At 72.6% G+C, this 57,671-nt stretch carries 41 protein-coding genes and 2 pseudogenes (1 of these 43 running past the window's edge); 19 read left to right on the forward strand and 24 right to left on the reverse strand.

The annotated features are described in order from the left end of the window. On the forward strand, window positions 1–394 hold a 394-nt coding region (locus ACIRS4_RS09540), incomplete at its 5' end, for a hypothetical protein (protein WP_404192423.1). Between the two features lie 182 nt (window positions 395–576). Further along, window positions 577–1,257, forward strand: a complete 681-nt coding sequence (locus tag ACIRS4_RS09545) for a class F sortase (protein WP_404192425.1) — start codon at window positions 577–579, stop codon at window positions 1,255–1,257. A gap of 13 nt (window positions 1,258–1,270) precedes the next feature. On the opposite strand, the gene ACIRS4_RS09550 is transcribed toward ACIRS4_RS09545, so the two are convergent. The 4 genes from ACIRS4_RS09550 to ACIRS4_RS09565 all read right to left on the reverse strand — a co-directional run bounded on the left by ACIRS4_RS09550 (window position 1,271) and on the right by ACIRS4_RS09565 (window position 7,883). After that, a complete protein-coding gene (locus ACIRS4_RS09550) occupies window positions 1,271–1,747 on the reverse strand; it encodes an MSMEG_6728 family protein (protein WP_404192427.1) in 477 nt (158 codons plus the stop codon). Between the two features lie 9 nt (window positions 1,748–1,756). Further along, window positions 1,757–4,033, reverse strand: coding sequence for a catalase (locus tag ACIRS4_RS09555; RefSeq protein WP_404192429.1), 2,277 nt, complete (start codon window positions 4,031–4,033; stop codon window positions 1,757–1,759). A gap of 267 nt (window positions 4,034–4,300) precedes the next feature. Further along, window positions 4,301–5,854 (reverse strand): MFS transporter, encoded by a 1,554-nt coding sequence (locus ACIRS4_RS09560; protein WP_404193075.1) that lies wholly within the window; start codon window positions 5,852–5,854, stop codon window positions 4,301–4,303. A gap of 334 nt (window positions 5,855–6,188) precedes the next feature. Next, entirely contained in the window at window positions 6,189–7,883 is a 1,695-nt protein-coding gene (locus tag ACIRS4_RS09565; RefSeq protein ID WP_404192432.1) for a cellulase family glycosylhydrolase, read from the reverse strand. A gap of 215 nt (window positions 7,884–8,098) precedes the next feature. On the opposite strand from ACIRS4_RS09565, the gene ACIRS4_RS09570 reads away from it, so the two are divergent. After that, on the forward strand, window positions 8,099–9,283 hold the full coding sequence (locus ACIRS4_RS09570; RefSeq protein WP_404193078.1) for an amidohydrolase: 1,185 nt from the start codon (window positions 8,099–8,101) through the stop codon (window positions 9,281–9,283). Window positions 9,284–9,924: 641 nt separating this feature from the next. Here ACIRS4_RS09570 and ACIRS4_RS09575 read toward each other — a convergent pair. The 5 genes from ACIRS4_RS09575 to ACIRS4_RS09595 all read right to left on the reverse strand — a co-directional run bounded on the left by ACIRS4_RS09575 (window position 9,925) and on the right by ACIRS4_RS09595 (window position 14,326). Beyond that, window positions 9,925–10,926: an MASE1 domain-containing protein gene (locus tag ACIRS4_RS09575; RefSeq protein ID WP_404192435.1), complete on the reverse strand. Its 1,002-nt coding sequence runs from the start codon at window positions 10,924–10,926 to the stop codon at window positions 9,925–9,927. Between the two features lie 51 nt (window positions 10,927–10,977). Further along, window positions 10,978–11,826 carry a PP2C family protein-serine/threonine phosphatase gene (locus ACIRS4_RS09580; protein WP_404192438.1) on the reverse strand — a complete coding sequence of 283 codons (849 nt, stop codon included), beginning with the start codon at window positions 11,824–11,826 and terminating at the stop codon, window positions 10,978–10,980. A 150-nt stretch (window positions 11,827–11,976) separates the two neighbouring features. After that, a complete protein-coding gene (gene pgm, locus ACIRS4_RS09585; protein WP_404192440.1) occupies window positions 11,977–13,617 on the reverse strand; it encodes a phosphoglucomutase (alpha-D-glucose-1,6-bisphosphate-dependent) in 1,641 nt (546 codons plus the stop codon). A gap of 130 nt (window positions 13,618–13,747) precedes the next feature. Further along, complete coding sequence (locus ACIRS4_RS09590) at window positions 13,748–14,065, reverse strand: hypothetical protein (protein ID WP_404192442.1); 318 nt, start codon at window positions 14,063–14,065, stop codon at window positions 13,748–13,750. An 87-nt stretch (window positions 14,066–14,152) separates the two neighbouring features. Beyond that, window positions 14,153–14,326, reverse strand: coding sequence for a hypothetical protein (locus ACIRS4_RS09595; protein ID WP_351096659.1), 174 nt, complete (start codon window positions 14,324–14,326; stop codon window positions 14,153–14,155). 216 nt (window positions 14,327–14,542) lie between these two features. Between ACIRS4_RS09595 and ACIRS4_RS09600 the strand changes: the two genes are divergently transcribed. Continuing rightward, window positions 14,543–15,211, forward strand: coding sequence for a lysophospholipid acyltransferase family protein (locus ACIRS4_RS09600; RefSeq protein WP_404192445.1), 669 nt, complete (start codon window positions 14,543–14,545; stop codon window positions 15,209–15,211). Window positions 15,212–15,480: 269 nt separating this feature from the next. On the opposite strand, the gene ACIRS4_RS09605 is transcribed toward ACIRS4_RS09600, so the two are convergent. After that, a complete protein-coding gene (locus ACIRS4_RS09605; protein ID WP_404193080.1) occupies window positions 15,481–16,470 on the reverse strand; it encodes a LacI family DNA-binding transcriptional regulator in 990 nt (329 codons plus the stop codon). A 393-nt stretch (window positions 16,471–16,863) separates the two neighbouring features. Here ACIRS4_RS09605 and ACIRS4_RS09610 point away from each other — a divergent pair, with 393 nt between their 5' ends. The 5 genes from ACIRS4_RS09610 to ACIRS4_RS09630 all read left to right on the forward strand — a co-directional run bounded on the left by ACIRS4_RS09610 (window position 16,864) and on the right by ACIRS4_RS09630 (window position 24,491). Beyond that, a complete protein-coding gene (locus ACIRS4_RS09610) occupies window positions 16,864–17,790 on the forward strand; it encodes a carbohydrate ABC transporter permease (RefSeq protein ID WP_404192448.1) in 927 nt (308 codons plus the stop codon). 4 nt (window positions 17,791–17,794) lie between these two features. Beyond that, window positions 17,795–18,742, forward strand: coding sequence for a carbohydrate ABC transporter permease (locus ACIRS4_RS09615; protein WP_404192451.1), 948 nt, complete (start codon window positions 17,795–17,797; stop codon window positions 18,740–18,742). A gap of 83 nt (window positions 18,743–18,825) precedes the next feature. After that, entirely contained in the window at window positions 18,826–20,160 is a 1,335-nt protein-coding gene (locus tag ACIRS4_RS09620) for an ABC transporter substrate-binding protein (RefSeq protein ID WP_404192454.1), read from the forward strand. Between the two features lie 79 nt (window positions 20,161–20,239). Then, window positions 20,240–22,285: a beta-galactosidase gene (locus tag ACIRS4_RS09625; protein WP_404192456.1), complete on the forward strand. Its 2,046-nt coding sequence runs from the start codon at window positions 20,240–20,242 to the stop codon at window positions 22,283–22,285. Window positions 22,286–22,436: 151 nt separating this feature from the next. Continuing rightward, a complete protein-coding gene (locus tag ACIRS4_RS09630) occupies window positions 22,437–24,491 on the forward strand; it encodes an RICIN domain-containing protein (RefSeq protein WP_404192458.1) in 2,055 nt (684 codons plus the stop codon). 76 nt (window positions 24,492–24,567) lie between these two features. Here ACIRS4_RS09630 and ACIRS4_RS09635 read toward each other — a convergent pair whose 3' ends face one another. The 7 genes from ACIRS4_RS09635 to ACIRS4_RS09665 form a co-directional block, all read right to left on the reverse strand. After that, entirely contained in the window at window positions 24,568–26,184 is a 1,617-nt protein-coding gene (locus tag ACIRS4_RS09635; RefSeq protein ID WP_404192460.1) for a CHAD domain-containing protein, read from the reverse strand. Between the two features lie 28 nt (window positions 26,185–26,212). Next, entirely contained in the window at window positions 26,213–27,115 is a 903-nt protein-coding gene (locus ACIRS4_RS09640) for an STM4011 family radical SAM protein (RefSeq protein ID WP_404192463.1), read from the reverse strand. A 10-nt stretch (window positions 27,116–27,125) separates the two neighbouring features. Continuing rightward, a complete protein-coding gene (locus ACIRS4_RS09645; RefSeq protein WP_404192466.1) occupies window positions 27,126–28,463 on the reverse strand; it encodes an STM4012 family radical SAM protein in 1,338 nt (445 codons plus the stop codon). Continuing rightward, entirely contained in the window at window positions 28,460–29,275 is an 816-nt protein-coding gene (locus ACIRS4_RS09650; RefSeq protein ID WP_404193083.1) for an STM4013/SEN3800 family hydrolase, read from the reverse strand. Before ACIRS4_RS09650 ends, ACIRS4_RS09645 begins: the two co-directional genes overlap by 4 nt. A gap of 25 nt (window positions 29,276–29,300) precedes the next feature. Further along, window positions 29,301–30,425, reverse strand: coding sequence for an STM4014 family protein (locus tag ACIRS4_RS09655; RefSeq protein WP_404193086.1), 1,125 nt, complete (start codon window positions 30,423–30,425; stop codon window positions 29,301–29,303). A gap of 56 nt (window positions 30,426–30,481) precedes the next feature. Beyond that, window positions 30,482–31,441: an STM4015 family protein gene (locus tag ACIRS4_RS09660; RefSeq protein ID WP_404192469.1), complete on the reverse strand. Its 960-nt coding sequence runs from the start codon at window positions 31,439–31,441 to the stop codon at window positions 30,482–30,484. Between the two features lie 143 nt (window positions 31,442–31,584). Next, window positions 31,585–32,313: an FAD binding domain-containing protein gene (locus ACIRS4_RS09665; RefSeq protein ID WP_404192472.1), complete on the reverse strand. Its 729-nt coding sequence runs from the start codon at window positions 32,311–32,313 to the stop codon at window positions 31,585–31,587. A gap of 411 nt (window positions 32,314–32,724) precedes the next feature. Between ACIRS4_RS09665 and ACIRS4_RS09670 the strand changes: the two genes are divergently transcribed. The 7 genes from ACIRS4_RS09670 (at window position 32,725) to ACIRS4_RS09700 (ending at window position 38,936) form a co-directional block, all read left to right on the forward strand. After that, a complete protein-coding gene (locus ACIRS4_RS09670; protein WP_404192474.1) occupies window positions 32,725–33,714 on the forward strand; it encodes a serine/threonine-protein kinase in 990 nt (329 codons plus the stop codon). Beyond that, window positions 33,704–34,162: a hypothetical protein gene (locus ACIRS4_RS09675; RefSeq protein WP_404192477.1), complete on the forward strand. Its 459-nt coding sequence runs from the start codon at window positions 33,704–33,706 to the stop codon at window positions 34,160–34,162. The genes ACIRS4_RS09670 and ACIRS4_RS09675 overlap by 11 nt, the downstream gene beginning before the upstream one ends. Further along, window positions 34,159–35,577 carry a hypothetical protein gene (locus tag ACIRS4_RS09680; RefSeq protein WP_404192479.1) on the forward strand — a complete coding sequence of 473 codons (1,419 nt, stop codon included), beginning with the start codon at window positions 34,159–34,161 and terminating at the stop codon, window positions 35,575–35,577. Before ACIRS4_RS09675 ends, ACIRS4_RS09680 begins: the two co-directional genes overlap by 4 nt. Window positions 35,578–35,645: 68 nt before the next feature. Beyond that, complete coding sequence (locus ACIRS4_RS09685; protein ID WP_404192482.1) at window positions 35,646–36,410, forward strand: VWA domain-containing protein; 765 nt, start codon at window positions 35,646–35,648, stop codon at window positions 36,408–36,410. Window positions 36,411–36,415: 5 nt separating this feature from the next. Further along, window positions 36,416–37,195: a PP2C family serine/threonine-protein phosphatase gene (locus tag ACIRS4_RS09690; protein ID WP_404192484.1), complete on the forward strand. Its 780-nt coding sequence runs from the start codon at window positions 36,416–36,418 to the stop codon at window positions 37,193–37,195. Then, window positions 37,195–38,361: a protein kinase gene (locus tag ACIRS4_RS09695; protein WP_404192487.1), complete on the forward strand. Its 1,167-nt coding sequence runs from the start codon at window positions 37,195–37,197 to the stop codon at window positions 38,359–38,361. The genes ACIRS4_RS09690 and ACIRS4_RS09695 overlap by 1 nt, the downstream gene beginning before the upstream one ends. A 137-nt stretch (window positions 38,362–38,498) precedes the next feature. Further along, the gene (locus tag ACIRS4_RS09700) at window positions 38,499–38,936 is read left to right on the forward strand and encodes a VOC family protein (RefSeq protein WP_404192490.1); all 438 of its coding nucleotides are present in this window, start codon (window positions 38,499–38,501) and stop codon (window positions 38,934–38,936) included. A gap of 49 nt (window positions 38,937–38,985) precedes the next feature. Here ACIRS4_RS09700 and ACIRS4_RS09705 read toward each other — a convergent pair. Further along, window positions 38,986–39,162, reverse strand: a pseudogene (locus ACIRS4_RS09705) (IS110 family transposase); the annotation flags it as partial. 278 nt (window positions 39,163–39,440) lie between these two features. On the opposite strand from ACIRS4_RS09705, the gene ACIRS4_RS09710 reads away from it, so the two are divergent. Together ACIRS4_RS09710 and ACIRS4_RS09715 are read left to right on the forward strand one after the other, a co-directional pair. Beyond that, a complete protein-coding gene (locus tag ACIRS4_RS09710; protein WP_404192493.1) occupies window positions 39,441–40,202 on the forward strand; it encodes a hypothetical protein in 762 nt (253 codons plus the stop codon). 76 nt (window positions 40,203–40,278) lie between these two features. Next, a pseudogene (locus ACIRS4_RS09715) lies at window positions 40,279–41,187 on the forward strand (GNAT family N-acetyltransferase); the annotation flags it as partial. A gap of 145 nt (window positions 41,188–41,332) precedes the next feature. Here the strand turns inward: ACIRS4_RS09715 and ACIRS4_RS09720 are convergent. From ACIRS4_RS09720 to ACIRS4_RS09730, 3 genes are all read right to left on the reverse strand, one after another. Continuing rightward, window positions 41,333–42,484 carry a peptidoglycan DD-metalloendopeptidase family protein gene (locus ACIRS4_RS09720; protein ID WP_404192496.1) on the reverse strand — a complete coding sequence of 384 codons (1,152 nt, stop codon included), beginning with the start codon at window positions 42,482–42,484 and terminating at the stop codon, window positions 41,333–41,335. Window positions 42,485–42,528: 44 nt separating this feature from the next. Further along, the gene (locus ACIRS4_RS09725) at window positions 42,529–43,809 is read right to left on the reverse strand and encodes a type II CAAX prenyl endopeptidase Rce1 family protein (RefSeq protein WP_404192499.1); all 1,281 of its coding nucleotides are present in this window, start codon (window positions 43,807–43,809) and stop codon (window positions 42,529–42,531) included. Between the two features lie 156 nt (window positions 43,810–43,965). Next, window positions 43,966–47,340 (reverse strand): pyruvate carboxylase, encoded by a 3,375-nt coding sequence (locus ACIRS4_RS09730; RefSeq protein ID WP_404192502.1) that lies wholly within the window; start codon window positions 47,338–47,340, stop codon window positions 43,966–43,968. Between the two features lie 401 nt (window positions 47,341–47,741). Here ACIRS4_RS09730 and ACIRS4_RS09735 point away from each other — a divergent pair, with 401 nt between their 5' ends. After that, window positions 47,742–52,928: a family 43 glycosylhydrolase gene (locus tag ACIRS4_RS09735; RefSeq protein WP_404192505.1), complete on the forward strand. Its 5,187-nt coding sequence runs from the start codon at window positions 47,742–47,744 to the stop codon at window positions 52,926–52,928. Window positions 52,929–52,983: 55 nt separating this feature from the next. Here ACIRS4_RS09735 and ACIRS4_RS09740 read toward each other — a convergent pair whose 3' ends face one another. The 3 genes in view from ACIRS4_RS09740 to ACIRS4_RS09750 are tightly spaced (at most 25 nt apart) and all read right to left on the reverse strand, a layout consistent with a single transcriptional unit that may run on beyond the window. Then, on the reverse strand, window positions 52,984–55,782 hold the full coding sequence (locus ACIRS4_RS09740) for a hypothetical protein (protein WP_404192508.1): 2,799 nt from the start codon (window positions 55,780–55,782) through the stop codon (window positions 52,984–52,986). Beyond that, a complete protein-coding gene (locus tag ACIRS4_RS09745; RefSeq protein ID WP_404192510.1) occupies window positions 55,779–56,903 on the reverse strand; it encodes an AAA family ATPase in 1,125 nt (374 codons plus the stop codon). The genes ACIRS4_RS09740 and ACIRS4_RS09745 overlap by 4 nt, the downstream gene beginning before the upstream one ends. A gap of 25 nt (window positions 56,904–56,928) precedes the next feature. Next, window positions 56,929–57,671, reverse strand: the 3' portion of a protein-coding gene (locus ACIRS4_RS09750) for a VWA domain-containing protein (RefSeq protein WP_404192513.1). It continues 715 nt past the right edge of the window; the window shows 743 of its 1,458 coding nt (coding positions 716–1,458); the start codon falls outside the window, past its right edge; it ends in the stop codon at window positions 56,929–56,931.

Genomic DNA, 57,671 nt, shown 5'->3' on the forward strand with positions numbered 1-57,671 from the left:
GTCCAAGGACAGTGAGAAGGACAGCGAGAAGGACAAGGAGTCGTGGGGCGGCGGCCACGACAAGCCGAGCGGTGGCGTCCACACCGGTGGCGGCGCCCTGACCCTCACGAACGACGACGAGTGGGCGACGGCCAAGGACCCCAAGCACGACCCGGAGACCTACAAGAGCAAGGACGAGGAGAAGGGCTCCTGGTCCAAGGACAGTGAGAAGGACAGCGAGAAGGACAAGGAGTCGTGGGGCGGCGGCCACGACAAGCCGAGCGGTGGCGTCCACACCGGTGGCGGCGCGCTCGCCGCGCCCGGAGTGACCACGAGCGGGCTGGCCGCCCTCGCGGTCGCCGGCGCCGGCGTGTACGCGGTGCGCCGCCGGAAGGCTGCGGGAAGCGCGGCCTGAGCCGTGCAGGGTGCGATAGCAGCCGTGGCCGCCACCGTGCACGTGTGGCGGCCCGGCCGCCTTTCCGGCCGCCGTTCACGGCGGCCGGATCCCCGGCCCCCGCCCCGGGCCGCGGTGCGCCCGCCCCGTCCGCTCCGTCCGACCGTCCGCTCCGCCGCTGTGCTCAGTGAGGTGGTTTCCCGATGCCAGCCAGTCCTCCCTCCGTCGCGGGCGCCGAGCCGACGCCGCCGGTCCAGGGGTCCCGCGCCGGAATGACCGCGTTGTGCGCCGTGGCGGTCCTGGCCGTGGGGCTGCACCTGTTCGGGGGCGGTTCCACACCGCCCGACGACTCTCCCCCGCCGTACGCCCCGCCGCCCGTCCGGGTCTCCGCCGCGCCGACCGCGCCCGTCGGCAGCCCCACCGGCAAGCGGCTGCCCCGTTCCCGGCCGGTGCGTCTGCTGATCCCGAAGATCGGCGTCGACGCTCCGTTCACGGATCTGAGGATCGGTCCCTCGGGGCACCTCGAAGCACCCCCGCCGAACGACACCAACCTGGTCGGCTGGCACGTCGACGGCGCCTCTCCCGGCGAGGCGGGCACCGCCATCATCGCGGGGCACGTCGACACCAAGACGTCCCCGGCGGTGTTCGCGGGACTGAGCGAACTGTCCGAGGGGGACGTCTTCCAGGTCACGCGGGCCGACCGGCGCAAGGCCTCGTTCGTCGTCGACGACGTACAGACCTTCGAGAAGGACGACTTCCCCAGCGAGCGCGTCTACGCCGACACCCCGCAGGCCCAGGTCCGGCTGATCACCTGCGCCGGGGACTACGACCGCTCGGCCAAGGACTACACGGCGAACCTGGTCGTCTTCGGCCACCTTCTCTGAGCCTGACGAGCCCTCACGGAGTGCGGGCACGGTCCGAGGCGGGCCAGACGTAGGGCAGGTCGTCGGGGACGCCCGGGAACAGGGGGGCGTAGAACTCCGGCTCCTTGCGCACCAGCGCGGACCGGTGGCTGCGATGGAAGGCGGGGTCGCCCAGCCACGGCGGCAGGTCGCCGGTCTCGGCCAGCCGCCGCTGGGTGCGGACGACATCCGCGCCGCCGCCCGGCCCGGCGAGGCCGGCGACCAAGGACGCGGCGCAGGTGTCCGCGCGGCCGGCCGCCGTCCACACTCCGCACACCTCCAGTCCGTAGCGCACCAGCGCCTCCTCGTACCCGGTCCACATCCGCACCGCCGGGTGGTGCCGCCAGCCGTAGCCGGCGACCGTCAGTCCGCGCAGCACCTGGAGGGTCTCGACGCGCTGCTTGCCCAGCCGGCGCGCGTCCAGGGCGGCGGCGGACCGGGTGAAGTCGGAGTAGGGCAGGAAGGTCTGCATGGTCTCCCGTCAGACGAGGACGAACCGCTCCCAGGCCCGGTGCTCGCCCAGGAGCCGGGTGAGCTCGCCCACGGCGCCGGCTCCGTCGGACGCCAGGACCACGCCCGGCGCGTCGACGGCGATCCCGCACGCTTCGAGGGCGCTCTCGCCGCCCGCCCAGGCCCCGATGGCCTTGCCGTGCCGGAACGCCTCGGACAGCAGCAGGGTGACGCGGGGGTCGGCCGCCGACTGCCGCGGGGCGGCGGGGAACGCCTTGGCGTCACGGGCGCCGAACGCGTCGCCGCCGATCGAGGGGTTCCCGGCGAGGAGCAGGGCGTCGAACTCGACGGAGCGGGCGGTGGCGTAGGTCCGCTGGACGGTCACCGCCCCGTCGCCCGAGCCGAGGACGCCGCCGGTCGGCGCGACGACCAGCGGGACCATGCCCGCCTCGAGGACCGCGTCGCGTACGGCCCGTACGCCGTCGAGGTCGCTGTCGGGCGAGGCGACGACGCCGATGATCCGGCCGTCCGTGGGCCAGGTGCGGCCGAGCTGGGAGAGGGCCGGGCTGGGCTCGACGTCGGCGAGGGGCACGGTGGGCTCGGGCGCGGGGAGTCCGAGTCCCTCGGCGACCGCCGCACACAGCTCGGCATCGATGTTGGCGAGCACCTGGAGGCCACGTTCCTTGATGGCCTGCTCGTAGCACTTGCCCAGTTCGAAGGTGTAGGCGCCGATGATGTGCTCGCGCTCCACCGGGGTCATGCTGAGCCAGAACCGGCGGGGCTGGCTGAAGTGGTCGGCGAAGGACTCGGGCGCCGCACGGACCTTGGTGGCCTCCGGCACCCGTACCGGCGTCTCGATGAACGCGCCGGCGTCCGCGCCGGCGGTGAACGGGCAGCCGCCGTCGAGGGAGTTGGGCCGGTAGGGGGCGACGCCCCGGTGCACGGCGGTCTGGTGCATGCCGTCGCGCAGCATGTCGTTGACCGGCGTGTGCGGGCGGTTGATGGGCAGCTGGGAGAAGTTGGGGCCGCCGAGACGGGTGATCTGGGTGTCCAGGTAGGAGAAGAGACGTCCGGCGAGCAGCGGGTCGTCGGTCACGTCGATGCCGGGGACCAGGTGGCCGACGTGGAAGGCGACCTGCTCGGTCTCGGCGAAGTAGTTCGACGGGTTGCGGTCGAGGGTGAGCAGGCCGACCGGCTGCACGGGGGCCAGCTCCTCGGGGACGAGGTTGGTGGGGTCGAGCAGGTCGATGCCCTCGAAGGTCTGGTCCGGGGTGTCGGGGAAGGTCTGGATGCCCAGCTCCCACTGCGGGTGGGCGCCCGCCTCGATGGCGTCGGCGAGGTCGCGGCGGTGGAAGTCGGGGTCGACGCCGTTGATGATCTGCGCCTCCTCCCACACCAGGGAGTGCACGCCCAGCTTGGGCTTCCAGTGGAACTTCACCAGCGTCGTCGCGCCCTCGGCGTTGACCAGGCGGAAGGTGTGGACGCCGAAGCCCTCCATCGTCCGGTAGGAGCGGGGGATGCCCCGGTCGGACATGTTCCACAAGGTGTGGTGGGTGGCCTCGGTGTGCAGGGTGACGAAGTCCCAGAACGTGTCGTGGGCGCTCTGCGCCTGAGGGATCTCCCGGTCGGGGTGGGGCTTGCCCGCGTGGACGACGTCGGGGAACTTGACGGCGTCCTGGATGAAGAACACCGGCATGTTGTTGCCCACCAGGTCGAAGACGCCCTCGCTGGTGTAGAACTTGGTCGCGAATCCCCGGGTGTCGCGGACGGTGTCCGAGGAGCCGCGGGAGCCGAGCACGGTGGAGAAGCGCACGAAGACGGGCGTCTCCTCGTCGTCGGCGAGGAAGGCGGCCTTGGTGACGGCGGACGCCGTGCCGTAGCTCCGGAAGACGCCGTGCGCCGCCGCGCCCCGGGCGTGGACCACGCGCTCGGGGATGCGCTCGTGGTCGAAGTGCATGAGCTTTTCGCGCAGGTGGTGGTCCTGCAGCAGCACCGGTCCTCGGGGGCCCGCCTTGAGGGAGTGATCGGTGTCGTGCAGGCGGGTGCCCTGCGCGGTGGTCAGATGGCTCCCGGACTGCGCGGCGCGCGCCTGGTCGGCGCCGGTGGGCTGGCCGGTCGGCGAGACGGTGTCCGGGCCGCTCTGGTCGTGCTTGGGCGGGAGCGGCTCCCGGGGCCGGGTGGGCTCGGTGACCGGCGGGGACTGGGGGGCGGGCTTGCCCGGGACGCCCTCTTCCGGGCCCGCGCCGTCGCCGTGAAGTGTGTCGACGATCTTGTCCGCGGCCCGCTTGAGGGGGTTGGTCTCGCTCATCAGCACGTTCCTTCGCGTCGTGGGTTGCCCGCCGGAGTCGACAAGAAGTTCCGCAAGCGGGGAAAGCCGGTTCCACGTCCGTCCGCCACCGCTCGCCGACGCCGGGTCCCCGGCCCTGCCGATACGAAACTCCGTGACCAGGCGCGGGGGACGCGGGAAGGCGGCCGCGGGGGGAGGACACGACGGCGCCCCCGCCGTGGCCTCGGTGGCTTCGGCGGGGGCGCGTCACGACGGGCCGTCGGAGGCGACGGCGGGCCGGGCGTCAGTTCATCGGCCCGATCCGGGGCGGCGCGCACCGGCGCCGGCCCGGGAGTCCTGCTGGATCCGGTACAGCTCCTGGGACGTCGTGATCAGTTCCTTGCGCTCCTCCTTCGAGCCCACCATCGGCTGGGAGCCGTTCAGGGAGACCTGCGCGCTCTCCGGCAGGAACTTGACCGTCACCAGGCCGATGACACCGGCCAGCATCAGGTAGTAGGCGGGCATCATGTCGTCGCCGGTGACGCTGACCAGCGCCTCGGTGACCAGCGGCGTGGTGCCGCCGAACGCCGCGACGGCGAAGTTGAAGCCGATGCCCATGGCGGCGTAGCGGACGGCCGTCGGGAACAGCGCCGGCAGGGTGGCGGCGCTGGGCGCGGCGAAGCAGGCCAGCAGCGTGGAGAGGATCAGCACGCCGAGGATGGGCGGCCAGGTGCCGTCCATCTTGATCAGCAGGAAGGAGGGAACCGCCAGCACGATCATCGCGGCGGCGGCGACTCCGTAGACCGGGCGTCGTCCGACCCGGTCGCTGAACCGTCCGACGAAGGTGATCAGCAGGACGATCCACAGCATGCCCACGAGCACCAGGACGTCGGCGGAACCGCTGGACCGGTTGAGGGTCTCCGTCTGATAGGTGGGCAGGAAGCCGGTGACCATGTAGTTCGTGACGTTGTACAGCAGCACCAGGCCCATGCAGATGAGCAGCGGCCGCCAGTGGTTCTTGACGATGGTCTTGAACTCGCCGCCGGCGGACTCCTGGGCGAGGCTCTTCTCGTGGTCGTCGAGCTGCTGCTGGAAGGCGGGCGACTCCTCCAGCTTGAGCCGCATGTACAGACCGATCACGCCGAGCGGGCCGGCGATGAGGAACGGCAGACGCCAGCCCCAGGAGAGCATCTGATCGTCGGTCAGGGCCAGGTTCAACACGGTGACCAGGGCGGATCCCAGCGCGTAGCCGACGAAGGTGCCGAAGTCGAGCCAGCTGGAGAGGAATCCGCGGCGCCGGTCGGGTGAGTACTCGGCGACGAAGGTGGTGGCGCCGCCGTACTCGCCGCCGGTGGAGAAGCCCTGCACCATGCGGGCGAGCAGCAGCAGGATCGGGGCGGCGATGCCGATGGTGGCGTAGCTGGGGATCAGGCCGATGGCGAAGGTGCCGACCGCCATCATGATCATGGTGGTGGCGAGCACCTTCTGCCGGCCGAGCCGGTCTCCGAGCGGGCCGAAGACGAGGCCGCCGAGGGGGCGCACCACGAAGGCCGCGGCGAAGGTCGCGAAGGAGGAGATGACCTGGGCGGCGGGGGACGCGCCAGGGAAGAACACCTTGCCGATGGTGGCGGCGAGGTAGCTGTAGACGCCGAAGTCGAACCACTCCATGCAGTTGCCGAGCGCCGAGGCGCCGACCGCGCGCTTGAGCAGCGGCCGCTCGACGACCTGGACGTCGTCCTCACGGAAGGCGCGCTTGGTGCGGCGCAGCCGGCGGAGGAGGTCTTTGCGGACCTGTACGGGCAGTTCCTCGACGGTGTCGTCCGCCGTCGGCGTCGGCTTCGGGTCTGGTCGCCCTTCGGACATGACATCGGACACAGCGGTACCTTGGCGCCTTTCTCACAGTGGGGAGATGTGTGCTCTGACGGGGAGTTCCGCGTTTCGCGGGGTGATGTGTGTGTGCGGGGAGTGTTCGTTTCGCGGGGTGGGTGTACTTCCGTCGGGGTGACGCGGCGCGGAACGCGACGGGGGCGGTGCAGACCTCCCCAGGCAGCACCGCCCCCGCATCACATCACCCGTCCCAGCTTGTGCCCGGCAATCCCGGGCTCACACCGGGCACGTGTCCGTTGTCACAGTGGGGCATGCGTGAGCGGCCCGGCCGCCCCCGCTCGGGGTGGTCGACCGGGCCGGAACGTGCAGGTCAGGCGGCGGTGCAGGCGGCGCCGTTCAGAGTGAAGGCGGTGGGGGCGGTGTTGGCGGCGCCCTTCGCGCCGATGAAGCCGACGGTGACCGTGCCGCCGACGGGGACGGCCGAGGTGTAGGAGGCGGCGGCGACGCTCACCGTAGCGCCGCTCTGGGTGGGCGTCCCGCCCCACATGCTGCTGACGGTCTGCCCGTCGGCGAAGGCGAAGCGGAGGGTCCAGCCGTCGATGGGCGTGGCGCCGGTGTTGCGCAGGGCGATCTCGCCCTGGAAGCCGCCCGGCCACTCCCCCAGCACACGGTAGCGGACGGAGCAGGCCGCGCCGGGGGTTCCGCCGCCCTGGGTGGTGAGGGTCACCGCGGCCGAGCGGGGCGAGCGGTTGCCGGCGGCGTCGCGGGCGTAGACGGCGAAGGTGTACGCGGTGCTCGGGGTGAGGTTGGTGAGGGTCGCGGAGGTGGTCGTGGAGGAGGCGGCCGGGGTCTCGGCGCCACCGCTGATCCGGACGACGTCGTAACCGCTCACGCCGACGTCGTCAGTGGCGGCACTCCAGGCGAGGGTGGCCGAGGTGGCGGTCACGGCGGAGGCGGCCGGGGCGCCGGGGGCGGTCGGGGGCCGGGTGTCGCCGGGGCTGCCGCCGCCGAAGACGGTGGCTTCCTCGGCGGTTCGGGCGATGCCGTCGACGCCGTGGAAGACGCGCTGCCCCCAGGCGCTCAGGTTCGCGGGGTCGAAGCCGATGGACAGGTCGAGGGCCGGGTCGGTGTTGCCGCTCCACGACCAGGCCAGGTAGCCGAGGTCGAGCCGCTCGGCGGCCGCCATCATGGTGTCCTCGTCCGGGTCGCCCCACTGGTCGGCGGGACCGCCGAACTCGCCTATGAGCAGCGGGAGTTTGGCGTTCACGTAGGCGTTGAGGTAGTCGGTGATCTCCGCCGCGGTGTCGTAGACGCTGTACATGTGGATGGAGAAGATCAGGTTGCCGGTGGGGTCGGCGTCGTACACCGAACGGGCGTTGGCGCGCATGACGCCCTGCCAGTCCTGGCCCCAGTTGGGGGCGTCCACCATGAGGGTGTGCTGGAGGCCCGCGGCGCGCAGTTTCTTCACGGCCGCGATGGTGGGGGCGGTCCAGCCTTCCGGACCGGTATTGCCCCAGGGCTCGTTGCCGAGGTTGACGATGACGTAGTTCTCCTCGCCGGCCAGCACGCTCTTGAGGCCGATCCAGTAGTCGGCGGCCTGGTCGAGGGTGCCGGCGGCGGCCTCCTCGCCGTAGCCGGTGGTGTCGTGCACCTCCAGAACGCAGATCAGGCGGTTCGCCTTGCACTGGGCGATGACGGCGGCCACTTCGGCGGGGGTGTTCTTCGTCCAGCGGTGGCCGTCGGCCAGGACGACCCGCACGGTGTTGGCGCCCAGCGCCTTGATGTCGGAGAGGGACCGTGTCTGGTTCGGGTACCAGGTGTACGCGTGGTTGACCCCGCGCATGACGAAGTCGTTGCCGTTGGCTTCGAGCAGCCGGCCGTTGCTGATGTGCAGCCCGGTGGCGAGCGTTCGGGGCGCCGGGCCGGTCTGGGCGGACCGTGCTCCGGTCCGGGCTGCGGCCTGCGCGGCGACCGGGGTGAACACCCCGACGACCAGGGTCAGCCCGAGCAGGGCGGCCAGCCAGGGGAGAAATCTCGTGGGTGCCGTGCTGTGTGCTCTTCTCACTGCGACTCCAGGGGGGAGTGAGCGCCGGAAAACGCGGGGCAGCGGTGGGGGAGACCTGGGAGCGCTCCCATCAAGCCATCGTTGCCGAGTACACGTCAAGACGTCGGGCGTGAGGGAGTGTTGCGGAAAACGGGGTGTCGTGAGGTCGGGTTCCGGTGGAACCCGGTTCATGTCAGCGACACCCGCCGATGCCTCCGGGAGGCCCCGTGTCCGCCATGTCCGACGCCGATGACGTCCAGCGGCGGGTCCGTGAGGAGGTGGGCGCGCGGGCCGACGCGCTCTGGGAGGTGGCGGCGGCGCTGCACGCCGACCCCGAGTACGCCTTCGAGGAGCGGCGGGCCGCCTCACGGCTCACGGGCGAGCTGCGCCGGGCCGGGTTCGAGGTGCGGGACGGCGTGGCGGGGATGCCGACCGCGTTCACCGCGCGATCGGGTGAGGGACGGCCGGCGGTGACGCTGCTGCTGGAGTACGACGCGCTGCCCGGCCTCGGCCACGCCTGCGGGCACAACCTCATCGCCGCCGCGGGTCTGGGGGCCGCGCTCACCGTGCGAGCGGTGCTCGGCGACGGCCCGGCGGCCGCCGGGACCGTGGTGGCGGTGGGCAGTCCGGCCGAGGAGGGCGGCGGGGGCAAGGTGCTGGAGGTGGAGGACGGGGTCTTCGACGACGTCGACGCCGCGCTCATGTTCCATCCCGGGGTCCACGACTGGGTCCGTGCGCCGCTGACCGCTCAGGAGCAGTACCGGGTGGGCTTCCACGGCCGGGCCGCGCATCCCACGGGCAACCCCACGGAGGGCGTGGACGCCCTCGCCGCGCTCGTGGAGCTGTTCAACGTGCTGTCCGCGCTGGGGCGGCGGCTTCCTGAGGCCTCGCACGTCCAGGGCATCGTCACGGACGGCGGCAAGGCGACGAACATCGTGCCGGAGTACGCGGAGGGCCGGTTCGGGCTGCGCGCGGCCACGACGGGGGCGCTGGACGAACTGGCGGAGCGGCTGCGCGCGTGCGCGCGGGGGGTGGCCCTGGCGACGGGCACGACGTGCGTGGTCGAGCGGGTCGGGGTGCGGTACGAGCACTTCCGGGACAGCGGGGTGCTGTCGGGGCGTTTCGCCGGGCATCTGGGCCGTGCGGGGATCACGCTCGCTCCGCCCGCGCCCGGGGTGTACCTGGGGTCGTCGGACATCGGGAACGTCAGCGGGCGGGTGCCGGCGATCCACCCGTTCGTCGCGATCATGGGCGAGGACGGCTCCGACCACACGCCTCAGTTCGCCGAGGCGGCGGCGTCCGAGCGGGCCCGCCAGGTGCTCACGGCGACGACGGAGGCACTGGCGTGCACAGCGCTGGACGTCCTGCGGGACGCGTCGCTGAGGAGCGAGGCGTGGGCGGAGCACAGCCGCGTAGCGTGAGCGGAGCGCGGAGGACGGCGCCGCAGGGCACGGAACCGTCAGCCGGCAGTGGCGGCAGGCGCACAGTGGTGAGCGTGCCTGTAAGGCGAGTCAGGGGTGCGCGGTCCCCCGGCCTCTGACGCCGGCGGCACCGGCCTCGGGCGGCCGAGCCGGTCGTCGTGCCGCGAGACGACGGGGTGGGCTGAACGCCGCCGCGAGCGCGAGCGGGGCGGCGGGACGTGGGGCGCGGCGGCCGGCGCCGGAGGACACGGAACCGTCACCCGGCGGCAGCGGCAGAGGCGGCGTCCGAGCGCCGCCAGGCGCTCACGGCGACGATAGAGGCGCTGGCGTGCACAGCGCTGGACGTTCTGCGGGACGCGTCGCTGAGGCGCGAAGCATGAGCGGAGCGCGGCGGCCGGCGCCGCAGGACACGGAACCGTCACCCGGACCCGGCGGCAGCGGCACGCAGTGCTGAGCGTGCCGGTAAGGCGAGTCAGGGGTGCGCGGTTCCCGGCCTCGGGCGGGCAAGCCGGTCCTCGTGCCAATGGGCGCGGCGTGGGCGGAACACCGGCGCGAGCGTGAGCCGGGTGCGGGGCGCACCACAGTGTCCTGCGTCGGGGCGTGGAATCGTCGATCCGGTAGCCGGTGGACGCGGCGGGGTGTCAGGTGTCGGGGGGTGGGCCGTCGGTCCTCTTCGGGGGGCGGGAGGGGGGCTCGCCCGCGGTGAGGTGTTCCAGGACCTGTACGAGTTCCTGGCAGGCCCGTTCCACCGAGCGGCGGGTGTTGCGCTGCTCGGTGATCACCGCGGAGAGGAGCAGCGCGGTCAGGGCCATCGTCCCGTTGAAGGCCTGGAGTTTGATCATCACCTCGACCCGGGAGAGCCCCGCGAAGGGACCGGACTCGTCGGTGGCCGCGATGGTGGCCACGACGGAGGCCGCGAGGGCGCACAGGATGCTGCCGACGAGCTGGAAGCGCAGGGCGGCCCAGATCAGCAGCGGGTAGACCAGGAAGAGCAGGCTGAGGCCGCTGTAGGTGGCCAGGGGGACGATGGCGACGGCGATGAGGGCGAGACCGGTGGCCTCCGGCCAGCGGGACAGGGGCGGTGGGCGGCGGGTGCTGTGCAGGACGAGCAGGACGGGGGTGACGAGCAGGACGCCCATCGCGTCGCCGACCCACCAGGCCAGCCAGACGGGCCAGAAGGCGGTCGCCGCCAGCCGGTCGAAGAGGACGAGGACACCGACGCCGACGGTGGCGCTGACCGTCATCGCGGTGAGGGCGGCGAGGAAGACCAGCGCCAGGCCGTCCCGCAACCGGGCGAGGTCCTTGCGGAAGCCCACCTTGCGCAGCATCAGGTAGGCGCAGACGGGGGCGGCCGTGTTGCCCAGGATGTTGAAGACCACCATCGGGCGGAGCGCGGTGAGCGACATGATGACGAGCAGCGATCCCAGGACGATGCCGAGGGTGGACCGCAGCCCGAGGACCAGCAGACAGGCGACGGCGACGCCGGAGGGCGGCCAGATGGGGGTGAAGACGGCTCCCTCGACGACGAGCTGCCGTACGAGGCCCAGTCGCCCGGCCGCGTAGTAGGCGAGGGCCACCGCCGCCGTCTCGACGGCGAGGACGCCCGCGCGGCGCAGTTCGCTGGTAGCCACCACAGCAGCCATGAGACACCGGGGCGGCCCCGACGGCGAGGCGAGCGCTCCCGGTCACCGGCCCTATGGCTGAACGCGGGACGCCCGGGGGCCGAGGACGCCGTCGTGTCCGACGACGAGGACGGCCGCGTCGTCCTCGTGTCCCACGCGTTCGGCGCCCCTGATGACGGCGGCGGCGAGGGAGCCGGCGTCCATGCCCGCGACGGCGGCGACGCCGGCGAGCCGCACGACTTGGTCGAGGCCTTCCTCGACGCTCAGGGAGGGCCCTTCGACCACGCCGTCCGTGAGGAGGACGAAGACGCCGCCTTTGGTGAGCCGGTAGCGGGTGACCGGGTACACCACGTGCTCCAGGACGCCCAGCGGCGGCCCTCCCTCGTCCTCGGCGACGCCGGACTTTCCGTCGGCGGTGGCCCACACGCAGGGGATGTGACCGGCCCGAGCGCTCTCCAGCAGGCCGGTGACCGGGTCCAGGCGCATGAAGGTGCAGGTGGCGAAGAGCTCGCTGCCGAGGGTGAGGAGCAGCTCGTTGGTGCGGGCGAGGAGTTCGCCCGGCTCGCCGGTGACGGAGGCCAGCGCGCGCAGGCCGACGCGCACCTGGCCCATGAAGGCGGTCGCCTCGATGTTGTGGCCCTGGACGTCGCCGACGGAGAGGCCGAGGCGTCCGTCGGGCAGGGTGAAGGCGTCGTACCAGTCGCCGCCCACGTTGAGGCCGTGGCAGGCGGGGGCGTAACGGACGGCGAGGCGGACGCCGCGGGGTGTGGGCAGGTCCCTGGGGAGCATGCCGCGCTGCAGGGCGATGGCCAGTTCGACGCGGGTGCGTTGGAGTTCCGCGCGCTCGCGCGCCTGGGCGGTGAGCGATCCGAGTCTGGCCAGCAGCTCGTCGCCTTCGTCCGTGGTGCGCTTGCGGGGCATGGATCACCTCGGAGGACGGTTGCCCTTTCGGGCGAACGTCACCATTGGACGTAAAAGCGTCATCTTTTACGTCTAATGGATGATAGCGACCCGGGCGGCGGCCCGTGGTCCCGTGGGGTCGCCGCCACCGCCCGCCGCCCTTCAGCCGGGTCAGCCGCCGAGCGCCGCCATGACCACGTCCTTCGCCTCCTCCTGCACCCGGGCGAGGTGGTCCGGGCCGTGGAAGGACTCGGCGTAGATCTTGTAGACGTCCTCGGTGCCCGAGGGGCGGGCGGCGAACCAGGCGTGGTCGGTGGTCACCTTGATGCCGCCGAGGGCCGCGCCGTTGCCCGGAGCCTCGGTGAGCACGCCCGTGACGGGGTCGCCGGCGAGGGTGTCCGCGGTGACCTGCGCGGGCGAGAGCTTGGCGAGCAGCGCCTTCTCCTCGCGGGTCGCCGGGGCGTCGACGCGGGCGTAGGCGGGCTCGCCGAAGCGGGCCGTCAGCGCGGCGTAGTGCTCGGAGGGGGTCCTGCCGGTGACGGCGGTGATCTCGGAGGCCAGCAACGCCAGGATGATGCCGTCCTTGTCGGTGGTCCACACCGAGCCGTCGCGGCGCAGGAAGGACGCGCCCGCCGACTCCTCGCCGCCGAACCCGAGCGAGCCGTCGGCCAGGCCGTCCACGAACCACTTGAAACCGACGGGCACCTCCACGAGACGGCGGCCGAGGTCGCCCGCGACGCGGTCGATCATCGAGGACGAGACCAGGGTCTTGCCGATCCCGGCGTCGGCGGGCCACTGCTCGCGGTGGGAGTAGAGGTAGGAGATGGCGGCGGCCAGATAGTGGTTGGGGTTCATCAGGCCGGCGTCGGGGGTCACGACTCCGTGCCGGTCGGCGTCGGCGTCGTTGCCCGTGGCGATGTGGAACCGGTCGCGCTGGTCGATGAGGGAGGCCATCGCGTAGGGCGAGGAGCAGTCCATGCGGATCTTGCCGTCCCAGTCCAGCGTCATGAACCGCCAGGTGGGGTCGGTGAGCGGATTGACCACGGTGAGGTCGATCCGGTGCTGCTCGGCGATGCGGCCCCAGTAGGCGACGGACGCCCCGCCGAGCGGGTCCGCGCCGATGCGCACGCCGGCGGAGCGGATCGCGTCCAGGTCCAGGACGGCCGGCAGGTCGGCGACGTAGGCGCCGAGGAAGTCGTGGCGGCCGGTGCCGGGGGCGGTGAGCGCCCGCGCGTAGGGGATGCGCCGTACGTCCTTGAGGCCGGCCGCGATGATCTCGTTGGCCCGGTCCTGGATCCAGGAGGTGGCGTCGGAGCCGGCGGGGCCGCCACTGGGCGGGTTGTACTTGAAGCCGCCGTCGGCTGGCGGGTTGTGCGAGGGGGTGACGACCACGCCGTCCGCGAGGCCGGCGGTGCGGCCGCGGTTGTGGGTGAGGATGGCGTGCGACACGGCCGGGGTGGGCGTGTAGCCGTCGGCGCTGTCGATGAGCACCGTGACGTCGTTGGCGGCGAACACCTCCAGGGCGGTGACGCGGGCGGGCTCGGACAGGGCGTGGGTGTCGGCCCCGAGGAAGAGGGGGCCGTCGGTGCCCTGGGCGGTGCGGTACTCGCAGATCGCCTGGCTGGTCGCGGCGATGTGGTCCTCGTTGAACGCGGTGTTCAGGGAGGAGCCGCGGTGCCCCGAGGTGCCGAAGGCGACCCGCTGCGCCGGGTCGGCCGGGTCGGGGTGCAGCGCGTAGTACGCGGTGACCAGCCTGGCGACGTCGACGAGGTCCTCGGGGCCGGCCGGCCGACCCGCTCGTTCGTGCTGCATGGTCCGTTCCTCCGCATGGGTGTGATCCGTCGCTCGCCGTCTCATCTTTCCTCGTGACGGCGGGGGCACGCGAGGGGGGTCGGCCGGCCGGGCGGGGGACGCCGTGCGGCGTCCCGGTCAGGAACCCGGTTCAGACCTCGGAGTCGATGCCGGTGACGACCGCGGGACCCAGCGGGGCCGCGCCGTCGTCGAGTCCGGCGGCGCGCAGGGCCGAGTCGGCGAGCTCGCGCGCCTCCTCTTCGGCGTGGGGGACGCTGTCGGCCTCGACGGTGAGCCGGATGGTGAAGGTGCCGTCCTCGTTCACGGTGAGGGCGTCGAGGTCCTCGGTGGCTCCCATGCGGGTGCGGTGCGGGTCGGCGGGGCGCAGGCTGCGGCTGAGGTGTGCTCGGGTGTCCTCCTCGACGGTGGTGGTGAACGTGCCGGGCACGGTGATCACGTAGGTCGTCATGGTGGTCCTTTCCTCGGATCCTCTCCCGCGTACCCAGACCTGGCGGGCGGCATGGCCCGTCCCGCGCGGGGACGGGCCGTGCCGCGGTCAGCGTCTGCCGCGGACCGACCAGCCGCTGCCGACTCCGGCGAGGTGGAGGGCGAGCAGGGTCAGGCCCAGGAGCATGATGTTGACGGAGGTGAAGGCGTCGTTGGTCGAGATCTCCGCCGCGTTGATGAGGAAGGCGATGAAGAACGCCACTGCCGCGATGATGGCGAGCACGGATGTCCGTCCCTTCGGTTGTGTGGATGCGCTGCCGTTGGTGTGGTGACTGGGTGTCCCTGTTCCCGAATGCCCCCGAGCGGGCCGTGAACACGGCTTGCGACGGGCGGAGTTGGCGGCGTTTCTGAGTAGCCGTACTCAGGCGCGGGCGGGTTGACGCCGGGAGACTGAGGGCCACCGCGCTTCGCGCAACGCCCCGAGCGGAAAGGCCTCGTCGTGCTCACTCGCGCCGCCTCCGTCCTGGTGCCCCTCTTCGGGCGCCTCACCGTGACCAGCGAACTGAGGATGCGTCTGCCCGCGGGGACCATCTTCGCCGCCAACCACGACTCGCTGGCCGACCCCGCGGTCGTCCTGAGCGCGCTGCGCTCGCTGGGCGTGGAGCCGGTGGTCATGGCCGCGGCGGGGCTCTGGCGGGTGCCGGTGCTCGGCCGGGCGCTGGCCCGAGAGGGGCACATCCCGGTGCACCGCCGCTCGGCGCGCGCCGCGCACGCGCTCGACGCCGCCGCCGAGGCGCTCGCGGGCGGGCGGCACGTGCTGCTCTACGGCGAGGGCGGGCTCCCTGGGCGCAGGGACGCCACCCCCGGCCCGCCGGAGGCGTTCCGCAGCGGGCTCGCGCGGCTCGCACAGACCTCCGGCGCGCTGGTGGTGCCGGTGGGCCACGTGGGCGCCCGCAGGATCTCCTCGGGCTCGACGGCGAAGCAGCTGGCCGGCGTCCTGACGGCCCCGGTGCGCCGCCCCCGCTGCCACGTCCACGTCGGCGCGCCGCTGAGACTGCCCACGGAGGCCCGGACCGGCACGGCGGCGGCCCGCCGGGCGGTCACGGTGGCCTGGCGGACGGCGGCCCGCGCGGTGGGCGATCAGGAGGCACAGCTCCACCTCGTCTGACACCCGCCGCCCGACCCTCGCGAGAGGGAGACGGCTCGGGGACCCGACGACGTCTCGGAGACCCGACGGCTCAGGGACCTGACGTCTCGGAGCCCCGACGGCTCAGGGACCCGACGGCTGGAGGACCCGACGGCTCAGGGATCTGACGCCGCGCAGACCCGACGGTGCGGGGATCTGACGTCTCGAGGACCCGACGGCTCGAAGACCCGACCGCTCCTCACCACCTCGCACCCGGACACGCGGCCCCGAGAAGGCGCGGGCCCCGGCTCTCAGCCCCTCGGCGGCGGCGCCGTGCTGGAGCGCCGGACCAGGCGGGTCGGCACCAGGGTGGTCCCGTGTTCGGGGCCGTCCCGGCGCATCTTGCGCAGGACGGCCTGGACGCAGAGGCGGCCGACCTCGGCGAAGTCCTGGTGGAGCGTGGTGAGCGGGGGCTGGAAGGAGCCCGCCTCGGGGATGTCGTCGAAGCCGATGACGCTGACGTCCTCTGGGACGCGGCGTCCGCGTTCGTGCAGGGCGCGCAGCAGACCGAGCGCCATCTGGTCGTTGGCCGCGAAGACGGCGGTGCAGTCCTCGCGGGCGGCGATCTCCAGGCCGGCCCGGTAGCCGGACTCCGCCGACCAGTCGCCCCGCACGACGGGCGGCGCGGTGCGGCCGGCCTCGGCGAGGGCGCCGTGCCAGGCGTCCGCGCGGCGCTGTGCGGCGAAGGAGCCCTCGGGGCCGGCGAGGTGCCAGACGGTGGCGTGGCCGAGGTCGAGCAGATGCTGCACGGCGGTGCGGGTGCCGCCGGCCTGGTCGGTGTCGACGACGGTGTAGTGGCTGCCGGCGTCGGAGTCGACGACTACGACCTGGACGTGCGGCGGGAGGGTGACCGTGGCCGCGTCGAGGAGGTGCACCTCCATGATCACGATCACCGCGTCGACGGCGAGCTCCTCCAGCCGGGAGAACGCGCCGCGCACCTCGTCCTGGGTGGGGACGGCGACCGGCAGCAGGGTCACGGCGTACCCCTCGGCCGCCGCCGAGGTCGCGATGGCCTCCAGGGTGCGGACGTTTCCGGTGGTGGAGAGGGTGAAGGTGATGACGCCGATGGTGCGGAACTCGCCGCGTTTGAGGGCGCGGGCCGCGCTGTTGGGGCGGTAGCCCAGCTCCTTCATCGCCGCCAGCACCTGCTGCCGGGTCTCCTCGTTGACGCCGGCGTAGCCGTTGGAGACCCGGGAGACCGTCTGGGAGGAGACGCCTGCGAGGCGTGCCACGTCCGCCATGGAGGCGGTGGTCCGGCGGCGCGACCGCGCCCGCTGCCCGGCGCCGCCCGTCGCGGGCACGGCCTCCTGCGGCCCGGGGACGCGCCCGGGCGCGTCCCCGGCCGGGCCCCGCACCGTCCCGATCTCGTCCGCCCGGGATCTTCCCGCCATCTCCACTGCGCAGCCCGACCCTTCTTCCACCGCGGCGCCCCATGGTCTCCCCGCGGTCTCCCCAGAGGACCCTTGACCATGGTTATCGGGGCAGTGTAGACATGCCGCCATCAGATGTTTACGTAAACATAACAGGCAGTCGCCCCATTTACGGCGCTGATGTTTGCGTAAACATCCTGGCGGTGCGGCTCAGCAGGTCGGCGCGGCACCGCGGGCTCCAGGACAGGACGAACGAGGAACGACATGACGACGCTGCAACCGCCGGCGGCCGCCGCACCCCGGCCGGCCCCTCCCCCGGCGAGACGGGACCGACGCTCCTGGGCGGGGTGGGGTTTCCTAGGTCCCTTCGTGGCCGTGTTCGCCCTGGTCTTCCTGGCCCCGATCGGATACTCGATCTACCTCAGCCTCTTCCGCGACCAGCTCATCGGCGGCACCACCTTCGTCGGCCTGGACAACTACACGCAGGCCCTTCAGGACGACCAGTTCTGGGACTCCCTGGCCCGGGTGGCGCTCTTCCTCGCCGTCCAGGTTCCGATCATGCTCGGCATCGCCCTGCTGGTGGCCCTCGCCCTGGACAGCGGCCGGCTCTACGGCAAGAGCTTCTTCCGCATCACGATCTTCCTTCCGTACGCCGTGCCCGCCGTGGTCGCCACCCTGATGTGGGGCTTCATGTACGGCACCAAGTACGGCCTGGTGGGCGACATCAACGAGGCGTTCGGCGTCTCGCTGCCCGACCCGCTCTCCCCCGACCTGGTCCTGGCCTCCATCGGCAACATCGTGACCTGGGAGTTCGTCGGCTACAACATGCTGATCTTCTACTCGGCGCTGCGCGTCATCCCGCACTCGCTCTACGAGGCCGCGGAGATCGACGGCGCCGGACAGATCCGCGTGATCACCGCGATCAAGCTGCCGGCGATCCGGGGCGCCCTCGTCATCGCGACGATCTTCTCCATCATCGGCAGCTTCCAGCTCTTCAACGAGCCGAACATCCTGCGGCCGCTGGCCCGCAACGCCATCACCACGGACTACACCCCGAACTTCTACACCTACTCGCTGTCCTTCAACGGCCAGCAGCACAACTACTCCGCGACGGTGGCCATCATCATGGGCCTCATCACGATGGTGATCGCCTACGTCGTGCAGCTGCGCGGCATGCGCAAGGGAGCGTGACCCGATGAGCAGCCCTCTCACCACCGCCTCCCCCACCCCGCCCGCCGCGACCGCCGACGCCCCCAAGGCCGCGCCCCGGCTGCGCGGGCCGCGCCGGCACACCGCCCAAAAACCCCGTCGCAGCGTCCTGTTGACGGTGCTGACCGCCCTGATCGTCCTGTACACCGTGGTGCCGCTGATCTGGCTGGCCATCAACGCCACCAAGACGCAGGCGGGTCTGGCCGACTCCAGCGGCCTGTGGTTCAGCGACGACTTCGCCCTCTGGGACAACATCCGCGACACGTTCACGTACAACGACGGCGTGTTCGGCCGCTGGCTGCTCAACACCCTGCTGTACGTGGTGCTCGGCGCGGGCGGCGCCACCTTCCTCGCGGTGCTGGGCGGTTACGCGCTGGCGAAGTTCGACTTCCCCGGAAAGCGCGGCGTGTTCGCGGTCGTCATCGGCGCGGTCGCCGTCCCCGGCACGGCGCTCGCGGTGCCCACGTTCCTGATGTTCAGCAAGATGGGCCTCACCGACACCCCGTGGGCGGTGATCATCCCCTCGCTGGTGTCGCCGTTCGGCCTGTACCTGATGTGGGTCTTCGCCTCCGAGGCGATCCCCACCGAACTGCTGGAGGCCGCCCGCATCGACGGGGCCGGCGAGGCCCGCACGTTCTTCCGGGTCGCCCTGCCGCTGCTGGCCCCCGGCATCGTGACCGTGCTGCTGTTCACCACCGTGGCCACCTGGAACAACTACTTCCTGCCGCTGATCATGCTCAAGGACCCGGACTGGTACCCGCTGACCCTGGGGCTGAGCGCCTGGAACGCACAGGCCGAGACCATCGGCGGCGAGGTGATCTTCAACCTGGTGATCACCGGTTCGCTGCTCACCATCCTGCCGCTGATCGCCGCCTTCCTGCTGCTGCAGAAGTACTGGCAGTCCGGTCTGGCCGCCGGAAGCGTCAAGGAGTGACCTCGCGGCCCGGCCGCCGCCCCTGAGCCCCACACACTTCACCCTCACACCCTCACCCACCACCAAGAAGCGGAAGCACCTCCATGCACAGAAGGACCAGCCGGGCGCTGCGTGGCATCGCCCTCCTCTCCACGCTCGCCCTGGGCGCCACCGCCTGCGGCGGCTCCGACGACAGCTCGGACCAGAAGGCGGTCTCCGCCGGCGACGTCAAGGCGGCCCTGGAGAAGGGCGGCACGGTGACGGTCTGGGCCTGGGAGCCCACGCTGAAGACGGTCGCCGCCGACTTCCAGAAGAAGTACCCCAAGGTCAAGATCAACCTGGTCAGCGAGCGGTCGGGCGACAAGCACTACACCGCGCTGTCGAACGCGATCTCGGCCGAGAAGGGCGTGCCCGACGTCGCCCAGGTCGAGTACTTCGCGGTGAGCCAGTACTCCCTCACCAAGGGCCTGACCGACCTCAAGCCGTTCGGCGCGGACAAGCTCGCCTCCAAGTACACCCCGGGCCCGTGGAACGCGGTCAGCGAGGGCGACGCCGTCTACGGCCTGCCGATGGACTCCGGCCCCATGGCGCTGTTCTACAACAAGAAGGTCTTCGACAAGTACAAGATCGCCGTCCCCACCACCTGGGACGAGTACGTCGAGGCCGCCCGCAAGCTGCACAAGGCCGACCCCAAGGTCTACATCGCCAACGACGCCGGCGACGCGGGCTTCACCACCAGCATGCTGTGGCAGGCCGGTTCGCGCCCCTACAAGGTCGACGGCACCAAGGTGAAGGTCGACTTCGCCGACGCGGGCGCCAAGAAGTACACGGACACCTGGCAGAAGCTCCTCGACGAGAAGCTCCTCGCGCCGGTCAACGGCTGGACCGACGACTGGTACAAGGGTCTCGGCGACGGCACCATCGCCACCCTGGCCACCGGCGCCTGGATGCCCGCCAACTTCGTCACCGGCGTCCCGAACGCCAAGGGCGACTGGCGCGCGGCTCCCATGCCGGCCTGGACCAAGGGCGACAAGGCGAGCGCGGAGAACGGCGGCAGCTCGCTGACCCTGCCCGCGCTGGGCAAGAACAAGGAACTCGCCTACGCCTTCGCCGAGTACGCCAACGCCGGTGACGGCGTGAAGACCCGCGTCAAGCAGGGCGCCTTCCCCGCGACCACCGCGGAGCTGCAGTCCACCGAGTTCCAGTCGACCAAGTTCGACTACTTCGGCGGCCAGGAGGCGAACAAGATCTTCGCCGAGTCCGCGGCCAACGTCGCCAGCGACTGGTCGTACCTGCCCTTCCAGCAGTACGCCAACTCGATCTTCAACGACACCGTCGGCAAGGCCTACGTCGGCGGCACGAAGCTGGCGGACGGTCTGAAGGCCTGGCAGGACGCCTCCGTCAAGTACGGCAAGGAGCAGGGCTTCACCGTCGAGTAGCCCTCGGCACGCAAGTCCGCCGGGCGGCGCGGCACGTCGGCCGCGCCGCCCCCGCGCACCCTCTTTCGGAAGGACCGCCATGATCTCCACCCTCCAGTCCCGCATGCTGCGCGGGACGGACGGTGACCCCGCCCCGCGTCTGGCCTACGGCGCCGACTACAACCCCGAGCAGTGGCCCCGGGACGTGTGGGAGGAGGACGTCCGGCTGATGCGCGAGGCCGGCGTCACCGTCGTGTCCGTCGCGATCTTCTCCTGGGCGCGCCTTCAGCCGGGCCCCGAGGAGTGGGACTTCGGCTGGCTCGACGAGGTCATGGACCTGCTGCACGCGGGCGGCATCGGCGTCGACCTGGCAACCGCCACCGCCTCCCCGCCGCCCTGGCTGACCGCCGCCCACCCGGAGATCCTGCCGGTGACGGCGAACGGCGAGACGCTGTGGCCGGGGGCGCGCCAGCACTGGCGGCCGACCTCGCCCGTCTTCCGTGAGCACGCCCTGCGCCTGGTCCGCGCGATGGCCGACCGCTACAAGGACCATCCGGCGCTGGTCGCCTGGCACGTCTCCAACGAGCTGGGCTGCCACAACATCTACGACTTCTCCGACGACGCGGCCCGCGCCTTCCGGACCTGGCTGCGCGCCCGCTACGGCACCCTCGAAGCGCTCAACCACGCCTGGGGGACGGCGTTCTGGTCGCAGCGCTACAGCGACTGGGAGCAGATCCTGCCGCCGCGGCTCGCCGCCTCGCACCCCAACCCGACCCAGCAGCTCGACTTCAAGCGGTTCTCCTCCGACGCGCTCAAGGACCATCTGCGCGCCGAACGGGACATCCTGCGCGAGATCACCCCGGACGTGCCCATCACCACCAACTTCATGGTGATGGGCGGCACCAAGGGCATGAACTACCCGGACTGGGCCGACGAGATCGACTTCGTCTCCAACGACCACTACGTCCACCCCGGCCCGCAGGACCGCGACGAGCTGTCCTTCTCCGCGAACCTGGTCAGCGGCATCGCGGGCGGCCGGCCCTGGTTCCTGATGGAGCACTCCACCAGCGCCGTCAACTGGCAGCACGTCAACGTGGCGAAGCGGCCCGGCGACCTGGCCCGCGACTCGCTGCTGCACGTGGCGCACGGCGCGGACGCGGTGTGCTTCTTCCAGTGGCGGCAGTCGGCGGCCGGCGCGGAGAAGTACCACTCGGCGATGGTTCCGCACGCCGGCCCCGACAGCGGCCTCTTCCGCGCCGTGCGCGACCTCGGCGCCACCCTCAAGTCGCTGGCCCCGGTGGCCGGTTCGGAGCGGGAGTCCGCCGCCGTCGGCATCCTCTACGACTGGGAGTCGTGGTGGGCGAGCGAGCAGGACTCCCACCCCACCGCGCTGCTCGACTACCGGCAGGAGGCGCTCGACTGGTACTCCGCGCTGCTCGCCCTGGGCGTCCGCGCCGACCTGGTCACCACCCGCGCCGACCTCTCCCGGCACCAGGTGCTGATCGCCCCCGTGCTGCACATGGTGCCGGCCGAACTCGCCAAGGAGCTGACCCGCTACGCGGAGCAGGGCGGTCACCTCGTCACCACCTACTTCTCCGGCGTCGTCGACCAGAACGACCATGTGTGGCTGGGCGGTTACCCGGGCGCCCTGCGCGAGCTGCTCGGCATCCGGGTCGAGGAGTTCGGGCCGCTGCTCGACGGGCAGAGCGTGGAGCTGGACGACGGCGGCACCGGCACCCTGTGGACCGACCAGATCGACGTCGCCGACGACGACACCGAGGTCCTCGTCCGCTACCGCACGGGCACGCACGCCGGCCGGCCCGCCGTCACCCGCCGGGTGACGGAACGGGGCTCCGCCTCCTACGTCTCCACCCGCCTCGGCGTCGACGGGCTCGTCGCGCTGCTGCCACGGCTGCTGGAGCCGGCCGGGGTGCGCAGCGAACTGCCGGCCGAGCTGCGCGGACGGGTCGAGCTGACCGTCCGTCGAAGCGCCTCGGAGCGCTTCCTGTTCCTGGTCAACCGCACCGACGCCGCGGTGCCGGTGACCGGGCTGGACGGCGAGATCCTGATCGGCGCCGGCGACGAGGGCGGCGCGCTCGTCCTTGGCCCGCGCGAGGTCGCCGTACTGCGCCGGCCCGTCGGCTGAGCGCGAACGCACCGCACCACAGGTATCACCCGCACCACCTCCATGACTCCTCGGCGTGGACACGGCTTCGTGTCCACGCCGGGGGCCATCCCCTCCCGCTCTGGCGGCGGGAGGGGCCCACGCAGCGACCGCACCGCAGTTGGGAGCACAGATGGCACGCCGTATCCGCAGCAGACGGTCCCTCGGGGCCGCGGCACTGACCGCCCTGGCCACCGGGGCCGCCCTGCTCAGCGTCCCCGCGCAGGCCGAGGCCGCCTCCTCGGTCACCGTTCGGCCGGACCCGTCGTACCAGCAGGAGAAGTTCGAGGGCTGGGGCACCAGCCTGGTCTGGTTCGCCAACGCCACCGGTGACTACCCGCCGGCGATCCGCGAGAAGCTGGCGAAGCTCCTCTTCGACGACGACGGCCTCGCGCTGAACATCGCCCGCTACAACGTCGGCGGCGGCAACGCCCCCGACGTCAAGGACTACCTGCGCGCCGGCGGCGCCGTCGAGGGCTGGTGGAAGGCCCCGGCGGGCACCACCCGCGAGGACACCGACTGGTGGAGCGCCGACGACCCGGCCGACTGGAACGCCGACGCCGACGCCACCCAGCGCTGGTGGGTGGACCGCATCAAGAAGGACATCACCCACTGGGAGACCTTCAGCAACTCGCCGCCCTGGTTCATGACCGTCAGCGGCTACGTCTCCGGCGGATTCGACTCGGGCGCCGACCAGTTGAAGACCGAGTCGGTCGACGACTTCGCCGCCTACATGGCCGGCGCGACGAAGCGGCTGGAGCGGGCGCACGGCATCAAGGTCAAGACCGTCGACCCGTTCAACGAGCCGAACACCACCTACTGGGGCACCCGGCTGGGCGCGGACGGCCAGCCCGTCGGCGGCCGTCAGGAGGGCGCCCACATAGGGCCCGAGCTCCAGCAGAAGGTCCTCGCCGCGCTGGACCCGGCGCTGAAGAAGGTGAAGACCAACGCGCGGATCTCGGCCATGGACGAGACCAATCCGGGCATCTTCGCGCAGAACTGGAACTCCTACTCCCAGGCGTCGCGCGACCTGGTCGACCAGATGAACGTCCACACCTACGGCACCGGGCAGCGCACCACCGTGCGCGACCAGGCCAAGGCCGCCGACAAGACGCTGTGGATGAGCGAGGTCGAGGGCGACTGGGGCGACGGGCAGAGCTTCACCGACATGCGCCCGGGCCTCGGCCTGGCCCAGCAGATCGTCAACGACCTGCGCGAACTGGAGCCCAGCGCCTGGGTGTTCTGGCAGCCGGTCGAAGACTACGACAACATGAAGCCGGGCGGCGAGTCCGCCAAGGGCGGCAACTGGGGCTCCATCCAGCTCCCGTTCAGCTGCACCTCGAAGGACACGCTGCAGAGCTGCCCGATCTACACGAACACCAAGTTCGACACCGCCCGCAACTTCACCCACTTCATCAAGCCCGGCGACCGGCTGATCAAGGTGGACGACACCTCCAGCGCCGCCGCCGTGACCGCGGACGGCAAGGGCCTGTCGCTGGTGCACGTCAACAGCACCGCCGAGGCCCGCACGGTCACCATCGACCTGTCGAAGTTCCGCAAGATCAGGGACGGCGCGACCGTCACCCCGGTCGTCACCAGCGCCGACGGCAAGCTCCAGAAGAAGGCCCCGGTCGAGGTCAGCGACGGCAAGGCCACCTTCACCGTGCCGGCCCAGTCGGTGACCTCCTTCGCCGTCACGGGCGTGTCCGACGCCGCGAAGGACGCCCCGGTGGTCCGCGAGGACCACACCTACACCCTGACCGGCGTCCAGAGCGGCAAGGCGGTCACCGTCGCACCCAACGGTGCCTCCCTGGTCATCGGCACGGCCAACGGCTCCGTCGCGCAGCAGTGGCGGCTGGACGCCCGCTACGGCGCCACCGACGGCGCCCGCCAGCGGTACGTGTTCGCCAACCCGGCGCAGGGCAAGCGACTCGCCGTCCGCAACAACGTGCCGGTGGTGGAGCCCGACACCGGCGTGCGCGACGCGGCCGCCGAGTGGATCCTGTCCACCACCGGCGACGGCACCTGGACCCTGGTGAACCCGGCGAGCAGCCGTGTCCTCGAGGTCGGCGGGCAGGCCACCAACGAGGGCGCCGCCGTCACCACCTGGCAGCCCAACTCCGGCGCCAACCAGCGCTGGAAGGTGACGGACGTGACCGCTTCGGCGAAGGGGACGAACGCCTCCTGACCCGCGCGTCCTCGACGCCCTGAACGACCTGCGCCCGCCCCGTGTCCCTCACGGTGCGGGCGCCGGTCGTGGTGGGTCAGGCCTTGCGCGGGCGGGTGCGGGCGGCCGCACGCCACAGCTTCGGCAGGCTCTCCTCGCGGGCGGCCGCCGCGGCCTGCTCCCGGCCGTACAGCAGGCCCCAGGTGAAGCCGGGCTCACCGGCGGCGTGGGCCGCCACCGCGTGGCGACGCAGGGCGTCGCGCGCGACCACGCCGTCATGGTGGTCGCCGAGCGCCTTCTGCACCGACTTGACGCTCTTGCTCAGGCGCTTCGCCGGCTTGCCGAGGGCGGGGCGGGCCGCCTCGGCGGCGTAGCGCAGACGCTTGGCCTTCTTGCGGGCCTCGTGGAGCGCGGCGTCGCGCTCGGGCCCCGCCGGCGTGCGCAGCGCCCGGTCGACCCGGTCCGCGAGCCGGCCGAACTCCTCGCCGAGCGCCGCGGGCAGCGCCTTCGCCGCCTTCCGGGAGGCGCCGGCCCGCAGAGGCGGGTCGGCGACGAGCCGGTCCAGCGCCTCCAGGAGGGCGACGTACCGGGGTGAGGACAGGGCGGCGAGGCTGCGTTCGCGGGCCTCGGCGGACTTTGTGACGTCCCAGGCCTGGAGGCGGGCGGCGACGGGTCCGAGGACCAGTTCGCCGGGCAGCCGGTCCACGCCCTCGCGCAGCCTCTGGGCCAGGACCTCCTGGTCGCGTTCGGCGCCCAGCTCGCCGCCGAGCCACTGCAGGTCGGCCCGGACGGGGTCGGTGACCTCGCGGTCGACGAGGGAGCGGTAGGAGCGCAGGGAGCTGCGCAGCCGGCGGCAGGCGACCCGCATCTGGTGCACCGAGTCCGGCAGGCCTCGCCGTACCGCCGGATCGAGGTCGACGAGGGCGCGGACCTGCTCGCTGAGGTAGGCGTGGAGTTCCGCGCCGGCCGTGCCCGGGCGGGGGCCGGACGCGGGCCGGGGCGCGCTCTGCGCACCGGAGGCACCGGCCGCGTCGGCCGCGGTGTCGCTCAGCGCGCGGGCCAGTTTGGACGCGGACCCGGAGCGGGTGAAGCCCTCGGCGCCGAGCGCGTTCTCCACGCGGTCCAGCAGGGCGGGGTCGCCGTCCCCGGCCGCCAGTTCGACTTCGAGCTCCGCCCAGGAGGCGTGGCCGCCCTCCGGGCACAGCGAGTCGGCGTCCACCCGGTCCAGGGCGACCTCCGCGAGGACCGTGCCGTCGGCGTCGACGAGGTCGCGCACGCTGCGCCGGGAGCGGATGCGCACGACGGGCTGGAGGCGGGCGCCGCGGGTCCGGGACAGCGCCAGTTCGCGCAGCCGCTCGGGGACGCCGTCCTGGAGGGGGGCGCGGATCTCGTCCCGGTCGTCGCCCGGCAGCGGCAGCTTGAGGTGCCAGCCGGCGTCGGGGCCGCCCGTGCGGCGGCGCAGGGTCGCGGCGGAGCGGGCCAGCCGCAGGTCGGCGGTGTCGTAGTACACCGCGTCCAGGTCGTGTACGCCCCCGTCGACGAGCGAGAGGCCGGGGCTCCCGGTCCCGGCCCGCTTCTTGCCCTTGCCCTTGTTCTTGCCCTTGGTCCTGCCTTCGGCGCCCTTGCCGTCGCGTGACAGGGCGGCCAGGGTCGGGAAGCCGCCGGTGTCCGGCACCTCGTACTTTCGTTCCGTCTCCCGCGTCGACTGCGTCATATCTCCCCGGTAGACACAATGGGCGAAATCAAACCTGGGCGGCCCCTACCGCGCCGGGGCCCGGCAGGTCGACGGGGCCGCTCGGCGGTACGGCGGCCGGGACGCGCTCCAGGACGCCGCCCGCGAAGACGTCGTACAGCGGCAGCGTCTCCAGATGGACGTAGCCGATGTGGCAGTCGCAGACGGCGAGCGGGCAGGGGCGGGGGCGCAGGGCCGCGCGGTAGGTGCCGTCGTAGAGGTTGCCGAGCGGGGCGCGCACGAAGTGACAGCGGCGGACGGTGCCGTCGCCGTCGACCGAGATCACGCTCTCGCCGGTGCGGCAGGGCAGGCCGGCGCTGGTGTGCGGGTGGCGGCTGTACGGAAAGAGGGGGTCCAGGGCGGTCCAGGCGTCGGCCTCGGCGTCCGTGTACGTGTGTGCCTCGGCCGCGTTGATCCACAGGTAGACGTGCTCGGGCAGGTCGGCGCGGAGCCTGCGGGCCTCGCCGAGGTGCTCGGGCAGGCCGACGACGCCGACGCTGAAGCGGACGCCGCGTTCACCCAGGTCGCGGCACTTGGCGAGGAAGCGGTCGTAGGGGGTCTGGCCGGGGTGGTAGGTGCACCACAGGGCCAGGGTGTCGGCGTCGGCCTCCGCGAGCCAGTCGGTGCGGCAGCTGAGGTTGGTCTGGATCGCCACCCGGCGGATGTGCGGCAGGCGGGACAGCTCGGCCAGGGTGCGCCGGTACCAGGAGCGGACGAGGCCCTCGCCCCAGGGGGTGAACAGGACCGACAGCCGGTCGCCGCTCTGCTCCGCGGCCCAGCGCGCGAACCGTTCGAGGGCGGCGCGGTCGGCGCGGAGCTGGTCGCCGGTGTCGCGCCGCTTGGCGAACGGGCAGTAGGGGCAGTCGTAGTCGCACGAGGCGAGGGGACCGCGGTACAGCAGGGTGAGGTCCATGGCGGTCCGGTCACTTCCTGTCGTAGGCGGTCATCGCGGCACGCACGGCCGGGGAGAACAGGGCGGGGCCGATGGCGTCGGAGTGGGCGAGGCCCTCGGGGGTGAGCCGCAGGGCGTCCGGGACGTCGTCCGCCAGCCAGCCCCGGTCGGCGAGGCGGGCGAGTTCGGGGGCGAAGTCGCCCGCGGGGTCGCTGCCGAAGCGGGCCCGGTAGTCCTCCAGGGGCAGGCCGTCGGCCTGGAGGAGGGACTGCAGGAGATGGCGGCGGCGGGACTCGTCCCCGTCCATGCGGCGACCGTACTCGGCGCGGGCGAAGTCGACGGCGGGCCGCGCGACGTAGTCGTCGACGATCGCGCGGATCTCGTGCATGCCCACGGCGTAGTCGAAGGAGTAGTGCAGGCCGGCGGTGTAGGAGCGGGCGCCGCAGCCCAGGCCGATCATGCCGTCGGTCTGGCAGGCGTAGTCGTCCGCGCCCTGGGGCGGGGCGTCGGCCCGGCGGAACATGCGCATGGACTGCTGGGTGTAGCCGTGCGCGAGGAGGTGGTCGCGGCCGGCCCGGTACAGGCGCAGCCGCTGCTCGTCCCAGGCGGGATCGGGGCCGCCGCGGCGGCGGTCGAGGCCGGTGAGTGGGCGGACGTAGAGGGGATACAGGTAGAGCTCCTCGGGGCGCCAGGCGAGCGCGGCGTCCAGGGAGTGCCGCCAGGTCCGCTCCGTCTGCCCGTCGATGCCGTAGATGAGGTCGATGTTGAGGACGGGTATGCGGGCCTCGCGGACACGGGCGAGCGCCGCCTCGACGTCGGCGCGGCGCTGCGGGCGTACGGCGGCCCTGGCCTCGGTGTCGACGAAGCTCTGGACGCCCAGGCTGAGCCGGGTGGCGCCGCGCTCGGCCAGGACGGTGAGCCGGTCGGCGGTGGCCGTGGCGGGCGAGGCCTCCACCGACAGGGGGACCGCCCGCAGGTCGGCGCCCATGCCGTGCTCGGCGATGTCGCACAGCCGGGTCAGTTCGGCGGCGGTGAGGAAGGTGGGGGTGCCGCCGCCGAAGGCGGCCGTGGCGAAGCGGACCTCCTCCCCCTCCCCCAGCGCCTCCCGTACGGCGCCGGCCTGCCGTTCGAGCGCGTCGAGGTAGGCGCCGGTCAGGCCGTCGGGGGCGCCGATGCGGGTGAAGAGGTTGCAGAAGCCGCAGCGGACCTCGCAGAACGGGATGTGCAGATAGAGGGAGAGGGCGTCCTTGGGTTCCGCCGCCCACAGGTCCCGCAGGCGGGGGCGGTCGATCAGCCTGCGGTACGCGGTCTTGTGGGGGTAGGCGTACACGTAGTGCTGGTAGGGGGCGGCGAGTTGGGCGGTGGTCATCGGGCGGCCCCGGCTCGGTCGAGGAAGAAGTGGGTGTACGGCACGGTCCACACCGACTCGTGGCCGAGACGGTGGCCGGTGTAGCCGTCGTCGCCGTAGGCGGTGCCGTGGTCGGAGCAGACGATCGCGAAGCAGCGGCGCCGGCTGCTCGCGGCGGCGAACAGCCGGCCGATGTGCCGGTCGACGTATTCCAGCGCGGCGGCGTGGGTGGCCCGGCTGTCGCCGGCCTCGCGGGTTGCGCCGGGCAGGTGGAACCAGTTCGGCTGGTGCAGGGCGGAGACGTTCACGAAGAGGAACAGCCGCTGTTCGGCGGGGAGTTCGCGGACGACCTGTTCGGCCCGGGCGATCTGGTTCTCGAAGGAGTGGGGCGAGGTGACGCCGAACTCCGGTTCCCAGTGGGAGTCGTGGAAGAGGCCGGGCAGCACCGAGCCGAGCGGGCCCTGCCGGTTGAAGAAACCCACGCCCCCGATGCAGACGGTGTGGTAGCCCGCTTCGGCGAGGCCGGAGACGAGGTCGGGGGTGTCGTAGACGAAGGTGCCGCCCGCGGTGGTCTCACTGCCCGCGAACTTCGCCGCGAACAGCCGCGGGTGGGGTCCGGGGGCTGCCGGGGTCGGCAGGAAGCCCGCGAAGATCGCCTGGTGGGAGGCGTAGGTGAAGCTTCCCGGGGCGTGCCGCTTCTCCCAGCGGCCGCCGGGCAGATGACGGGCGAGGTTCGGGATGCGGCCGGCTTCCGCCAGCTCGACGGCCACGTCGTGGCGCAGGGTGTCGAGGGTGACCAGAAGGAGGTCGTGGCTGCCGACGACGTCGTTCATGTCGGGCTCGCCGGGCAGGTCGGGCTCAGGCATGGGTGGTTCCTGTTCTGTGCCGCTCGCGCAGTACGGCGGCGATCTGGGCGGCGTAGGTGTCGAGGCCCTCGGCGCCGCTGCCGGGCAGGCCGGTGAGGCGGGGCAGGAGGTCGCCGAAGGCGTTGACCTCGCCGACGGCGGCCCTGCGCCAGCCGATCGCGGGGAGCAGGTCGACGCCGACGCAGAGGGTGCGGGGGAAGCAGGCCGCGGCCCGCTCGCACACGCCGAGCAGGTCCGGCCAGCTCCCGCCCGCCGCCTCGACGGCCCGCCGGACCGCGTCGAGGTCGCCCCGGCTGCCGCCGAGGTGGAGGTTGGTCAGCGGCGAGCGGCCGGTGCGGACCACGGCGTGAGTCGCCCGGCCGGCCACGACGACGACCCTGAGGTCGGCGGCACGGCCCTCCTGGGAGGCCTTCGGCAGCCAGCGTTCCAGGTGCAGCCCGTCCGGGGCGAGCGCGTCGACGATCGCGGCGACGTCCCCTTCCCGTTCGTAGCGGCGCACTCTGAGCGAGTTGTACAGGCCGCCGTCCGGGGCGAGTTCCACGGACGTGGTGGCCCGGATCCGGCCGGCGCCGCCCGACTCCACGGCGAGCACGCCGGAAGCGGACGATCCGTGCGCGGGCTTGACGAAGAGCCGGGGCATGCGGTGCTCCCGCATCAGTGCCCGCACGTCGTCCCAGCCCCGCACGGGCGCGGCCCCGGGGCCCGAGGTCGGCGAGGCGGGCACCGGCACGCCCGCCGCGTCCAGGACGGCGTGGCAGCGGCGTTTGTCGAACAGCAGGGCGAGTTCGCCGGGGTCGTCGAGCCGGACGCCTCCGCGCAGACCGCGCAGCGCCGCGGTGAACCCGGCGTACCAGCGGGCGGAGCCCTCGACCCGGGTGGGGTCGGATGTGCCGCGCCACTGCCGGTCGACGTCGGCGTTCTCGCCCGGGGAGTCGATCCGGACGGTCTCCGAGGCGTCGAACCGCGCCCCGCCGTCGCGCAGGACGTCCGCCCAGGCCACGATCCGAGCGGCGGGCAGGCCGGCTGCGCGCACCGCGTCGGCGAAGAGGGTGACGCGGCGGTTCTCGGGGTTGCCGACGACGGCGAAGCGGGGCGCCTCGCAGACGGGGGCGGACACGTCGGCCCTACCGGTGGCGGTGCCGACGGCGGTGGCGCGGCGCGCGGTGGGCGGGTTCACTCCCCCACGGCGACGTAGCGCCACGCCGTGCCGTCACCGTCCTCGTCGTCCTCGGCGTCCTCCCGGTCGAGGTCGACCTCTACGCCCTCGGGCGTCAGGGCCCGCCGGATCCGCTCCTGGACGGGCTCGCTGATGTAGTGGTGGTGCAGGTCGAGTTTCCTGAGGTGGGTGAGCGGCCGGCCGGCCAGGAGGGCGGTGGCGCCCTCGTCGGTCAGGACGCCCATGGACAGGTCCAGGACCTCCAGTCGGGCCACCACGGGCGCGACGGCGACGGCCGCGGCGACGGCGTCCTGCGTCTCGCTGTTGCGCAGGGCCAGATGGCGCAGCCGCGGCAGCCGGTCGCCGGAAAGGATCGGCTCCAGGTCGGCCGCCTCGCTGTCGCCGCCGTACTCGGCGGTGCCCAGCCAAAGGTCCAGGTGCTCCAGCGCGGGCAGTTCGCTCGCGCCGACGCCGCGCACGACGTCGGCGGGCAGCCCGCCGGTCTGTATGACCAGCTTGCGCAGCCCGGTGTGCTCGACCGGCGGGAAACGCAGCTCCGAGCCGCCCCGGACGCCGAACTCCTCCAGTTCGGGGAAGGCGTCGAGCAGCGGCGTGACATCGGTCTGGTTGATCCAGGAGATCTCGCACTCCTCCGAGACCATGTCGCCGACGAACAGCGCCCGCAGCGCGGGGAAACCGTCGCGGGCGGCGATCAGCGCCTCCAGGACGGCGGTCGGCTCGGTTTCGTAGGCATCCTGCCAGGCGCCGACGATCAGGGCGCGCACGCGGGTGGTGTCGACGGCCGCGCGGAAACGGGCGAACGCGGCCGTCCAGTCCTCGTCGGCGTCGTACACGTCGCTGGTGATCCGCCAGGCGACCGCTTCCGCCCCGGGCAGTCCGTCCGTTCCGGCGTCGGGTCCGGGGAACGTGTGGGCGGGCAGCCGGTACAGCTCCGAGAGGTGGTCACCGATGGTCATACGGCCGCTCCTGTGAAGGACGAGGGTGCGTTGTGTGGTGATCGCAGTTGTACCAACCGCCACTGACAACGCCGGGAGCGGGGCGGCCCCCTGCCCGGCCGCCTTCGTCGGCCGGGAGTGCCGGCCGGGAGTGCCGGCCGGAGTCAGCCCGTGGACGGGCGGGTGAGGACCTCGGTGACCTGGTCGCTCACGGCCGCCCAGGCGAGGGGGTCCAGCGCGCCCAGGTCCGTGCGGCGCAGGGCGGCGACGGTGTCCTCGGGCGCGGCCTGACAGGGGGCGCTCTCGCTCAGCACCTCGTAGCCGTCGCGGACGGCGACCCGCAGGCGTCGCCCGCCCTCGGCGCCGGCGTCGGCGTGCACGGCGGCCGCCACGACGAACGGCGGCGGGCCGCCCGCCTCGCCGGCGAGCTTGCGGTAGCCGCTGACCGAGGGCTCGTCCCACTTCAGGTCCAGCAGGAGGGGCCGCTTGGCCACGATCTCGGCGAGGTCGGTCTCGTAGACCCGGTCGGGTTCCAGCACGGTGGCCCGGGCGTCCAGGGCGAGCGCCGCGGGCAGCAGACAGCGCAGGCTGCTGCCGACGATGTTGCCGCCGACCGTCGCCGTACGCCGCACGGCCCCGGTGCCCACCGTGGCCGCGGCCGCGCGCAGCACTTCGGGCACGCCGTCGCCGATCCGGCTCAGTACCACCGCCGCGCCCAGCGTCCCCCGTCCGACCACGTTGGCCTCGGGCACCTCGCGCAGCGACATGGCCTGTTCCGGGAAACCGTCCCGCTGCCATGTCGCCCACACGAGGGACGCCCCGCCTATCGGCACGGCCCCGGCCGCCAGGAATTCCTGGGCTTCGGACACGGAGGTGGGAAGACGCAACCACACGACGACCGACCTGCCTTCCCTGTACGTCGGCGGCCGCACACCCGGTGCGTGGCCGCCGCGTGATCGCGGACGGAAGGATTCTCCCCAGGCGACCGGGGGCGCATACAGGGCTCACCCCTCGACTCATGCGCCCCTGGGGCGTGTTGCTCGTTCCGGGCCTGCGTGCAGGGGGCTGTCGCGCCCCCCGGCGAGTGCGCTCCCCCGCACCCCCGCACGCCCCCTCTCCCTTTCCTTCTTTTCGTATCGCGGGGGTATCGATTCGGCCAACGCCGCTACGGTGGATCGGTATTCACCACCCCGCCCGTCAGTTCATGTGCGGCGACGCGGAATTCAGGTGTGAACACATTTCGGGGGGACCGAACATCCTTGGACCAGAGAACGATTCCGACACGTGTCGGCCCGTATCAGGTGGTGCGATTGCTCGGCCAGGGCGGCATGGGTTCCGTATATCTGGCGCACAGTCCGGGCGGCCGGCCGGTGGCCGTGAAAGTGGTCCGTCCCGAACTCGCCAGGCAGCCCCGTTTCCGTAGCCGTTTCGCCCGTGAGGTGGCCGCCGCCCGGGCGGTCAACGGCGCGTACACCGCCCCGGTCGTGAACGCCGACACCGACTGCGAGGAGCCCTGGCTGGCCACCGTCTTCGTCCCCGGCCCCACCCTGTGGGACGCCGTCCGGTCGAACGGCCCGCTCACCGCACAGGAGACGAGGCGGCTGGGGGCCGGACTGGCCGAGGCACTGCTCGACATCCATGCCGCAGGGATCGTCCACCGCGACCTCAAACCGCACAACGTGCTGATGGACACGGCCGGTCCACGGGTCATCGACTTCGGCATCGCCCATGTGCCGGCCCTTCCGTCGCTCACCGATCCGGGCGCCGTGCTGGGCACCCCGCATTTCATGTCACCGGAGCAGATCACCGGGCAGAGGCCGACCCCCGCGAGCGACGTCTTCGCCCTCGGGCTGGTCCTCGCCTTCGCGGCCGGCGAGCGCAGTCCCTTCGGCGCGGGGAACAACGCCGAACTGGTGTACCGCATCGTGAACACCCCGCCCGACGTGCGCTCGCTGCCGGAGGGGCTGCGCACCCTGGTCTCCACCTGTCTGGCCAAGCGCCCGGCGCAACGGCCCACCCCGGCCGATCTCCTCGACGCGCTCGGCCGCCGCCCCGACGGCCCGGCTGGTCCCGGCTCCCCTTCCGCGCCCGGCGTCCGCCCGCCGTCGGCGCCGCCTCCGCCGCCCCCGGGAGCGCCGCCCGAGACGATTCCCGCGGCGGGGCCGTGCGCCCCGACGCTGTGGCAGCCGCAGCCCCAGCACGTCGACCTGGACCTCGCCCGCAACGCGCACGCCGTGCTGGCGGCCGGGCTGACGGACGCCCTGCTCCTGGAGGCGGCCGGCCATGCCTCCTGAGCCGGACGCTCGCACCGCCCCGCTTCTCCTCGACGCCGAGTGGAGCCGCCTGGCCGCCGGTTGGGCCTCGGCGAGCGGGATGGACGTACGCGAGGAGTCCACGCACATGACCCTCAGCATGACCCACCGCCCGGCGGGAGCCGACGAGCTGGAGGTCCGGCTGACCACCTCCCGCCGCTTCCTGGTGGCGTTCATGACCAACGGCCGCGGTCTGGCCCCGGGCGAGCTGGCCCGCGGCGCCGCCGCGGCCAACGCCTGGAACACCGAGCAGCTGACGCCGACCCTGTCCGTGTGGAACGTCCGCGGCACACGGCCGCACCTGGGAGGCGTGTGCACCCTGCCCCTGTCGTGCCGGCTGAGCCAGGAGGACTTCGACGCCGTCGCGTCCGGCTGGGTCGACCAGGCCGTGACCATGTTCGCCCGATGCCGCGAGGTCTTCCGCCTGTGACGCGTCCCGCTCCCACGCCGCACCGCTCCCGCAGCACGCCCGCGCGGGGCTCCCGCGGCGCGCCCGCGCGCCGGGCCCCCCGCACGCCGGCGCGCCGCTCCCGCCCGGCCCCGCTCCGCCGTTGGCCCCGGGACGTCGTCCGGCGGCTGCTGCTGTGCGCCGCTCTGCTCGTCCCGTCGCTGGTCCTCGGCCCCGCGACGCCGTCCGGCGCGATGCAGCCGGAACCTCCTCCGCCGTCCGTCACCGCGTCCACGCGCGCGGCGGCCGGATGCGCCCAGGCCGACTTCACCCGGTCGGTGCTGTGCTGGGGGAACGCCGCCGCCGGCGGTGAACGCTCCATCGTCGTCACCGTCTCGGCGACCCAGTCCCTCGGCGGGGAACCCGGTCTCGACGCCGTCGCGGACGCGGTGCCGAAGCTGCGCGACAAGCTCATCGTGATCGTGCCGGACGGCGTCCGCACCGGCTCCGGCGGCACCCTCCTGCTCGCCCTCGCCTCGCACCGGATCGTCGCAGAGAGCAGCTCGATCAGCCCGCTGAGCGTGTCCGAACACCGTCGCCTGACGGAACTCGACGGCTGCTCTCCCGACGGCTTCTGCGACACCGTCCGCGCCCGGAACCGCAGCGGTGGCGACCTCGTACGGCGCAAGCTGGCCCAGGACGCGCGCACCTCCGTGTTCACCGCGGGACCTGCGCCTTCCACCGCACCCGCCGACTCCGGCGCGGGCCGGGCGGACGGCGGCGGGGCCGGCGGCGTGCCCCCGACGGACGTGGAGGCCCAGGACGACGCGTCGGGCGACTCGTTCGCCGTGCTCCTCGTCGTCGGCGCGGTTCTCCTGTGCCTGGTGACCACCCTGGGCCTCATGGTCCGCAGGACCGGAGGACCGGTGGAGGCGGCGCATCGCCGCAGGTCGTCGGCCTCCTCGGCCTCCCGCCGGGAGCCGACCTCGCGGCGGCGGGAGGCCACCGCCCGGCCGGGACGGACTGCACGGCCACCGGAGAGGCCGCCCGGCCAGGAGCCCACCGCACGGCCACCGGAGACGACCGCCCACGCCCCACGGTCCGCGCCGCGACCGGAGACCACCCGTCCGGCCCCCCACAGGCAGCCGGCGACCGTCCCGGACACGCCGGCGGCGGAAGCGGACCGCCCCACCGCCCAACAGCCCCTGACGCAGAGGGAGATGACGCCGCATTCCGCCGAACTGCCCACGACGCCCGGTCCGGCCGCCGCACACCGGTCCGGCGTGGTCCGCACGACGCTGCGCCCGCAGGGCTACGTGGACGTCGACGGCCTGCTGTACCGGGCCGGTTGGGGCGGCCCGGGCGAACCGCCGCCGCCGGGACGGCCCGTGCGCGTCGTCCACGACGGCGCCGGCGGACTGACCGCGCACGATCCCGTCGCGCCCGACGACGACTGATCCGCACCCGGCCTGACCGAGCGTCAGACACCGCACCCCCGGCGACAGCGACCCGCAGAGGTACTTCCATGCACGACGAGCGTTCCCGCAGTGTTCCGCTCTACTACGACGACATCGTGCCCGACGGCAACGCCCAGCGGCAGCCGCTGGTGCTGTGCCTGGACACCTCGATGTCCATGGCCGACGCGCCCATCACGATGCTCAACGGCGCGTTGCAGGAATGGGTGCGCGATCTGAGCACCGACGTCAATCTCGCCCACAGCGTCGAGGTCGCCCTCATCACCTTCGGCGGGCGTGAGGTGTGCGCCTGGCGGGGCGCCACGGTGCTGCCCGACGCGGCCGACCCCGACGCCTTCGTCGCTGCGCACTCGTTCCGCCCGCCGCTCCTCCAGGCCGGCGGCGTCACCCTGATGACGGAGGCGCTGCGCACCGCCGTACGACTGGTGGCGGCCCGCAAGTCGGCACTGCGGCAGGCCGGTCACCTGTACTACCGCCCGCAGATCTGCCTGATCACCGACGGCCAGCCCACCACCAGAGAGGGCCACCTCACCGACGACTGGCGGGGGGTGGTGCCGCTCCTCGCCGAACAGCAACGGCGCAAGAAGTTCCGGCTGTTCGCGATCGGCGTCGGCGGGATCACCCCGCACGGCGAGGAGGTGCTGCGGGCCATCGCGCCCAAGTACTACGCCCGGCTCCAGGGATTCCCGTTCCGTCAGGTGCTCCAGATGATGTCGGCGAGCGCCGGAGCGCAGGACAAGGGGGACGGCGAGGAGATCTACGAGAAGATCTTCGCCCGTTTCACCAGCCAGCGGTCCGCGTGGAACAACGGGTGAGCGGCATGACGCACTCCCCGCAGTGGCAGCTGCACGGGCTGAGCGTGCCCGGCCACCGGCACCGCAGCGACAACATTCCCTGTCAGGACGCCTTCGTCTGTCACAGGGCCGACCCCGACACCTTTCTGCTCGCCGTGGCGGACGGGGCCGGCAGCCGCCCGATGTCCCGTGAGGGCGCCCAACTCGCCGTGAACCTCGCCCCCTCGATGTTCCTGGCCGCTTCCTCGCTGCCGAGGGAGCCCCACGAGGTGCGCTCGTTCCTGCGCGGCCGGTTCACCCGCCTGCGGGCCGAGTTCCTTCGGTACGCCGGGTCGCGGCCCGACGACTACGCGACCACCCTGACCGTCGTCGTGCGCACCCGGCACTGGCTCGGCTACCTCAGCGTCGGCGACGGGTTCGCGATGCTGCGCGCCGGGACCTCGGCCGGAGCGCCCCTGTTCCATCTGCTGCCCCAGCCGGCCCCGGTCAGCGAGTACAGCAACGAGGCCTTCTTCGTCACCTCCGACGACGCCGCCGAACGGCTGGAGACGGCCTGTGTCGTCGACGACGGGATCACCGGCATCCTGCTGTCGACCGACGGGCTCACCCAGGCGGCCGTGGAGTCCCCCGGCAACGACAACCGGCGGGCGAAGCACACCTTCGTCTCCAAGGTGCTCGGTGCGATGGAGCGGCCGGACGTGCCGGCCGAGCAGGAGGTGGCCGAGCTGACCCGGCTGCTGCACTCGCGGCGGCTGGCCGCTGACAACGCCGACGACAAGACGCTCGTCAGGGCGGTCAGAAGCTGATGGACCAGGTCTTCATCGACGGCGAGCCCACCCCGCTGGAAGAGGAGCCGCTCGCCAGCGGCGGTCAGGCCGCCGTCCACGCCGTCGTCGGCCGCCCGGAACGCGTGGTGAAGATCTACCACGAGCCCCCCGGTCCGGAGCAGCAGCGCAGGCTGGCCGGCATGATCCGGATGTCGCCGCTGACCGGCCGGGCCACCGACGGCCGTCAGGCGCCCGAACTCGCCTGGCCCGCGGCGCTCGTCCGGGACGCCGAGGGCGCCATCGTGGGATACGCCATGCAGCGCTTCGCCCAGCCGGCGCACGTGCCGCTCGCGGCGCTGTTCGACCGGCGCAGCAGGGCCGCCTGGTTCCGTCCGGAGCTCGACTGGCGTTTCCTGCTGGGCGTCGCCTGGAACCTCGCCTATCTGACGGTCCGCCTGCACAGCGAGGGCATCGTCGTCGGCGACTTCTCGGCCCGGAACATCGTCGTCGACCGGGACGGCTTCGTGACGTTCCTGGACTGCGACTCCATGTCCTTCGACGACCCCGAGGACGGCGCCCACTACCCGTCGGAGATGCACACGCCCGCCTACAGCGCACCCGAGCGCTTCACCCGGGGCACGGCCTCGCGGGCCAGTGACAGCTTCGCCCTGTCGGTCTGCGTGTTCCAGCTGCTCACCGGCGGCACCCACCCGTTCGCCGGCCACCTCAAGGACGCCGGCTCCGAGAGCGTGTCGATGCGCAGCCGCATCTCCGGCGGCGTCTCGTACGTCGACCAGCCCGAACGGGTCGTCGTGCCGCGCGGCACGGTGCGGCCGGGCGTCCTTCCGCCCGCCCTGTTCGCCCTCGCCCGGCGGACCTTCGGCACCGGTCCGTCGGACCCGGCGGCCCGGCCCACCGCGATCGAGTGGTTCGAGGCGCTGGAGAGCACCCGGAGCACGGTGTCGTCCTGCGCCGTGCGCACCCACCACACCTACGCCTCCCACCTCACCTCGTGCCCCTGGTGCGAGCGGCTCGCGCAACGCCACCCCGACCTGTTCGACTCGGCCCCCGTTCCGCTCCCCCCGCCTCCACCCACCCCGCCGCCACCGCCGCCGCAGGTGACGCCGGACGCCTCACTGGCCGTCCTGCTGTACGCGCTGCTCGCGCTCATCATCCTGTGCGTGCTGGTGCTCGCCCTCGCATGACAGCCGCCCTGACTGACGCTCTTTCGACGCATCGATTCCTGATGCCGTTCGTCAGGCCGCAGGGCACGCGCGAAGTAGCGGGCCGGGGATTGTCAGAGGTGCCCGGTACGGTGCGTCCATCAGACTGGGGAGGGCTCATGGCGACCAAGTGGAGCTTGACGATCGACTGCGCGTACCCGGCCAAGCTGGCCAAGTTCTGGGCGCTGGCATTGGGTTATGTGGAGAAGCCCGCGCCCGCAGGGTTCGGGAGCTGGGAGGAGTGGTTCGCGCACCATGGCGTTCCGGAGGACGAGTGGGATGACGGGGCGTATCTCTCGGATCCGGACGGCGTAGGACCCACCTTGTCCTTCTTGAAAGTGCCGGAGCCGAAGTTGACGAAGAACCGGTTGCACCTTGACGTGCAAGTAGGTGGCGGCCGTGAAACACCGTGGGAGATCCGCTGGCCGCGTGTGGTCGAGGCGGTCGAGCGGTTGACCGTGGCGGGTGCGACTGTGGTCCGCGAGGACGAGCTGCAGGGCAGGCCGGATCACGTGGTGATGGCAGACCCTGAAGGTAACGAGTTCTGCCTGGTCTGACTGAACGCGCCAGATCGACCGTCCGACGCGGAACGTGCCGCGTCGGTTCCTACGCGGCAGCCCTTGCCGGCGGAGCTGGCTCGTAGCACCGGCCGTCTCGTAGGAGGGCCCAGAGGACGTTGACGCGGCGGCGGGCGAGGGCGAGGACGGCCTGGGTGTGGCGCTTGCCCTCAGCTCGTTTGCGGTCGTAGAACCTGCGCGACTCCTCGCACTTGCGGATGCTGAACAACGCCGAGGTGCGGCGGCAGCAGGGACGTGGAAGCGCTCTGCCGGTACGGATCGGCCGGAGGTGTCGGCCGGGGTGCGGCGGTGGGCCGCCGCGGGGGCCGGCCCCGGGTGGGGCCACCGGTCCGGACACCTGGCGGCTGCCCGCCTGGGCGTCTTCATGGCCGTCGACACCGTCGGGATGTGCCCGTCAGGCCCTTGACCGGGTGCCGCTTCCACGGAGGATGGGCAAGGGTGTGGGTCTGACCAGTACTCCGACAGCAGGGAGCGTTTCCTCCGATGACCGCAAAGCCCGGACGCCCGAAGCGCAGGGGCCCCGAGACCGCCTCGGTCATGGATGTCCCGCCGTTCAAACCGTCCCTCGCCAGAGCCGTGTTCAGGGACGTGACCCCGATGCATGTCTCTGGGTCCGCCGCGCGGGCCGCCGCGGCGGTGACGCGAACGGTGCTGACGGAGATCATCGACGCCGCGAGGAGAGCGGCGGCGGAGGAGGCGCGGACGAGACTGATTCCCAGGGACCTCCTCTCGGCGCTCGGGCGGAACATCGAGCTCGACGTGGGGGACGAGTGGTACGCCCACAGCCCGACGTTCAACCGCCTGGACGGCGGCGTCGTTCCGCCTCCCAAGCGCAGCAGGCCGCCCAAGCAGAGTGGTGTGGTCGGCGCCCACAGGTTCGAGGCCGGGGTCAAGAAGCTGCTGCGGAGCCAGGGGGCTACGGCCGTCCCCACGATGGTCCGTGACCTGGACGGAATAGCGAGCGTATTCATGACACGCCTGGCCCGGGACGCGGCCATGGTCGTCCGCGAGGGAGGGATCAAACGTTTCGGCACGGTCGTCCTGGCGACGCCGGGTGAACCGGCCCCGCCCCCGCCGCCCCTCGAGGATTCCCTCGTCGCTCTGTCCACCCGCACCGGGGACCGGCGGACCATCGGCGGGAATGACATCCTCAGCGCCACCACGATCCAGTTGTTCGACGGCGACATCAGGCAGCGAGCCCTCGCTGAGGCACGCGAGGCGACACAGAACGTCTCCGCCGGCTGAGCGGGTGTGACCCCTCGAACGCCCGTGTGCGGAAAACCCGTTGCGGTGGCCGCCGCCGGCCCCGGACCCTGGCCCCATGTCCTACGTCCTGCGTGCCGCCACGCTCACCGACGCGCCCGCCGTCACCGACCTGCTCAACGCCGTCGACCTGATCGAGATCGGCCGGCCGGAGACGGACCTGCACACCGTCGAAGCGGACCTGAAACACCCCGAGACCGATCTGACGCGGGACTCCTGGCTCGCCTTCGACGGGGACCGGCTGGTGGCCTACGGGCTGCTGTGGGACGAGTCGGGCGGCGAGCGCGTCGACATCGACCACTACGTCCTGCCCGAGCACCAGGAGGCCGGGCGGGTGCTGCTGGACGCGATGGAGCCCCGCGCGCTGGCCAAGGCCAGGGACAACGGCGCCGAACGGGCCGTGGTGCACCTGAACTTGAACGTCGCGCCCACACTCGACACCGACCTGCTCCGGGAGCGCGGCTGGTCCGTCGTACGGCGCTACCACGTGCTGCGCCGCCCCGTGGACCCCACCGAGGACCGGGCCCCGGAGCCGCCCGCGGGGATACGGATCCGGCCCTGTGACTCGGAGGCGGACCGCCGGCGCGTCCACGAGCTGTACCAGTCGACGTTCGCCGAGCACTTCGACTTCCAGCCGCGCGGCTACGAGCAGTGGCTGCACGACATCGACGGGACCGCTCTGGACTGGTCGCTGGTGTGGATCGCCGGCACGGACGAGGGGGACGCCGGGTTCCTGATGGCGCGCGACGACCGGGAGGCGATGGGCTGGATCCGCAGCATCGGCGTCCGGCGCGAGGCCCGGGGAAAGGGGCTGGCCGGGCTGCTGCTGCGGCACGCCTTCGCGGCGTTCGCCGCCCGGGGCCGGGACACGGTCGGCCTGGGCGTCGACACCTCCAACGAGACCGGCGCGCCGCAGCTCTACGCCCGCAACGGGATGACCGTGCACTACGCCGTGGACACCTGGGAGGCGGGGGGGGGGGGGGGCGCCCCCCCCCCCCCCCCCCGGGGGGCCCCCCCCCCCCCCCCCCCCCCGGGGGGGGGCGGGCGCGCGGGGGGGCCCGGGGGGGGGGGGGGGGGGGGGCCCCCCCCCCCCCCCCGCGGCGCGGGCGGCCTCAGCCGCCGGCGCCCAGCCAGGGCCGCGGATCGGCGTAGTAGCCGTCGTAGACGACCTCGAAGTGCAGGTGCGGGCCGGTGGACAGGCCGGTCGAGCCGGCCCGGCCCACGAGGGCCCCGGTCCGCACGCTCTGTCCGACCCTCACGTCCAGCGCGGACAGATGGCTGTACGTCGTCTCCAGCCGCTTGCCCTCGATCGTGCCGTGGTCGAGGACGACCCGGTTGCCGTACGCCTTCGTCATCGCGGCGAACACGACCCTGCCGTCCCGCGCGGCCGTCACCGGGGTCCCCTGGGGGGCGGCGAAGTCCACGCCGGTGTGCAGTTTGGTCACGCCGGTCAGGGGGTGCTGGCGCGAGCCGTACGGGGAGGTGACGGTGAGCGTGGCCAGGGGCGCGGTGAGGACCGCCCCTCCCGCCGGACCGGCGTCGCCCGGGGGCTCCTTGTCGAAGGCCTCGTAGCTCGGCAGGAGCCGTTTCACCTCGGCCAGGTAGGTCAGCGCCCCGCCCGGGACGCGGCCGGCCCGCTTCACCGCGTCCGTCCCCACCGCGTACGCCGCGAGGGTCAGGTCGACGAGGTCGCCGTTCACGGCGCCCTCGGTGCGCAGCTCGGTGACCTGCTGGGCGAGGGCGCAGTCCTGCCGGCCGAGCGCCATGACGGCGTCCGCCGGATCACGCGGCGAGGACTTCCCGTTGCCGTCGTCGTCGCGGCCCCAGCTGCGCCACTCGCCGTCGGTGAAGCCGGCGATGCCCTGTTCGCCCGAGGCGCCGGTGTCGTCGCGCCAGCCGGAGAGCTGGTCGATCTGGGCGGCGAGGAGCGCCGGGGTGACCACCGTGCAGGCCCCGGCGGCCTTGCGCAGCCAGGGCCCGTACGTCTCGTTCACGCCGCCCGCCGCGCTCTGCCCGGGGCCGGAGTCCGGTGAGCCGTCGACGGGGAGACCGCCCGTCAGCGCGAGGACGCCGGCCACCGCGGCGAGGGTCAGCAGGCCCGGAAGCACCAGAAGGGTCACGGGGCCGGCGCCCCGCCGCGTCCCGCGGGGCGGGGGCGGGGGCGGGACGGAGTCCGGGGGCCGGTCCTGTAGTGCTCCGGCGCTGTCGCCGTGCGGTGGTCGCGGTGCGTGCGCCCGGGTCTCGACGGTGCTGTCGTCGCTCACGCCACCGGCCGTCGGGGGGAGATGCGGTTGCTCACGGGCGGACGTTAGCGCGGGGCGCGCCCGGCGTCATCGGACGCCGAGGCAGAGGGCCCTGTCCCCGGGGGCAGACCTGCCCCGTCCGCACGGCCCTCCTGGGCGTCGGCAGAGGGGCCCGGCGGAGGGCCGCCGTACGGGTTCTGGTGCGGCACCGTGTACGGGGTGTGCGGTCCTCCGGTGTGCGCGGGGTGCGGAGGGCCGCCGTACGGGGTCTGGTGCGGGCCGCCGTACGGGGTCTGGTGCGGGCCGCCGTACGGAGCGTGCGGGTACGCCGGGTACCCCGGGTACGCGGCCGGGTGGCCGGGGAACGGGAAGTGCGGGTGCGGGGGGACCGGCGGCGGGGCCTGGGCGGTGTGGACCGGCGGGCGGCGGCGGGCCAGCCACAGGACGATCGCCGCGTACAGGAGCATGCCCGACACGTCGACGAGCACGACCTGCCACGGGGAGTCGGCGGCCGTCTCGTCGCTCTTGAGGCCGTCGACGACGGCGGCCGAGAAGCCGAAGGCGAACAGGTTGTTCACCGCGTGCAGGGCGATGCCCGCCTCCAGTCCGCCGGTGCGCACGCTCAACAGGCCCGCGACGACGCCGAACACGACCAGGTCGACGAAGCCCCACGGGGTGCCCCACCCGTGGGCCGCGGCGAACAGCACCGCCTGCGGCACGACCGCGATCCAGGGCGAACGGAGGAACGCGCCCGCCGTCTGGGTGAGCCAGCCGCGGAAGACGTACTCCTCGGCGGCGGCCTGGAACGGCACCAGGACGAACAGCACGGCCAGGGCCGGCAGGAAGAAATCCCAGCCCGCCCAGCTCGCCGGCTCGTCGTCCCCGGGCAGCAGGAACATCACGGCGCCGGTGAGGACGCTGACGGCGAGGGCCGCCAGCGCGTACGTGCCGAGCAGACGCCAGCGCAGTCGGCCGGTCACGGAGGAGACGGTGCCGGCCGGCCGCGCGCCGATCCAGCGCACCGCGAGCAGTACCACGGGGATCGCCACGGCTATCGCGACGAGGTCGACGGCGGTCCCCGCGACGGGACCGAACTCCGTCATGCCGTCGCGGTCCACGGGATAGTCCCGCGCGGCTCCCCAGACGTCGGCGAGGCCGTACACCAGGAACAGGGTGAACACGATCCCGACGAGCAGGAACAGCGTGCCCACGAGCGGCCGCCACCATCGATGGCGGGCCGAGATCCGGGCCAGGCGATGGTAGGCGAGCGCCTCGGAGTGCCGCGGGTCGGGCGCGGGCGGCGCCGGGTAGGGCGGGTACGTCGGGCCGGCGGGCGGAATCGTCATGCGGCGAACTCTCTCAGGGGTCGGCGCCCGGCGTGGGCGCCGGGCACGAACGGGGCGTCACCCATCTGAACGGACCGCCCGTCCACGAGTTCCCGCCCCGCCCGGCTCGGACACCGAACGCCCCGGACCGGCCGGCGCCGGCCCCCGGGGGTCGCGCTATCCGACCTCGACCAGCAGGTCCCCGCCCTCCACCTGCTGGATTTTATTGATGGCGAGCCTGCTCACCCGGCCGGCCTTCGGGGCGGTGATGGTGGCTTCCATCTTCATCGCCTCGATGGTGGCCACGGTGGCGCCGGCCTCCACCTCGTCGCCCTCGGCGACCGTCAGCGTCACCACGCCCGCGAACGGGGCTGCGACATGGCCGGGGTTGGAGCGGTCGGCCTTCTCGGTGACCGGGACGTCCGTGGCGGCGGCCCGGTCGCGGACCTGGATGGGGCGCAACTGGCCGTTCAGGGAGGACATCACGGTGCGCAGACCGCGCTCGTCGGCCTCGCCGATCGCCTGGAGCTCGATCAGCAGCCGCACTCCGGGGTCGAGGTCGACGGCGTACTCCTTGCCCGGGCGCAGACCGTAGAAGAAGTCCTTGCTGTCCAGGACGCTGGTGTCGCCGTAGGCCTGGCGGTGGGTGTCGAACTCGCGGGTCGGACCGGGGAACAGCAGCCTGTTGAGGGTGGCGCGGGGGGTCTTCTCCAGTCCCTCGCGGTCTTCGGTGCTCAGTTCGGTCACCGGCTTGGGCTCGGCGCGGCCCTGGAGGGCCTTGGTGCGGAACGGCTCGGGCCAGCCGCCGGGCGGGGTGCCGAGTTCGCCGCGCAGGAAGCCGATGACGGAGTCGGGGATGTCGTAGCGGTCGGGCGCCGACTCGAAGTCCTCGGGGCTGACGCCGGCGCCGACCAGGTGCAGGGCGAGGTCGCCGACCACCTTGGACGACGGGGTGACCTTGACCAGGTGGCCCAGGATGCGGTCGGCGGCCGCGTACATCGCCTCGATGTCCTCGAAGCGGTCGCCGAGGCCGAGCGCGACGGCCTGGGTGCGCAGGTTGGACAGCTGTCCGCCGGGGATCTCGTGGTGGTAGACGCGCCCGGTCGGGGAGGCGAGGCCCGCCTCGAAGGGGGCGTAGATCCTGCGGACGCCCTCCCAGTAGGGCTCGAGGTCGCCGACGGCCTGGAGGTCGAGGCCGGTGGGGCGCTCGGAGTGGTCGGTGGCGGCGACGAGCGCGGACAGCGACGGCTGGGAGGTCGTCCCGGCCATGGAGGCGACGGCGCCGTCGACGGCGTCCGCGCCGGCCTGGATGGCGGCGAGGTAGGTGGCGAGCTGGCCGCCCGCGGTGTCGTGGGTGTGCAGGTGCACCGGCAGGTCGAACTCACGGCGCAGCGCGGAGACGAGGGTGGCGGCGGCGGGGGCGCGCAGCAGGCCGGCCATGTCCTTGACGGCGAGGACGTGGGCGCCGGCCTCGACGATCTGTTCCGCGAGGCGCAGGTAGTAGTCGAGGGTGTAGAGGCGCTCGTTCGGGTCGGACAGGTCGGAGGTGTAGCAGAGGGCGACCTCGGCGACTGCGGTGCCGGTCTCGCGTACGGCGTCGATGGCGGGGCGCATCTGGCCGACGTCGTTGAGGGCGTCGAAGATGCGGAAGATGTCGATGCCGGTGGCGGCGGCCTCCTGGACGAAGGCGTCGGTGACCTCGGTCGGGTAGGGGGTGTAGCCGACGGTGTTGCGGCCGCGCAGCAGCATCTGGAGGCAGATGTTGGGGACGGCCTCGCGCAGGGCGGCGAGCCGTTCCCAGGGGTCCTCGGCGAGGAAGCGCAGGGCGACGTCGTAGGTGGCGCCGCCCCAGCACTCCAGGGAGAGCAGGCCGGGCAGGGTGTGGGCGACGACCGGGGCGGTGGCGAGGAGGTCCTTGGTGCGCACACGGGTGGCCAGCAGGGACTGGTGGGCGTCGCGGAAGGTGGTGTCGGTGACGCCGATGGTCGGGGACTCGCGCAGTCGGCGGGCGAAGCCCTCGGGGCCGAGGTGGATCAGGCGCTGGCGGGAGCCGGCGGGCGGCTCGCCCTGGGGCAGGGGCGGCAGCTTGGTGGTGGGGTCGATCAGTTCGGGCCGTTCGCCGTGCGGCTTGTTCACGGTGACGTCGGCGAGGTAGGTGAGCAGCTTGGTGCCGCGGTCGGCGGAGTGACGCGCGGTCAGCAGGTGCGGGCGCTGCTCGATGAACGAGGTGGTGACGCGTCCGGCCTGGAAGTCGGCGTCGTCCAGGACGGCTTGGAGGAAGGGGATGTTGGTGGCGACGCCGCGGATGCGGAACTCGGCGACGGCGCGCCGGGCTCGTCCGATCGCGGTCGGGAAGTCGCGCCCCCGGCAGGTGAGTTTGACCAGCATCGAGTCGAAGTGGGCGCTGATCTCGGTGCCTGCGTGGGTGGTTCCGCCGTCGAGGCGGATGCCGGAACCGCCCGGGGAGCGGTAGGCGCTGATGCGTCCGGTGTCGGGGCGGAAGCCGTTGGCGGGGTCCTCGGTGGTGATGCGGCACTGCAGGGCCGCGCCGCGCAGCCTGACCGTGTCCTGCGACAGGCCGAGGCCGGCGAGCGTCTCGCCGGAGGCGATGCGCAGTTGGGCCTGGACGAGGTCGACGTCGGTGACCTCCTCGGTGACCGTGTGCTCGACCTGGATGCGGGGGTTCATCTCGATGAAGACGTGGTTGCCGTCGCGGTCGAGGAGGAACTCGACGGTGCCGGCGTTGCGGTAGCCGATCTCGCGGGCGAAGCGGACGGCGTCGGCGCAGATCCGGTCGCGCAGCTCGGGGTCGAGGTTGGGCGCGGGCGCCATCTCGATGACCTTCTGGTGGCGGCGCTGGAGCGAGCAGTCCCGTTCGAACAGGTGGATGACCTCGCCCTGGCCGTCGGCGAGGATCTGCACCTCGATGTGGCGGGGTTCGACGACGGCCTTCTCGAGGAAGACGGTGGGGTCGCCGAAGGCGGAGGCCGCCTCGCGGGACGCGGCTTCGACGGCCTCGCGGAGCTGCGCCGGGTCCTCCACGCGCCGCATGCCGCGTCCGCCGCCGCCGGCGACGGCCTTCACGAAGACCGGGAAGCCGATCTCGTCGGCCGCGCGGACCAGTTCGTCGACGTCGGTGGAGGGCTGCGAGGAGCCCAGCACCGGCACGCCGGCGGCGCGGGCTGCGGCGACCGCGCGGGCCTTGTTGCCGGTCAGCTCCAGGGTGCGGGCATCGGGTCCGACGAAGGTGATGCCCGCTTCCTCACAGGCGCGGGCCAGTTCGGGGTTCTCGGAGAGGAACCCGTAGCCCGGGTAGACGGCGTCGGCGCCCGCGCGGCGGGCGGCGCCGACGATCTCCTCCACCGACAGATACGCGCGCACCGGATGTCCCGGCTCCCCGATCTCGTAGGCCTCGTCGGCCTTCAGCCGGTGCAGCGAGTTGCGGTCCTCGTGGGGGAAGACGGCGACGGTGCGCGCGCCGAGCTCGTAGCCGGCGCGGAACGCCCTGATCGCGATCTCGCCACGGTTGGCGACCAGCACCTTGCGGAACATCCTGGAATCCCTTCAGCCTGCCGGTGACGGCACCATCGTGTCGGTGCGGTCACCTCAGTGCCATGTGAATCAGGCCACTCGGCTCAGCGTGCCGACCTGTGCTCCATACGGGGTAGAAGGGGCCGGCGCTCAAGGCGCGGCGCCGGCGGCCGTCCCGTCCGGCGCCTCGGGAGAGCCGGCCGCCGGCGGGTCCTTCGAGGAGGGTGCGGAGCGCCCGGGCGCCGGCGGTGCGCGCCCACCTCCTGGCCTCGCTCGTCAACTCGTCGGGCGCCAGGGAGCTTTGAAACGACATCACGCCTTGTTCGGCAGGTCGGACGTGGTTCGAGATCTCTTGACGCCACACCACAGCCCGTTTGACACTCTCGCAACACCACGTCACACAGCTGAAACGGCGGGCCCTCATGACGCACATCCCCCCACCCCGCGACCGGGCGAGACGCTGGGCGAGACGGCTCGCCGGACTCACCGCCGGATCACTGCTCCTCGGGCTCACCGCGGCTGCGGCCCCCGTCCAGGCGGCCGAGAGCGGGGACGTCACCGACGGGCTGGCCCTCTGGTACAAGCTCGACGGCCCGTCGGGCGCCGCCGACTCCTCCGGGCACGGCCGCGACGGCGTGGTCCAGGGCTCCGCCGACTGGTCCCGGCCCGGTGAGGGCCTCGGTTTCAACGGCGCCGACACCTACGTCAAGGCGCCCAACGACCTGATGAAGGGCATGGCCTCGATCACCGTCTCCACGGACGTGCTGATCGACGCCACGCAGAGCGCGCCGTACTTCCTCTACGGCTTCGGCAACACGAGCGGCGGCAGCGGGAACGGCTACCTGTTCACCACCGGTAACTCCTTCCGCACCTCGATCGCCACCGGCAACTGGTCGACGGAGCAGACCACCAAGCCGGCCGACTCCCACAACCTCGCCCGCTCGGTGTGGAAACACATCGCCTACACCCAGACCGGCAGCACCGGCGTCCTGTACGAGGACGGCGTCGAGGTCGCCCGCAACACCGCGGTGAGCGCCACCCCGGGCGCCATCGGCGCCGGCGCCACCACCGCCAACTCCATAGGCAAGTCGGTCTATTCGAGCGACAAGCTGTTCAAGGGCCGGATGCGCGACTTCCGCGTCTACGACCGGGCGCTGGCCGCCTCGGAGGTCTCGCAGCTCTCCCTCCCGGTGGCCACGCGGGGCGTCGCCGACGACGAGGCCGCCCTCACTCTGGGCGACACCGGCGCCGTGACCGCCGACCTCGACCTGCCCAGGACGGGCACGGCGGGCGGCTCGGCCATCACCTGGGCCAGCGACGCCCCGGCCGTGGTGTCCGCCGCCGGCAAGGTGACCCGCCCCGCCGCCGGAGAGCCCGACGGCCACGCCACGCTCACCGCGACCCTGAAGAAGGGCACGGTCACCGCCACCCGGTCCTTCGACGTCACGGTCCTCGCCATGTACGACGACGCCACCGCCGTCCGGCAGGCCGCCGAGGCGCTCACCGTGCACAACCTCGGCGACGCACGGGGCAACCTCTCCCTCCCCGCGTCCGGCGCGTACGGCACCGCCGTCTCCTGGACCTCCGCGCGCCCGGACGTGGTCTCCGCCGACGGCGTCGTCCGCCGGCCCGCGCCCGGCGCCGGCGCGACCGCCGTCGACCTCACCGCGACCGTCACCAAGGGCGCGGCGAAGGCGACCCGCGCGTTCACCGCGAAGGTCCCCGCGCTCCCGGCGCCCGCCGCCCTCAAGGGCTACCTCTTCAGCTACTTCACCGGCGAGGGCACCGCGGACGGCGAGCAGGTCTCCTTCGCGCTCAGCAAGGGCGACGACCCGCTGAAGTGGCGGGAGCTCAACGACGGGCGGCCCGTGCTGACCTCGTCCCTCGGCGAGCGGGGTCTGCGCGACCCGTTCATCATCCGCTCCCCCGAGGGCGACAAGTTCTACCAGATCGCCACCGACCTCAGGATCTACGGCAACGGCGACTGGGACGCCTCCCAGCGCACCGGCAGCAAGTCCATCATGGTGTGGGAGTCCACCGACCTCGTCCACTGGACGGACCAGCGCCTGGTGCGGGTCTCCCCCGACAGCGCCGGCAACACCTGGGCGCCGGAGGCGTTCTACGACGCCGAGCGCGGCGAGTACGTGGTGTTCTGGGCGTCGAAGCTGTACGCCGACGCCGGGCACACCGGCGACACGTACAACCGGATGATGTACGCCACCACGCGTGACTTCTACACCTTCAGCGAGCCCAAGGTGTGGGTCGACCGGGGCTACTCGGTCATCGACTCCACCGTCATCCGGCACGACGGCGTCTACTACCGGCTCTCCAAGGACGAGCGCAACAACAGCTCCTCCACGCCCAACAGCAAGTTCGTCTTCGAGGAGAAGAGCGACTCGCTGCTGAACCTCTCCTGGGAGCCGGTCGCCGAGGGCATCGGCAAGGGCGCGATGAACGCGGCCGAGGGGCCGCTGGTGTTCAAGTCCAACACCGAGGACAAGTGGTACGCGTTCCTCGACGAGTTCGGCGGACGCGGCTACATCCCCTTCGAGACGACCGACCTCGACGCCGGCGTGTGGACCCCGTCCACCGGCTACGACCTGCCCGCGAGGCCCCGGCACGGGACCGTCCTTCCGGTCACCCAGGCCGAGTACGACCGGCTGCTGCACGCCTACCAGCCCGACCAGCAGGTCACCGACGTGGAGGACGTGAGCGTCGGCACGCGTGTGGGCCGGGCCCCCGTCCTGCCCGCGACGGTCGTCGCCGAGTACGCCGACGGCGTGCGCCGTCCCGTCGCGGTCACCTGGGACGCCGTCCCCGCCACCGCGTACTCCCGGCCCGGGACCTTCACCGTGGCCGGCGCGCTCGCGGACGGCTCCGCCACCGCCGTCCGCGCCCAGGTCACCGTCTCGACCGAGGGCCCGGACGCACCGGCCGACCTGCTCCTGCACTACACCTTCGACGAGACCTCCGGCAGCATCGCCCGTGACGTGAGCGGCCACGGCCTGCACGGCGCCTATGTGCGCACCCCCGCCTTCGGGACCGGTGTGCACGGCGGCTCGTTCGCGATGTCCGGGGACTCCGCGACCTCCCCGTACGTGAAGATCCCGAACGGACTGCTGAAGGACGCCGGCAGCGTGACGGTGTCGACGTACGCCAAGTGGAAAGGCGGCGACAGCTTCCAGTGGCTGTTCGGGCTCGGCCCCGACAGCGACAAGTACCTCTTCGCCACCCCGTCCAACGGCGGCAACAGCCTCTACTCGGCCATCACCACGGCGAGTTGGTCGGCGGAGTCCAAGCTGACGGCGGGCTCCCGGCTGACGCCCGGGGTGTGGCGGCATGTGACGGTCACCCTCGACGGCGCGACCGGCCGGATGGTCCTCTACGTCGACGGGGTGGAGGCGGCCCGCACGACGACCGCAGTCAAGCCGTCCGAGCTGTACGACGCGGCCAAGGGCCAGAGCGGTTACATCGGCAGGTCCCTGTACGCGGCCGACCCGTACTTCGGCGGCGAGGTCGACGACTTCCGCGTCTACGGCCGGGCTCTGTCGGCCGAGGAGGTCATGGAGCTCAGCGGCAACACCGCGGGCATCGCGAAGGCGACGCACCCCGCGCTGAAGGTCGACGCGATCATCGACGACGCGGGCGGCCGGATCACCCTGCCGATGAAGGAGGGCACCGATCTGAGCGCTCTGGCACCGCAGTTCACGCTCGCTCACGGTGCGGCGATCAGCCCGGCGTCGGGCAGTGTGCAGGACTTCAGCGAGCCGGTGACGTACCAGGTGACCGGCTCCGACGGGAAGAAGCGCACCTGGACGGTGTCGGCGCTGGTCATGAGGACGCCGGTGCTGCCGGGGCTGAACGCCGACCCCAACATCGTCCGTTTCGGCGACACCTTCTACCTCTACCCGACCACCGACGGCTTCGAGGGCTGGAGCGGCACGCGGTTCAAGGCGTACTCCTCCACCGACCTGGTCCACTGGAAGGACCACGGCGTCATCCTCGACCTCGGGCCCGACGTGTCCTGGGCGGACAGCAGGGCCTGGGCGCCGACGATGGCGGAGAAGAACGGCAAGTACTACTTCTACTTCTCGGCCGACGCCAACATCGGCGTCGCCGTGTCCGACTCTCCCACCGGTCCCTTCAAGGACCCGCTCGGGCGGCCGCTGCTGAAGGCGGGCCAGCTCAGCGGCCAGATGATCGACCCGGCGGTCTTCACCGACGACGACGGTCAGTCGTACCTGTACTTCGGCAACGGGCGCGGATACGTCGTCCCGCTCAACGCGGACATGACCTCCTTCGACGCCTCGAAGATCAAGGACATCACCCCGAGCGGCTACAACGAGGGCTCCTTCGTCGTGAAGCGCAAGGGCGTCTACTACCTCATGTGGTCGGAGAACGACACCCGGGACGAGAACTACCGCGTCGCCTACGCGACCGGCTCCTCCCCCTACGGCCCGTGGACCAAGCGGGGCGTGATCCTGGAGAAGGACCTCTCCCTGGGCGTCAAGGGACCCGGTCACCACTCGGTGACGCAGGTTCCCGGCACCGACGACTGGTACATCGCCTACCACCGCTTCGCGATGCCCGGCGGTGACGGCATGCACCGCGAGACCACCCTGGACCGGCTGGAGTTCGACTCGGACGGTCTGATCAAGAAGGTCGTGCCCACGCTGACGGGCGTGGACCCGGTGGGCATCGCCCACGCCGGTACGGACGCCACCGGGGCGGAGGGCGCGGCGATCGCGCTCACCGGCACGGTCTCCGGCGCCGGCGGGGCCAAGTGGACGCTCCAGGCCGACGCGCCCTGCACGCTCGCCGACTCGGCCTCCGCCCGCACGACGCTCACCTGCACCGACGACGGCGTCTACACGGCGACCCTGACGGCGGGCCGCAGCAGCGACACCGCCGCCGTCACGGTCTCCAACGCGGCCCCGGCGATCACGGCGGCCGCGGCCGCCAAGTCCCCGCTCGCGGTCCGCCGGCCGGCCGTCGTCACCGCCGCCTTCACCGACGCCGGCGCGTCCGACACCCACACCTGCACCGTGGACTGGCGGGACGGCACGAAGCCGGCTGCCGGCCAGGTCACCGCGACCGGCTGCCGCGCCGAGCACTCCTACGACCGGCCCGGCATCCACCGCCCCGTCGTCACCGTGACGGACGACGAGGGCGCGACGGCCGGCACGACGCTCCCCGAGCTGATCGTCTACGACCGCACCGCGGGCCCGGTGGTCGGCGCGGGCCTGTTCGACTCCCCGGCGGGCGCCTACCCGGCCAAGCCGGCAGTCAAGGGCACGGCGTTCTTCTCCGTCGCCGCCGGCTACCTGCCCATCGCCACGGCCCCGGCCGGCGCGGTCACCTTCGACTTCGCCCCGGCCGGCCTGACGCTCCGCTCGACCGCCCTCGACTGGCTGGTCGTCACCGGCGACACAGCCGTCCTCCAGGGCTCCGCGACCCTCAACGGCAAGAAGGGCTACACCTTCCGCGCCACAGCGACCGAGACCCCCGGCGCCTTCGCCCTCCGCGTCTGGAACACCACCACAGGAGCCCTCGCCTACGACAACACCCCCGGTACGAAGACCCACGCCCTCCTGACCGTCGGGCTGTAACCCCACCCCGACCCCACACGGGCCCCCGCCGTCCCGGCGGGGGCCCGTTGCGTGCTCAGCCCGCCGGGATCGCCAGCAGGACCGCCAGTGCCTCGGTCGTGGTGGGGTGGTGGGCGAGGAGGGTGGGCCGGTGGGGGCCGGGGTGGGGGGTTGTCCAGGTGCCCGGGTAGGCCAGATGGGTCGCCAGGGCGTCGCAGGTGGTGGGGTGGCCGGTGAGGAGGGGCAGAGGGTGGGCCGTGGTGGGGTGAGGAGCGGAGAGCGGGGCGGGGCGGTGGTCCCGCAGCCAGGGCGGGGTCCAGGCGTCCAGGTCCTGGAGACCGGGCGGGAAGAGGCGGGCGGCCTCGCGGATCAGGAGGGGGGCCAGTTCGGCGCCGTCGGCGCGCAGGGTGGTGACGAGGGTGGGCAGCCAGGGCAGCAGGACCGGGTCGGGCAGGCGGGCGAAGGCGTTCGACACGGCCTCCACGACGAAGTCGGCCAGCGCGGGCACCGGTTCGAGGGCGTGCAGGAAGCCGCTGAGGTAGCGCGGGTAGGCCGGCAGCGCCAGCGGGTCGGCCAGCAGGGCGTCGCAGCGGGAGCGCAGGGCCGGCCGGGACAGGGTGCCCAGATGGGTCTGGGCCGCCCACAACAGCGCCGTCCTGGACGGCTCCTCCGGGTGGCACTGGGCCAGGGCGAGTTCGAGCTGGGCCCTGTCGCAGCCGAGGGAGAGGGCCAGGTGCTCCATGCCGAACAGGAAGCCCAGCGTGGCCCCGACCTGGCGCACGGTGGCGTCCTCGTCGGTGAACGCCGTGGGCAGCAGCGTGCAGTAGTGCGCGTAACCGGTCTTGACGAACGACTCGATCCAGGGCGGCAGCACGGGTTCGCTGGTGCGGTAGTGCGTCAGCAGCCTGCGGACCCGGCGCAGCACCTCCGGCGCGCCGTCGACGCTGCGCTCGCCCGACAGCACTTCGAGGGCCCTGGTGCCGAGTTCGTCGGCGAGGCGGCGGCTGCGCAGGTGAAGGATGGCGTCCTCGACGGCTTCCAGGACCTGGGCGGTCGTGGCCTGCGGGGCGTACGCCGCCCGCCGCAGCCGCTGCTCGAGGACCTGTTCGATGCTGACGCCTTCGTAGCCCAGCTCGATCAGGGCCCGTTCGTGGGTGCCGAGCGCCAGGTCCCACGACTCCTGGATGGGGCGCTCGCCGAAGGTGCGGTCGCCCATGACGATGCGGGCCGCGCCCTGGGGCAGCAGACGACGTAGCATCCACAGCACGTCGGAGCAGCGCTCCAGCTCGGGCCGCGCGGCGATGTCGAGCAGGGCCCGCTGGACGCCCCGCTGCTGGAGTCTCAGGCCGAGCGGGGCGAGGCGGTCGTGCACGTCCCGGGCGAGGGGCGGCAGCGCGTCGTAGCCGACCCGGCCGATCCGGTCGCCGCCCATCATGATCTCGACCAGCCGGCGCACGTCCCGCCGCCCCGGCACGGCGTCCTTCTCGATGCAGGTGATCGCCGCGTCCTGGAAGTCGTACGGAGTGGGCTTGACGCGGTCTCGCATCCCGGCGAGCAGGATGGACGTCTCGAAGACGGCGATGGCGTCGGCGGTGGAGGCGAGGTAGCCGCTCCGCCGGGAGGCCCGCACGATGTCCACGGACCAACCGAGCAGTTCGGCCTCGTCGAGCGGGTCGAGGGCGGGCGGCCGCTGGAGGAAGCCGGTGAGCCGGTCGGCGGGTGCGCCCGCGGGTGCGGGGGCGGGGAGGGCCTTGCGCGCGCGGGTGCTCTTCCTCGCGCCCGGCTGGCCGGCCAGCCGGTACGGCGTGACGCCGGTCCGCTGGAGGTTCTTCGCCCATTGGGTCGCCGCGATGGACACCGAGCCGGCGGCCAGGCCGAACTGCGCCTCGATCGCCGCGTGGCTGGACGGGATCAGCCCGTGCAGCCACTTGGTGGGGGTGCGCGGGGTGATGGTGAAGGTGTCGCTGCCGTGCACGCCGAACTCGGCGACCCGGCTGGCCGCGTGGAACGCGCCGCACACGTACAGGCAGTCGGCGGGGTCGGTCCCGGTGGCGGCGAGGTGTTCGCGCATCCGGGTCCACATGTACCGTTCGCGGTCCTCGTCGACGCGCACCCGCCGCGTGTCGCCGGGGGCGAGCCGCCGGAAGAGGCTGCCGATGAGCAGCATGACCTGCCGGTAGGTGTCGTGGTCGCCGTCGCCGAGGGGGACCTCGACGTACTGGTGCCACCACTCCGACCAGTGCCGCACCCGACCGTGGCGCAGCAGGTGCTCCTCCAGTTCGGCGAAGCGGGGCCGCAGGTCGCCGATCTCCACGCCGACGGCGTCGCCGTGCAGGGCGCTCTCCTCGTCGGCCGGCGGCGCGTCGGGGTCGGTCCCTTCGGCGGCGGGCGGTGTCTCCCACTGGAAGACGTGGTCGGAGGAGCGGTCGACGAGGACGAGTTCCACGCCGGGGGTGTCGAGGGCGTAGGCGATCGCCTGGTACTCGGCGGACGCCTCGGTGACGGGGGCGACGACCGACAGCGGCGACCAGTCGGCGGGGAAGCCGTCGACCTCGCCGGCGAAGGCCTGGACGGCCACCGGGAGGCGGCAGTTGCGCAGTTCGGTCAGGAGCGGCGCCATGTCCTCGCACAGCTCCAGGTAGACCACTTTCGGTTGTTTCTCGCGCAGCCGGCGCGCCATGGCGAGCGCGGACGCCGGTGAGTGGTGGCAGACCGGGAAGATCTCCAGCGGTTCGCGCACCGCGCGTTCCACGTCGTCGACGATGCCCCGCAGGATGCCCTCCAGCGCGCCGGGCCCGTCGGCGAACGTGAGGGCGGCCTCGTGGAGTTGGCCGCGCAGCGCGTCGAAGGCGCCGCCGTTCGTGCCGCCGTTCACGACAGGGTCGCGATCGCGTCGCGGCCGCCCTCCAGGAACTCCGGCCAGGAGCCGCCTTGTTCCTTGCTGCGGGGTTCGACCACGCCGTGCAGGTACTTGTTGAGGATGGCGAGGTCCTCGGGCTCGCGGCGGGCGAGGGAGCCGACGAGGGAGGAGGCGAGGGTGTGTGCGGTGAGGGCGCGCTCGCCGAAGAAGTTGCTGTGCAGGATGGCGTCCTCCAGGACGCCGATCTGTTCGGCCGTGGACAGTGCGGACTCCAGTTTCTCGTCGTCGCTGCCGGCCGCGGCGGCGGAGGCGCGCAGGTCGGCGAAGCTCTGCAGCAGCACGTCCAGCAGGGTGGGCGGCACGTCCAGGTCGATGTGGTGGCGGCGCAGCAGTTCCTCGGTGCGGAAGCGGACGATCTCCGCCTCGCTCTTCTTGTTCGTCACCACGGGGATGCGGACGAAGTTGAAGCGGCGCTTGAGCGCGGAGGACAGGTCGTTGACGCCCCGGTCGCGGCTGTTGGCGGTGGCGATGACCGAGAAGCCCGGCTTGGCGAACACGATGTTGTCGGCGTCGCCGTCGCCGCCGAGTTCGGGGACGGAGATGTACTTCTCGGAGAGGATCGAGATCAGCGCGTCCTGGACGTCGCTGGTGGACCGGGTGAGCTCCTCGAAGCGGCCGATGGAGCCGGCTTCCATCGCGGTCATGATGGGTGAGGGAATCATCGACTCGCGGGACTGTCCCTTGGCGATCACCATGGACACGTTCCACGAGTACTTGATGTGGTCCTCGGTGGTGCCGGCCGTGCCCTGTACGACCAGGGTGGAGTTGCGGCAGATCGCGGCGGACAGCAGCTCGGCCAGCCAGCTCTTGCCGGTGCCGGGGTCGCCGATGAGCAGCAGGCCGCGGTCGGAGGCGAGGGTGACGATGGAGCGCTCGACGAAGCTGCGGTCGCCGAACCACTTGGGCGCGATCTCCCGGTCGAGGCCGTCGGCGCGCTCGGAGCCGAGGATGAACAGCCGGACCATCTTGGGCGACAGCCGCCAGGAGAACGGCTTGGGGCTGTCGTCGACGGACTCCAGCCAGTCCAGTTCCTCGGCGTACTTGATCTCGGCGGGGGCGCGCAACAGGTCGGACATCAACAGGCCTTTCCGATGAGGGTTTTCAGGTGAGGGAGTTCTTGAGCTCGTGCACGAGCTTGCGTATGTGGCCGGAGATCACCGGTGTGCCCTGGTCCTTGAAGCGCTCGCGGAACCAGGGGTTGACGCTGCCGCGTCCGGAGCTGGTGACCGATCCGACGGGGATGAACTTGACGCCGGAGCGGTGCAGGGCGGCCATGCTGTCGAACAGCGGCTCGCTCTGCCATTCGTAGAAGTCGGAGATCCACACCACGACGGTGTTGCGCGGTTCGGCGATCTTCGGCTGGGCGAGGGCCATGGCGACCGTGCCGTCGGTTCCGCCGCCCAGCTGGGTGCGGAGCAGGGTCTCGAACGGGTCGTGCACCCAGGGGGTGAGGTCCAGCGCCCGCGTGTCGTACGCGATGAGGTGGACGTCCACCTTCGGCAGTCCGGCGAAGATCGAGGCGAGGATGGTGCAGTTGACCATGGAGTCGACCATGGAGCCGGACTGGTCGACGACCACGATCAGCCGCTGCGGTGTGGTCTTGCGGGCGGTGTGCCGGTAGTAGAGGCGGTCGACGTAGAGCCGTTCCTCCTCCGGGCTGTAGTTGGTGAGGTTCTTCCAGATCGTGCGGTCGAGGTCCAGGTTGCGGAAGACCCGCTTGGGCGGGACCGAGCGGTCGATCGCGCCGACGGTGGCCTTCTCGACCTGGGTGCGCAGGACTTCGGCGACCTGGTCGACGAAGCGGCGGATGAGCGACTTGGCGTTGGCCAGGGCGACGCCGGACA

Source organism: Streptomyces sp. NPDC101166, assembly GCF_044768125.1.
GTDB lineage: Bacteria > Actinomycetota > Actinomycetes > Streptomycetales > Streptomycetaceae > Streptomyces.

Coding starts and splice junctions, on each gene's coding strand:
- ACIRS4_RS09545 (WP_404192425.1), top strand. CDS start 577: ATGCCAGCCAGTCCTCCCTCCGTCGCGGGCGCCGAGCCGACGCCGCCG.
- ACIRS4_RS09550 (WP_404192427.1), bottom strand. CDS start 1,747: ATGCAGACCTTCCTGCCCTACTCCGACTTCACCCGGTCCGCCGCCGCC.
- ACIRS4_RS09555 (WP_404192429.1), bottom strand. CDS start 4,033: ATGAGCGAGACCAACCCCCTCAAGCGGGCCGCGGACAAGATCGTCGAC.
- ACIRS4_RS09560 (WP_404193075.1), bottom strand. CDS start 5,854: ATGTCCGAAGGGCGACCAGACCCGAAGCCGACGCCGACGGCGGACGAC.
- ACIRS4_RS09570 (WP_404193078.1), top strand. CDS start 8,099: ATGTCCGACGCCGATGACGTCCAGCGGCGGGTCCGTGAGGAGGTGGGC.
- ACIRS4_RS09575 (WP_404192435.1), bottom strand. CDS start 10,926: ATGGCTGCTGTGGTGGCTACCAGCGAACTGCGCCGCGCGGGCGTCCTC.
- ACIRS4_RS09580 (WP_404192438.1), bottom strand. CDS start 11,826: ATGCCCCGCAAGCGCACCACGGACGAAGGCGACGAGCTGCTGGCCAGA.
- pgm (WP_404192440.1), bottom strand. CDS start 13,617: ATGCAGCACGAACGAGCGGGTCGGCCGGCCGGCCCCGAGGACCTCGTC.
- ACIRS4_RS09590 (WP_404192442.1), bottom strand. CDS start 14,065: ATGACGACCTACGTGATCACCGTGCCCGGCACGTTCACCACCACCGTC.
- ACIRS4_RS09605 (WP_404193080.1), bottom strand. CDS start 16,470: ATGGCGGACGTGGCACGCCTCGCAGGCGTCTCCTCCCAGACGGTCTCC.
- ACIRS4_RS09610 (WP_404192448.1), top strand. CDS start 16,864: ATGACGACGCTGCAACCGCCGGCGGCCGCCGCACCCCGGCCGGCCCCT.
- ACIRS4_RS09615 (WP_404192451.1), top strand. CDS start 17,795: ATGAGCAGCCCTCTCACCACCGCCTCCCCCACCCCGCCCGCCGCGACC.
- ACIRS4_RS09620 (WP_404192454.1), top strand. CDS start 18,826: ATGCACAGAAGGACCAGCCGGGCGCTGCGTGGCATCGCCCTCCTCTCC.
- ACIRS4_RS09625 (WP_404192456.1), top strand. CDS start 20,240: ATGATCTCCACCCTCCAGTCCCGCATGCTGCGCGGGACGGACGGTGAC.
- ACIRS4_RS09630 (WP_404192458.1), top strand. CDS start 22,437: ATGGCACGCCGTATCCGCAGCAGACGGTCCCTCGGGGCCGCGGCACTG.
- ACIRS4_RS09635 (WP_404192460.1), bottom strand. CDS start 26,184: ATGACGCAGTCGACGCGGGAGACGGAACGAAAGTACGAGGTGCCGGAC.
- ACIRS4_RS09640 (WP_404192463.1), bottom strand. CDS start 27,115: ATGGACCTCACCCTGCTGTACCGCGGTCCCCTCGCCTCGTGCGACTAC.
- ACIRS4_RS09645 (WP_404192466.1), bottom strand. CDS start 28,463: ATGACCACCGCCCAACTCGCCGCCCCCTACCAGCACTACGTGTACGCC.
- ACIRS4_RS09650 (WP_404193083.1), bottom strand. CDS start 29,275: ATGAACGACGTCGTCGGCAGCCACGACCTCCTTCTGGTCACCCTCGAC.
- ACIRS4_RS09660 (WP_404192469.1), bottom strand. CDS start 31,441: ATGACCATCGGTGACCACCTCTCGGAGCTGTACCGGCTGCCCGCCCAC.
- ACIRS4_RS09675 (WP_404192477.1), top strand. CDS start 33,704: ATGCCTCCTGAGCCGGACGCTCGCACCGCCCCGCTTCTCCTCGACGCC.
- ACIRS4_RS09685 (WP_404192482.1), top strand. CDS start 35,646: ATGCACGACGAGCGTTCCCGCAGTGTTCCGCTCTACTACGACGACATC.
- ACIRS4_RS09690 (WP_404192484.1), top strand. CDS start 36,416: ATGACGCACTCCCCGCAGTGGCAGCTGCACGGGCTGAGCGTGCCCGGC.
- ACIRS4_RS09695 (WP_404192487.1), top strand. CDS start 37,195: ATGGACCAGGTCTTCATCGACGGCGAGCCCACCCCGCTGGAAGAGGAG.
- ACIRS4_RS09700 (WP_404192490.1), top strand. CDS start 38,499: ATGGCGACCAAGTGGAGCTTGACGATCGACTGCGCGTACCCGGCCAAG.
- ACIRS4_RS09710 (WP_404192493.1), top strand. CDS start 39,441: ATGACCGCAAAGCCCGGACGCCCGAAGCGCAGGGGCCCCGAGACCGCC.
- ACIRS4_RS09725 (WP_404192499.1), bottom strand. CDS start 43,809: ATGACGATTCCGCCCGCCGGCCCGACGTACCCGCCCTACCCGGCGCCG.
- ACIRS4_RS09730 (WP_404192502.1), bottom strand. CDS start 47,340: ATGTTCCGCAAGGTGCTGGTCGCCAACCGTGGCGAGATCGCGATCAGG.
- ACIRS4_RS09735 (WP_404192505.1), top strand. CDS start 47,742: ATGACGCACATCCCCCCACCCCGCGACCGGGCGAGACGCTGGGCGAGA.
- ACIRS4_RS09745 (WP_404192510.1), bottom strand. CDS start 56,903: ATGTCCGACCTGTTGCGCGCCCCCGCCGAGATCAAGTACGCCGAGGAA.